Origin of the sequence: Parasedimentitalea huanghaiensis (assembly GCF_009753675.1) — a bacterium.
GTDB classification, from domain to species: Bacteria; Pseudomonadota; Alphaproteobacteria; order Rhodobacterales; family Rhodobacteraceae; genus Parasedimentitalea; species Parasedimentitalea huanghaiensis.
Window position 1 is genome coordinate 228,504 of record NZ_WQLV01000006.1, and the last position, 48,654, is coordinate 277,157.

General features: G+C 52.5%; 46 protein-coding genes and 2 tRNA genes (1 of these 48 cut by a window edge). 24 read left to right on the forward strand and 24 right to left on the reverse strand.

Annotation, left to right across the window (positions count from 1 at the left end; genetic code table 11):
• Positions 1-75 carry the beginning of a complex I NDUFA9 subunit family protein gene (locus GO984_RS12005; RefSeq protein WP_157022759.1) on the reverse strand. It extends 915 nt beyond the left edge of the window, so the window shows 75 of its 990 coding nt (coding positions 1-75); the start codon lies at positions 73-75; its stop codon lies off the left edge, out of view.
• Positions 76-286: 211 nt separating this feature from the next.
• Here GO984_RS12005 and GO984_RS12010 point away from each other — a divergent pair.
• The 11 genes from GO984_RS12010 (at position 287) to GO984_RS12060 (ending at position 7,705) form a co-directional block, all read left to right on the forward strand.
• Positions 287-373 (forward strand) — tRNA-Leu (locus GO984_RS12010).
• 145 nt (positions 374-518) lie between these two features.
• A tRNA-Leu gene (locus tag GO984_RS12015) sits at positions 519-605 on the forward strand.
• A 167-nt stretch (positions 606-772) separates the two neighbouring features.
• Positions 773-1,210, forward strand: coding sequence for a universal stress protein (locus GO984_RS12020; protein ID WP_157022760.1), 438 nt, complete (start codon positions 773-775; stop codon positions 1,208-1,210).
• Between the two features lie 52 nt (positions 1,211-1,262).
• Positions 1,263-2,762 (forward strand): alanine/glycine:cation symporter family protein, encoded by a 1,500-nt coding sequence (locus GO984_RS12025; RefSeq protein ID WP_157022761.1) that lies wholly within the window; start codon positions 1,263-1,265, stop codon positions 2,760-2,762.
• Between the two features lie 142 nt (positions 2,763-2,904).
• Positions 2,905-3,519: a ribonuclease D gene (locus GO984_RS12030; RefSeq protein ID WP_157022762.1), complete on the forward strand. Its 615-nt coding sequence runs from the start codon at positions 2,905-2,907 to the stop codon at positions 3,517-3,519.
• Positions 3,516-4,475, forward strand: coding sequence for a KpsF/GutQ family sugar-phosphate isomerase (locus GO984_RS12035; protein ID WP_157022763.1), 960 nt, complete (start codon positions 3,516-3,518; stop codon positions 4,473-4,475). The genes GO984_RS12030 and GO984_RS12035 overlap by 4 nt, the downstream gene beginning before the upstream one ends.
• Positions 4,476-4,494: 19 nt before the next feature.
• Entirely contained in the window at positions 4,495-5,094 is a 600-nt protein-coding gene (lptC, locus tag GO984_RS12040; protein WP_157022764.1) for an LPS export ABC transporter periplasmic protein LptC, read from the forward strand.
• Positions 5,095-5,097: 3 nt separating this feature from the next.
• Positions 5,098-5,592 (forward strand): LptA/OstA family protein, encoded by a 495-nt coding sequence (locus tag GO984_RS12045; protein ID WP_167740310.1) that lies wholly within the window; start codon positions 5,098-5,100, stop codon positions 5,590-5,592.
• On the forward strand, positions 5,592-6,350 hold the full coding sequence (lptB, locus tag GO984_RS12050) for an LPS export ABC transporter ATP-binding protein (RefSeq protein ID WP_157022765.1): 759 nt from the start codon (positions 5,592-5,594) through the stop codon (positions 6,348-6,350). The genes GO984_RS12045 and lptB overlap by 1 nt, the downstream gene beginning before the upstream one ends.
• A 276-nt stretch (positions 6,351-6,626) precedes the next feature.
• A complete protein-coding gene (gene hpf / locus GO984_RS12055) occupies positions 6,627-7,190 on the forward strand; it encodes a ribosome hibernation-promoting factor, HPF/YfiA family (RefSeq protein WP_157022766.1) in 564 nt (187 codons plus the stop codon).
• A 50-nt stretch (positions 7,191-7,240) separates the two neighbouring features.
• The gene (locus tag GO984_RS12060) at positions 7,241-7,705 is read left to right on the forward strand and encodes a PTS sugar transporter subunit IIA (RefSeq protein ID WP_138162772.1); all 465 of its coding nucleotides are present in this window, start codon (positions 7,241-7,243) and stop codon (positions 7,703-7,705) included.
• Between the two features lie 60 nt (positions 7,706-7,765).
• Here the strand turns inward: GO984_RS12060 and GO984_RS12065 are convergent, their stop codons facing one another.
• The 8 genes from GO984_RS12065 to cysQ form a co-directional block, all read right to left on the reverse strand.
• The gene (locus GO984_RS12065) at positions 7,766-9,193 is read right to left on the reverse strand and encodes a sulfotransferase family 2 domain-containing protein (protein ID WP_157022767.1); all 1,428 of its coding nucleotides are present in this window, start codon (positions 9,191-9,193) and stop codon (positions 7,766-7,768) included.
• A gap of 6 nt (positions 9,194-9,199) precedes the next feature.
• The gene (locus GO984_RS12070) at positions 9,200-10,900 is read right to left on the reverse strand and encodes a beta-1,6-N-acetylglucosaminyltransferase (protein WP_167740311.1); all 1,701 of its coding nucleotides are present in this window, start codon (positions 10,898-10,900) and stop codon (positions 9,200-9,202) included.
• A complete protein-coding gene (locus GO984_RS12075; RefSeq protein ID WP_157022813.1) occupies positions 10,897-11,883 on the reverse strand; it encodes a glycosyltransferase family 2 protein in 987 nt (328 codons plus the stop codon). Before GO984_RS12075 ends, GO984_RS12070 begins: the two co-directional genes overlap by 4 nt.
• 166 nt (positions 11,884-12,049) lie before the next feature.
• Positions 12,050-12,967: a glycosyltransferase family 2 protein gene (locus GO984_RS12080; protein ID WP_342448081.1), complete on the reverse strand. Its 918-nt coding sequence runs from the start codon at positions 12,965-12,967 to the stop codon at positions 12,050-12,052.
• Between the two features lie 124 nt (positions 12,968-13,091).
• Positions 13,092-14,075 (reverse strand): UDP-glucose 4-epimerase GalE, encoded by a 984-nt coding sequence (gene galE, locus GO984_RS12085; protein WP_157022768.1) that lies wholly within the window; start codon positions 14,073-14,075, stop codon positions 13,092-13,094.
• A 40-nt stretch (positions 14,076-14,115) separates the two neighbouring features.
• Positions 14,116-15,009 carry a UTP--glucose-1-phosphate uridylyltransferase GalU gene (gene galU, locus GO984_RS12090; RefSeq protein WP_157022769.1) on the reverse strand — a complete coding sequence of 298 codons (894 nt, stop codon included), beginning with the start codon at positions 15,007-15,009 and terminating at the stop codon, positions 14,116-14,118.
• A 192-nt stretch (positions 15,010-15,201) separates the two neighbouring features.
• Entirely contained in the window at positions 15,202-16,002 is an 801-nt protein-coding gene (locus GO984_RS12095; protein WP_157022770.1) for a 3-deoxy-manno-octulosonate cytidylyltransferase, read from the reverse strand.
• Positions 16,002-16,823, reverse strand: coding sequence for a 3'(2'),5'-bisphosphate nucleotidase CysQ (gene cysQ, locus GO984_RS12100; protein WP_167740312.1), 822 nt, complete (start codon positions 16,821-16,823; stop codon positions 16,002-16,004). Before cysQ ends, GO984_RS12095 begins: the two co-directional genes overlap by 1 nt.
• Before the next feature lie 120 nt (positions 16,824-16,943).
• Between cysQ and GO984_RS12105 the strand changes: the two genes are divergently transcribed.
• Together GO984_RS12105 and GO984_RS12110 are read left to right on the forward strand one after the other, a co-directional pair.
• Positions 16,944-17,765 (forward strand): ABC transporter permease, encoded by an 822-nt coding sequence (locus GO984_RS12105; RefSeq protein ID WP_157022771.1) that lies wholly within the window; start codon positions 16,944-16,946, stop codon positions 17,763-17,765.
• Positions 17,762-18,379 (forward strand): SH3 domain-containing protein, encoded by a 618-nt coding sequence (locus tag GO984_RS12110; protein WP_157022772.1) that lies wholly within the window; start codon positions 17,762-17,764, stop codon positions 18,377-18,379. Before GO984_RS12105 ends, GO984_RS12110 begins: the two co-directional genes overlap by 4 nt.
• A gap of 2 nt (positions 18,380-18,381) precedes the next feature.
• On the opposite strand, the gene GO984_RS12115 is transcribed toward GO984_RS12110, so the two are convergent.
• Positions 18,382-19,197: a lysophospholipid acyltransferase family protein gene (locus GO984_RS12115; protein WP_245231084.1), complete on the reverse strand. Its 816-nt coding sequence runs from the start codon at positions 19,195-19,197 to the stop codon at positions 18,382-18,384.
• A 130-nt stretch (positions 19,198-19,327) separates the two neighbouring features.
• Positions 19,328-19,930, reverse strand: a complete 603-nt coding sequence (locus tag GO984_RS12120; protein WP_157022816.1) for an alpha-ketoglutarate-dependent dioxygenase AlkB family protein — start codon at positions 19,928-19,930, stop codon at positions 19,328-19,330.
• 213 nt (positions 19,931-20,143) lie between these two features.
• On the opposite strand from GO984_RS12120, the gene dnaK reads away from it, so the two are divergent.
• From dnaK to radC, 3 genes are all read left to right on the forward strand, one after another.
• The gene (gene dnaK / locus GO984_RS12125; protein WP_157022774.1) at positions 20,144-22,051 is read left to right on the forward strand and encodes a molecular chaperone DnaK; all 1,908 of its coding nucleotides are present in this window, start codon (positions 20,144-20,146) and stop codon (positions 22,049-22,051) included.
• A 77-nt stretch (positions 22,052-22,128) separates the two neighbouring features.
• Positions 22,129-23,301 carry a molecular chaperone DnaJ gene (gene dnaJ, locus GO984_RS12130; RefSeq protein ID WP_157022775.1) on the forward strand — a complete coding sequence of 391 codons (1,173 nt, stop codon included), beginning with the start codon at positions 22,129-22,131 and terminating at the stop codon, positions 23,299-23,301.
• Between the two features lie 169 nt (positions 23,302-23,470).
• Positions 23,471-24,235 carry a RadC family protein gene (radC, locus tag GO984_RS12135; protein WP_157022776.1) on the forward strand — a complete coding sequence of 255 codons (765 nt, stop codon included), beginning with the start codon at positions 23,471-23,473 and terminating at the stop codon, positions 24,233-24,235.
• Positions 24,236-24,260: 25 nt separating this feature from the next.
• On the opposite strand, the gene GO984_RS12140 is transcribed toward radC, so the two are convergent.
• From GO984_RS12140 to secA, 3 genes are all read right to left on the reverse strand, one after another.
• Positions 24,261-25,817: a substrate-binding domain-containing protein gene (locus GO984_RS12140; protein ID WP_157022777.1), complete on the reverse strand. Its 1,557-nt coding sequence runs from the start codon at positions 25,815-25,817 to the stop codon at positions 24,261-24,263.
• Positions 25,818-25,840: 23 nt separating this feature from the next.
• Positions 25,841-26,758, reverse strand: a complete 918-nt coding sequence (locus GO984_RS12145; protein WP_157022778.1) for a hypothetical protein — start codon at positions 26,756-26,758, stop codon at positions 25,841-25,843.
• 117 nt (positions 26,759-26,875) lie between these two features.
• Positions 26,876-29,569 carry a preprotein translocase subunit SecA gene (gene secA, locus GO984_RS12150; protein ID WP_157022779.1) on the reverse strand — a complete coding sequence of 898 codons (2,694 nt, stop codon included), beginning with the start codon at positions 29,567-29,569 and terminating at the stop codon, positions 26,876-26,878.
• Between the two features lie 177 nt (positions 29,570-29,746).
• On the opposite strand from secA, the gene GO984_RS12155 reads away from it, so the two are divergent.
• The 4 genes from GO984_RS12155 (at position 29,747) to GO984_RS23820 (ending at position 32,542) form a co-directional block, all read left to right on the forward strand.
• On the forward strand, positions 29,747-30,598 hold the full coding sequence (locus GO984_RS12155) for a peptidylprolyl isomerase (protein ID WP_157022780.1): 852 nt from the start codon (positions 29,747-29,749) through the stop codon (positions 30,596-30,598).
• 2 nt (positions 30,599-30,600) lie between these two features.
• The gene (gene argJ, locus GO984_RS12160; RefSeq protein ID WP_157022781.1) at positions 30,601-31,827 is read left to right on the forward strand and encodes a bifunctional glutamate N-acetyltransferase/amino-acid acetyltransferase ArgJ; all 1,227 of its coding nucleotides are present in this window, start codon (positions 30,601-30,603) and stop codon (positions 31,825-31,827) included.
• A complete protein-coding gene (locus GO984_RS12165) occupies positions 31,824-32,222 on the forward strand; it encodes a (deoxy)nucleoside triphosphate pyrophosphohydrolase (protein ID WP_157022782.1) in 399 nt (132 codons plus the stop codon). Before argJ ends, GO984_RS12165 begins: the two co-directional genes overlap by 4 nt.
• Positions 32,223-32,407: 185 nt before the next feature.
• Complete coding sequence (locus GO984_RS23820) at positions 32,408-32,542, forward strand: hypothetical protein (RefSeq protein ID WP_280817677.1); 135 nt, start codon at positions 32,408-32,410, stop codon at positions 32,540-32,542.
• 132 nt (positions 32,543-32,674) lie between these two features.
• On the opposite strand, the gene infB is transcribed toward GO984_RS23820, so the two are convergent.
• From infB to pip, 6 genes are all read right to left on the reverse strand, one after another.
• Positions 32,675-35,158, reverse strand: coding sequence for a translation initiation factor IF-2 (infB, locus tag GO984_RS12170; RefSeq protein ID WP_157022783.1), 2,484 nt, complete (start codon positions 35,156-35,158; stop codon positions 32,675-32,677).
• Complete coding sequence (locus GO984_RS12175; protein ID WP_245231085.1) at positions 35,158-35,766, reverse strand: RNA-binding protein; 609 nt, start codon at positions 35,764-35,766, stop codon at positions 35,158-35,160. The genes infB and GO984_RS12175 overlap by 1 nt, the downstream gene beginning before the upstream one ends.
• Before the next feature lie 44 nt (positions 35,767-35,810).
• Complete coding sequence (gene nusA / locus GO984_RS12180) at positions 35,811-37,439, reverse strand: transcription termination factor NusA (protein ID WP_157022785.1); 1,629 nt, start codon at positions 37,437-37,439, stop codon at positions 35,811-35,813.
• The gene (gene rimP / locus GO984_RS12185) at positions 37,439-38,017 is read right to left on the reverse strand and encodes a ribosome maturation factor RimP (RefSeq protein WP_138163011.1); all 579 of its coding nucleotides are present in this window, start codon (positions 38,015-38,017) and stop codon (positions 37,439-37,441) included. Before rimP ends, nusA begins: the two co-directional genes overlap by 1 nt.
• A 192-nt stretch (positions 38,018-38,209) precedes the next feature.
• The gene (locus GO984_RS12190) at positions 38,210-39,058 is read right to left on the reverse strand and encodes an ABC transporter substrate-binding protein (RefSeq protein ID WP_157022786.1); all 849 of its coding nucleotides are present in this window, start codon (positions 39,056-39,058) and stop codon (positions 38,210-38,212) included.
• Positions 39,059-40,033 (reverse strand): prolyl aminopeptidase, encoded by a 975-nt coding sequence (pip, locus tag GO984_RS12195; protein ID WP_157022787.1) that lies wholly within the window; start codon positions 40,031-40,033, stop codon positions 39,059-39,061.
• 50 nt (positions 40,034-40,083) lie between these two features.
• Between pip and ubiG the strand changes: the two genes are divergently transcribed.
• A complete protein-coding gene (ubiG, locus tag GO984_RS12200; RefSeq protein ID WP_157022788.1) occupies positions 40,084-40,830 on the forward strand; it encodes a bifunctional 2-polyprenyl-6-hydroxyphenol methylase/3-demethylubiquinol 3-O-methyltransferase UbiG in 747 nt (248 codons plus the stop codon).
• Between the two features lie 237 nt (positions 40,831-41,067).
• Here ubiG and GO984_RS12205 read toward each other — a convergent pair whose 3' ends face one another.
• The 4 genes from GO984_RS12205 to GO984_RS12220 all read right to left on the reverse strand — a co-directional run bounded on the left by GO984_RS12205 (position 41,068) and on the right by GO984_RS12220 (position 43,430).
• Entirely contained in the window at positions 41,068-41,508 is a 441-nt protein-coding gene (locus tag GO984_RS12205) for a MarR family winged helix-turn-helix transcriptional regulator (protein WP_138162748.1), read from the reverse strand.
• Positions 41,508-42,338 (reverse strand): carbon-nitrogen hydrolase family protein, encoded by an 831-nt coding sequence (locus tag GO984_RS12210; RefSeq protein WP_157022789.1) that lies wholly within the window; start codon positions 42,336-42,338, stop codon positions 41,508-41,510. The genes GO984_RS12205 and GO984_RS12210 overlap by 1 nt, the downstream gene beginning before the upstream one ends.
• A 15-nt stretch (positions 42,339-42,353) precedes the next feature.
• The gene (gene grxC, locus GO984_RS12215; protein WP_138162746.1) at positions 42,354-42,611 is read right to left on the reverse strand and encodes a glutaredoxin 3; all 258 of its coding nucleotides are present in this window, start codon (positions 42,609-42,611) and stop codon (positions 42,354-42,356) included.
• Between the two features lie 93 nt (positions 42,612-42,704).
• Positions 42,705-43,430: a ComF family protein gene (locus GO984_RS12220; protein ID WP_157022790.1), complete on the reverse strand. Its 726-nt coding sequence runs from the start codon at positions 43,428-43,430 to the stop codon at positions 42,705-42,707.
• Positions 43,431-43,447: 17 nt separating this feature from the next.
• Between GO984_RS12220 and GO984_RS12225 the strand changes: the two genes are divergently transcribed.
• From GO984_RS12225 to GO984_RS12235, 3 genes are all read left to right on the forward strand, one after another.
• Positions 43,448-44,278: a methyltransferase domain-containing protein gene (locus tag GO984_RS12225; RefSeq protein WP_138162745.1), complete on the forward strand. Its 831-nt coding sequence runs from the start codon at positions 43,448-43,450 to the stop codon at positions 44,276-44,278.
• Between the two features lie 81 nt (positions 44,279-44,359).
• Positions 44,360-45,409 (forward strand): ferrochelatase, encoded by a 1,050-nt coding sequence (hemH, locus tag GO984_RS12230; RefSeq protein ID WP_157022791.1) that lies wholly within the window; start codon positions 44,360-44,362, stop codon positions 45,407-45,409.
• Between the two features lie 91 nt (positions 45,410-45,500).
• Entirely contained in the window at positions 45,501-48,497 is a 2,997-nt protein-coding gene (locus GO984_RS12235) for an aminotransferase class III-fold pyridoxal phosphate-dependent enzyme (protein WP_157022792.1), read from the forward strand.
• Positions 48,498-48,654: the final 157 nt, after the last annotated feature.

A 48,654-nucleotide genomic window follows, 5' to 3' on the forward strand; every position in this document is an offset into this window, starting at 1 on the left:
TTCTTTGGCCATTCGGCGCGCAATGTAACGACCGACAAAACCAGACCCACCATAGATCGTGACCAGTTTGGACATCTTTTGGCTCCTAACTTTAGCTGTTGAACCGATCTACCGCCCCACGCCCCTGCAAACAAGGCGCAAAACACCGTGGATTGATCTCAAACACCCGGTTTTCCTCACACTCTGGATCAGAAGTTGCTCGCCCCGTCGGTGATCGACGGAAAAAATGGAAAAATCCATTTGACGCCCCCAGCGACTCGACCTATACGCGCCACACTACATCCGTGCCCAGATGGCGGAATTGGTAGACGCGCTGGCTTCAGGTGCCAGTGACCGCAAGGTCGTGGAGGTTCGAGTCCTCTTCTGGGCACCATCTATCCAACAGTATGACATGCATTTTCCCGTCGGATACGGTAGGAACTTCCGCTTCCACTTCCCAAATTTAATCCCCTTGCCTCTCGAAAATATCCGTTTGACGCCCTCCCCGACTCGACCTATACGCCCCACACTACATCCGTGCCCAGATGGCGGAATTGGTAGACGCGCTGGCTTCAGGTGCCAGTGACCGCAAGGTCGTGGAGGTTCGAGTCCTCTTCTGGGCACCAAAACACCCCCCATGGTTGCAATCCTAGAAAAAGTTTTAGCGTCACTTAATCTGTTTGATTTCAAAAAGTTGCCAAACTGGACTGATTTTTACGCAAAACTGGCCCGATGTTTCTACATGTGATTACCCCATGCTTCCCCATCGACCTCTGACAGGGAGAAGTTATTAATGTCCGAAAATGTAATATTACTCGCAATTGATGGCAGTAGCGGTGCGGAACGAGCGTTAGCTCACACCCGTCGCCGCGCTGAATTGGGTGGCGCCAAAGTGGTTGTTGCCTATGTGATCGAATGGTCCCCCTATTCGTTCAACACACCAGAAGAAAACGCAGAACGCCATTCCCGGCGTGAAAGTGAAATTGCCAAAGCACATGATTCAGTGATTGGCCCAGCGCTTAGCTATCTGACCGACGGGGGAATCGTCGTTGACAGCATTGTGCGGCATGGCAATCCCACGGAAACTTTGATCGCAGTAGCCAAAGAAACAAGTGCCGCTCAGATTGTAATTGGCAGACGAGGACAATCAGGCCTTAAATCACTGATTTTCGGGTCCGTTGCAGGCAACTTGATTCAGACTGCGCCAGTGCCGGTTATGGTTGTCCCATAGGTTGCAATTTCGCTTACACAATAATCTTTCATCGAAATTCGAGGAGTTCGGGATGAACCGAATCATCATTGCCCTTCTGGCAACCCTCGCCTTTGCCACTCAGGCACAGGCAGGAATAGACGAATCGATCAATGCCTTTACCGCCCCCATCGCCCAATTCGTAGGCACAGTTGTTTTCTTCAAAATCTCGGTTGCTGGTGCTCAGCTGCCCTTAGTGGTGCTGTGGCTCGTTATTGGCGCAGTGTTCTTTACCATTTACATGGGCTTCATCAACTTACGCGGATTCAAGCACGCGATCGAATTGGTTCGCGGCGACTATGCTGACCCAAACAACTCCGGCGAAGTATCCCACTTCCAGGCCCTAGCGACTGCCGTCTCCGGTACTGTTGGCATTGGTAACATTGGTGGTGTTGCCATTGCTGTGACCATAGGCGGCGCGGGCGCCACCTTCTGGCTGATCGTGGCCGGCTTTCTGGGTATGTCCACCAAATTTGTAGAATGTACACTAGGGGTAAAGTACCGCACCGAAAATCCAGACGGGTCTGTCTCGGGTGGACCAATGTACTACCTGCGCAAAGGATTTGAAGAACGCGGCATGCCAGGGTTTGGCAAATTCATGGGTACATTCTATGCTGTTGGTATCTTCATCGGCGCACTCGGCATCGGCAACATGTTCCAGTCGAACCAGGCCTATGTGCAACTGAACACCGTGGCTGGTGGTGCACTGGACGGTTACGGGTGGCTGGTTGGCCTCATCCTCGCCGGTGTGGTTTTCGCGGTGATCATCGGTGGCATCAAGTCCATCGCGCGCGTCACTGAAAAAGTTGTGCCATTCATGGCCATCTTTTACTGCTTCTTCGCCATCATCGTGATCCTGCTGAATTTCTCATCCCTTCCTATGGCAGTCAGCAACATCTTTACCGGTGCATTCACCGGCGAAGGCGTAGCAGGCGGTGCACTTGGCGCCTTAATCATCGGTTTCCAACGCGCTGTATTCTCAAACGAAGCAGGTATTGGTTCAGCCTCGATTGCGCACGCTGCTGTTCGAACTAAAGAGCCGGTGACCGAAGGTTATGTGTCACTGTTAGAGCCCTTTATCGATACTATCGTTATTTGTACAATTACCGCATTGGTAATCGGCACAAGTCAGGTGGCTGACCCCAACTTTGCGGGCGACGCAACAGGTGTAGCAATGACGTCAGCTGCGTTTGAGCGCCACATGAGCTGGTTCCCAGTTCCGCTTGCCTTTGCGGCGTTGCTGTTTGCCTTCTCCACGATGATCTCCTGGTCTTACTACGGGCTAAAGGGTTGGACCTACCTGTTTGGCGAAGGTCAAATGGGCCAGACCGTATACAAGGTGATCTTCTGTGCCTTCGTGGCCCTTGGTTGCATTGTACAGCTGGGTCCAATCCTGGATATTTCAGATGCATTGGTCTTCCTAATCTGTGTACCAAACATCCTGGGTCTGTACTTCCTCGCCCCAATCGTTCGGGCGGAAATGGAAGCCTACAAGGCCAAATTGGAAACTGGCGAAATCCGCAAGTTCGCCTAATAGGCAAAGACACTATAGCCCCCCGGCGTTGATTTGGCGTCGGGGCGCCCAAATACCAACCTCTTCCTCCTCCCCATTGAGTTGAGGATGTAAAAGGCCTATCTCCTGCATCAGTTTCAAATAATGATCAGGACTGCATCCCTTGGCCAATCATCTGTATCAAAACGACCTCCCCGATGGGCTTGACCTTGGCCCGATCGTTGCCATCGATTGCGAGACCATGGGATTAAACCCTCACCGCGACCGGTTGTGTGTTGTCCAGATGTCCGGCGGCGACGGCAACGCCCACATGATCCAGGTCTCTAAGGGCCAAACTGAGGCACCGAACCTGTGTCGGATGCTGGAAGACCCCAAGGTCCTGAAACTATTTCATTTTGGCCGCTTCGACATCGCAGCGATGTTCAACGCTTTTGGAGCTCTGACGGCACCGGTCTACTGCACCAAGATCGCCAGCCGCCTGATCCGCACCTACACGGATCGTCACGGGCTAAAGAATTTGACCCAGGAATTGATCGGAGTCGATATTTCAAAACAACAACAGATGAGCGACTGGGGGGCTCCCAAACTGACCAAGGCACAGCTCGATTACGCCGCTTCAGATGTGTTGCACCTGCACCGCCTCCGCGAAGAGTTAAACAAACGCTTGGCCCGCGAAGGCCGCACCGAAATGGCCCAGGCCTGTTTTGATTTCCTACCAATGCGCGCCAAACTTGATCTGGCTGGCTGGCCCGAAACCGATATTTTTGCCCACTCATGAGCAATTTTCAGAACATAGCCCGCCGCGTCATCAACATCGAATCACAGGCTCTTCAACAGCTGGCCGATGGATTGGACGACAGCTTTGACCGTGCCGTTGATACCCTCCTGAACGCCACTGGCCGGGTGATCATTTCTGGCATGGGGAAATCCGGACACATTGCCCGCAAGATCGCAGCCACTTTGGCCTCAACGGGTACTCCAGCACATTTTGTACACCCAGCCGAGGCCAGCCACGGTGATCTTGGTATGATGGCCAAGGGTGACGTTGCCCTAATGCTGTCTAATTCTGGGGAAACACCGGAACTAGCCGACATGGTGGCCCATACCCGTCGCTTTGGCATTCCGCTGATTGGGGTAGCTGGCCGAGCGAGTTCGACTCTTTTGAAGCAGGCAGACGTAGCACTGGTTTTGCCACAAGCACCCGAAGCTTGTGGATCTGGTATTGTACCCACAACCTCTACCACCATGACACTTGCCTTGGGTGATGCGCTCGCTGTCGCTCTTATGGAGCACAGGGAATTCACCCCCGAAAACTTCCGGGATTTCCATCCCGGAGGGAAGCTGGGTGCTCGATTGTCCAAAGTTAGTGACTTGATGCATAGCGGCACAGCGCTGCCCACGGTTTCTCCAGGCGCACCAATGTCAGATACCCTGATTGAAATCAGTCAAAAAGGCTTTGGCGTGGTTGGTGTAACTGCGGATGACGGGCGATTACTGGGGATTATCACAGATGGTGACCTTCGCCGTCACATGGATGGGCTGTTATCACTAAACGCCACCGACGTTATGACTAAAGATCCTACTACAATTGCACCCGGCGCACTGGCTGAAGAGGCGGTTGCAATTATGAATCAGCGCCATATCACCTGTTTGTTTGTCGTGAACCCAGACAACGGCCAGAAAGCTGAAGGGTTACTGCACATCCACGACTGCCTTCGTGCAGGCCTGGGCTAAGGCTAGAAGGGCACTGAATATGGATCGCTACTCCCGCATGGTGGCATTTCTAAAGGTGTTGTTACCGCTTACGGCACTGGTTCTTTTGTCCACCCTGTTTTTGATTTCACGCGGAGTGGACACTGACGCAACTATTCCTTTTGCCGAACATGAAATCGAAGAGCGCATGCGCGGCCAGCAAGTTACAGCGCCATTTTTTTCCGGCACCACGGCCCAAGGGGACGAAATCACCGTCACTGCAAGCATCGCCCGACCAGGCGGTCTTGCAGCTCCAGCAGTGGCTACGGATCTGCAAGCAGTCATCAAAATGGCAGATGGGGGTCGCCTTACGCTGACTTCAAACAGCGGAGAAGTGTATCTTGACAAGGATATAGCAAGCTTTTCCGGCGATGTTGTAATCACCTCCACTTCGGGTCTTGAAGTAACAACTGACCTACTGAACGCAACCCTCAGCGGTATATCTGCCAACAGCCCTGGTCCTGTGACGGCAACAGGCCCAATAGGAGTATTAAATGCTGGCAGCATGCAACTGGAAACAAAAACTCAAGGTGGGCCGCTGCAAATGCTATTCAATAACGGGGTAAAACTGGTATACGATCCTCAAAAATCAGAAAGATAACTTGTGTCATATTTGCGTACCCTGATCTTCTGCCTGCCGCTGGCCTTCATTTCGGGCCTGGCGACGGCCCAATCTACCTCGATTGCCTTTGGCACGATCAAGGCGGATCCATCGCTACCAGTCGAGGTCACCTCCGACACACTTGAGGTCAACCAAGTCGATGGTTCGGCGCAATTTCTGGGTAGTGTTTTGGTGGTACAGGGTGTGATGAGGCTATCTGCAGACAACGTTCTCGTGATCTACAAGCCTGAGCAAAAGGGAATTGACCGGCTTGAAGCTACTGGCAATGTCATTCTCGTCAACGGCCCCGACGCCGCAGAAGCCGAACGTGCTGAATATACCATCGACAGCGGCACCATTGTGATGAACGGTAATGTATTGCTCAGTCAGGGAAATAGCACCCTTGCCTCCAGTCAGATGGTAGTAAACTTGAATTCTGGTACCGCCCAGATGTCAGGCCGCGTCAAGACCATCCTCAACCCCGACGGCAACAACTGATGGCGAAACCGACTCTTACCGTTACGTCAGGTTCGTCCGGTCTAAGGATCGACAAGCTACGCAAGTCCTACAAGAAGAAGGTGGTAATTCGCGATGTCACCATGACCCTGGATAGAGGAGAAGTCGTAGCCCTGCTTGGCCCTAATGGCTCCGGCAAAACCACCAGTTTTTACTCTATCGCTGGCCTCGTTTTCCCTGAAGCAGGGACGGTGACAATCGACGGCCAGAACGTCACTACACTCCCTATGTATCGCCGGGCGCGATTGGGTATTGGCTATTTGCCTCAGGAAATGTCGATTTTTCGCGGTTTGTCAGTTGAGGACAATATTTCGGCAGTGCTCGATATCGCAGTTCCACACGCCCACAAGCGTCGCGAGCGGTTAGAAGAATTGCTGTCGGATTTCTCGATTGAACATTTGCGTCGCGCCCCCGCGCTCGCTTTGTCCGGGGGAGAAAGACGCCGGGTCGAAATCGCGCGCTGTCTCGCTGCTGAACCCAAATACCTGCTGTTGGACGAACCCTTTGCTGGTGTCGACCCAATTTCAGTTGGGGACATCCGCCATTTGGTCGCTGATTTGAAGAAACGCGGCATCGGTGTGTTAATTACCGATCACAACGTGCGAGAAACTTTGGAAATTGTAGATCGCGCATATATTTTGCACGACGGGCAAGTACTCATGTCTGGCACACCCGAAGAAGTGGTTGAGAATGAAAACGTTCGCCGTGTCTACTTGGGCGACAATTTCCGTATTTCCTGACCTGCGGTACGTTCCCACCTTTCGGCCAATTCCCGCCAAATTGGGTAATGCTCCTTAGCGTTGTTGTCAGGTTTGCCATTGACTCTCCTTCTTTCTTGGCATCGAATTGACCTATGGCAATAGATCAGCTTGATGCAATTCTCGACCTGACCTTGGAAACAAGGACCGGTTGGATGCAACCAGAAGATCAGCCTATTTCCCCCCATCCTAAGCTGAGTGAACCTTTCGGACCCGGTCCGGTTGGAGCTTTGGATGTCCATACGTGAAGGAGATCACATGCGTTACCAAATCAGCGGAAAACAGATCGACATTGGCTCGGCCCTGCAAACTCATGTGCAGACCGAACTTGGCGAGGCCGTGGCAAAGTATGCACAGCGCCCTACCGACGCCACCGTCGTCTTTTCCCGTTCGGCGCATGAATATGTGTGCGAAACCACCGTGCATCTTTCGACTGGACTGACCGCCCAGGCCAAGGCGCACGAAACTGAGATCTATGCCGCCTTTGACAGCTGCTGCGAAAAAATGGAGACGCAGCTGCGCCGGTACAAGCGCCGCCTCAAAGACCATCACCGTGACCGAAGCGTGCCTGTTGAACTTTCGGCTGCCAGCTCTTATATCCTCGCTTCAGAAGATACACAGACCGAGGACGAACCGTCTTCGCTACAACCCATCATCGTGGCTGAGCTAGAGACAAAAATTCCTTCTTTGTCGGTTGGTGAGGCTGTAATGCAGATGGAACTGGCGGGTGCCCCGGTGCTAATCTTCCGCCAAGAAGGACAAGATGGGCTGAATGTGGTCTATCGACGGGACGACGGCAATATCGGCTGGATTGATCCGTAACTATTAGAACTCTAGGTGCCCTTCGGGGAACCCAAGTGGAGCACAGGGCAATGCAACTTTCCAACATCCTCAAGCCAGAGGCAGTCCGAGTCATTAGTTCGGCCTCTAGCAAGAAACGGCTGTTTCAGGAAATCGCGGATGTGGCCAACTCGGCCTATTCCCTGCAAGCTCTCGCAACCGTCGAGGCCTTGCTTGACCGTGAGAGCCTCGGCCCGACTGGGGTTGGGCATGGTGTTGCCCTGCCCCACGCCAGGATAAGCGGCGTCGAAGAGGTCATCGGTGTCTTTGTAATTTTGGAAAAACCGCTCGATTTCGGCTCAGTTGACCGCCAGCCTGTGGACATCGCGTTTTCACTTTTGGCCCCCGAAGACGCAGGTGTTGAACACTTGAAGGCACTTGCTTTGGTATCACGAACCCTGCGCGAGCAAAGTTTTTGTACGAAACTACGCGCCAACCCCGATGCTGCAACGCTCTATACTATTCTTACCGAAAGCCAATCGGTTCAGGCAGCCTAGTTCCCCAAACCCCGGATGATCGCTGAGATTTGGGTACTGTCCCAGACCTAATTCTGAATGCTACCGCCAAGGGCCAAAGCCAAACATCAAGTAGTCTCGATGGTAGATTTTGGCCACTTTTTGCTCCAACGCGGCATCATATATGTCTTCCAACGCGTAGGGCGAGTCTTTTGCAGCCGCTACCAACTCACCGGGTTCCATCCGCCCAACGCGACGCGCCAGATGCGGCAATTCTTCAGCAAGCTCCTCCTCACGGAACACGAAATCCGGCACACTCAAGTCGGAAAAACCTGAAATTGCCTGCGACTGGCTGGCCCAGGCAGAATCAACCCGAATTGCCGTCTGACCTGCCAAATTGACACGCAGGAACTCCAAGAATCCCTCAAACGCAGCGCGATGATCAACAATTGAATAACTTGCATCAGGCGCATTTTTGGGCAACGGAACCTTGAATTTCCGACGTAGGGTCTCGCGGATTTTTTGGTAATTATTCGGACCCGCCGACAATATTTTTTGGCAGAACACTGTATGCGCTCGAGCCACAGGATGGCGTAGTACAGTAAAACTGCGATATCCGGGATTGCCTCGCCGCCATAACCGCAATTGTTTTTGGTTCATCTTACTAATCAGCCCGTCTGCCGCAACGCGATCCAGCCCCGCCAGCCAGTTAATCACCTCTGCATCGGGGCCACCTTTGATCGGCATGAACAGCAGCGGTGTTACCACACCAGCCACATAACCAGGAACTGCAGGGCCGCGACGAGGTTCAAAGTTTGGCGTGCGTGACAGATTGAAACGGTCCATGCCTGACAGCGCCGTTTCCATTTCTTCTACGTTGGCCACTTTGGCTGTAACGGGTGCGGGATTCTGACGCTTCAAACTTTCGTCCAGTGCCTCCAGTCTCTCATCCAGCCCCAACCAACACGCTAAGCCGTTCATCACTTCGACGCTCGGTAAATCCTCATAGGCAACATAAAACGGAGACTGCCCGCTCTTTTGTAAGCGGTTAAGCAAGAGCACTTGAAAGTCCTGCAAGGCATCAACGTGATGCGCAAATTCTGCGCCATCGAACTCGGCCAACGCCTCTTTGCGGCGCGTCACATTTGTCAGCTTCCACTGACCAGTCGCTACAGCAATTTTCCAGGACACATAGCTGTCCAGCGGATTTCGAGTCAGGATTATTTTAGCACATCGCGGGTCTTCTAGAGCGATATCCAACACACGCGAGTCGTGATCATGGAAGTATCGAAAACCGCCCAACGTCCCGGTTTGAGACTTTATCTCATCGATCAAACGCGCGGGGTCGTTGTCTCGATCATCCTGATTAACTCCCAAGATTTCCGTAGAATTTGGATAGCCAATAAAGTGCGGGTTAAAAGCCTCACCATGGCAACAAAGACCAGAAAAACTATTCAGATTGGTCTCCAAAAAATTGGAACCCGTCCGCATTTCGGCAAAAACAATAAAGTAATCAAACTTGTCTGTCATAATGGATCATCGCACCAAATAGGGTTTACGAGGTGGTTTCGGCATGTTGACCGGTCCCTGCTCAACAGGGAAGTCGCCCATCAAATAAGGATGCATGCCCTGATTTTTGAGGTTTTGAAGAAACTGACCAAACCCATCCAGATCCAACATTGTCGGCGCCTCGCTTAACCGGCGTTGCTGCAACAGACCAATTTCATCGACAATGGTTTGAATAGGCTCCATGGGTGCCTCAATGAATTCTGCCATTGTCCAAATCCGAACCCGCGCCTTGGTGTAATGCGACCGTAAGACATTCAAATGCTTGCTCTCGATCCGTTGCAACCTTGCGGCCTCTTTTCTGAGATCGGCAAAATTGCGGTTCGACTTGAACAACGGAACGGCCCAAGCCCCTGAGATGACCGAAACCTGTGCATTCGGATCACGCGCAACCAACCAGTTGATTTCCTGATTGTCACCGGGCCCGAACTGAAAACACTGCCGCTCTCCACGAGTGTTCCAAATTAAATTCGTAAGGAAGCTATCAGCATTATAATCGCGGGTTTTTGGATTATCGGTCAGCGCTCCGTTTAGCAAAACTTGACCCTCTGCAAACTCAGCCCGTTCAGGCGCAAACAAGTGCCCATGAACGCGGGTACCGGTGGCTCTTGCCAACCAAGGTTCAAAGTCTTCGAACAGTTCCGCAAACCCCTGAAACATGGAATATGGATTCGAAGTTATCCCATTTTCAGCGCCGTGCCGTGGTACCCGACTTTGCATATACAACCCTTGTCGGCCGCGGGTCCGTCGCTCTACCGCCTTTGCAAAAATGCGGTCAATTTTGCCTGGGTTAGGCTCAGTTCTCTTCATCGCGCCGGCCTGATCGGTCAGGAACGCCTGATACAACCGCCCAGCTCTTGGCCAGATTTTGCGAGCTACAAAACAATCAGATCTGCGAAGCAACTGCAAATGATCATCGTAGAAAATATGTGGCTTACCTTGAAAATCAAACTTGGACAGTGTCAGTGACCGGCTTTCGATATTACCAGAGTATTGTCGAACTAAGGTCTGGTAGTAACTTTCATCGGGGATCCATACCTTTTGGAAATACCGATCATAAATTGCCCTGTCTGGATCTTGTAAAATCGCTGACAAAGTCTGCCGCGTCAAACACCACCATTGGCTACCCATATGCGGAACAAGACCAGCAGGAATCTTGCGCTTCATCCCAATTTTACGTTGCAGATCAACATAACGGTCAAACAGAAGCCGGTGTTTTTTCCATGAAAACGGGAAGCGAAGGGTAAACCGTTCAACATCCAAGCCACCAACGGTCCAGGGAACATCAGCAGTTGTGGCGCTCTCGATAAAATCAGTGCGCGGCCTTGCTGCCAGATAGTCAATCAGCTCTTGCACCGGTCGCAATGGCAAACAAGACCCTGATGCCAGAAAGACGTGGTGGACGTTTGCGAACTCTCTCAACATAAGTTCTGAGGCACTTTGCGAAGCTGCTACAATCCCCCAGGTCCCCCATTCACAGCGATGGCGTCTGGAAAACCGCACCAAAGGATCATCTGCGAGCGCAGAAGCAAAGGCACGATACGTCGCGTTAGGGACATTTCCGTCTACGTGCAACGCCACCGGACAACCACCAGCGGTCCAATGACGGGCCACTTGCTCAGCCCGATCAAGTGCCGTGTGCACCAGCATGACGACACCAACAGTACTCACGCCCAGTTTCCTTTGGACATCAAGCCCAGGATCTCTATCTGGCGCCAGTTGATATACTTCTCACTCCATTTACACCACAGGTCAGGTTGACCCTGCATAGTATCTGCATAGGCCTTATATTCCGCAGATTGGGCATAGTGTTGGTTACGCGTCACTTCCTCAATTGCCTTGGCGGTAAAGGTATCCAGGAATTTTGTATGTAGCAGTGCTCCACTGGCCTTTTCACCACCATTGGTTTCATAAACCTGGTTCAGCCCGCGCGGTAGCAGCGCATGTGTCGAGCTGACATAAGCATAACGGCGGTCCCATTTCACCAGTGGGATCTTGTTCAGTGCCGGTGCTTTTTCTGGTTCGTCTGCAAAAAACACCCGACGCCGGGGGCCGCCTTGGATCCACAAGTTTCCATAGGTTGGATTTTTCTTGACCGAATAGTTTCCGCTGTCAAACCAAGGAGCTATTTCCAGTGGGTTTTGACCCGCGCTATAGGGGACTTCGTCGATCCTTCCCTTCGGGTAAACATCGATTAACATCGCCGAAAAACTGCGGATATCAGAGTTATCCAACCAATCTGTCAAAGCACGAATTGGCCGTGTATCGCAAAAGGGGTAGATAAAAAACTCATCCGGATCGACGACCAAGGTCCAATGCCCATGCGCAAACTTGCGCTTCAGGTGGTTCATCCAATCGACACCAAACGTTGCCCGTCGATAGCTGGCTGTAGTATGCCACAACGAGACATCCTGCTGCCCACGCAGATATTCTTCAGTGCCGTCCGTACTGTCGTTATCTACGAACAGGAAATGATTGACCCCTAACCCACGATAGTAATGTAGGAAGTACGGTAGCCGGATCTTCTCATTGCGCACTGTGGAAACCAGCAGAATGTCCTCAGGTCGAATGTGACTGGTGTTGTTCTGCACAACACGCAGTTCGTTGGACTTTCGCATCGCCCTTACAATGCGCCGCTTCCGCCGCACTCGCATCCGGTATGAATCCCAAAGGCTCAACGTTTAGTCCATCCACAAGTCAAGAGAAACCCGCCCGATTTTCAAGCACGCGCCGCCCCATATTTTTAGGCAGTATGTCATGGATATCTTTCTATAATCAATGGACTTAGAATCTGAGAATGCGCCGTTAACTCTCACACGCTCAACGCCATTTCCCCCTTGTCATCATGCCTAAGGCTTCAAGCTGCTGCCACCCCTGATACTGAACTGATCGGGGGCACCACAGATCTGGTCCCGCAGTTAGCTGATCATAGTAGTCGCCATATCGATCCGTATGCGTAAAATGTTGCTGGCGAATCTTCTCCTCAGCGGACTTAGCGACCACTTCATCCAAAAATTTGCTGTGCAAAAACACGCCAGTAGGCAGATCCAACCTCGCATCAAATACCCCGTTCAGATGTGCAGGCAAAGCTATGTGAGTAGAACTAACGTAAGCAAAGCGACGGTTCCAACGAACCAGCGGCACTTTATGCAAATGTGGCGCGTGGTCTGGGTCCTGCTGAAAAAACACCCGCTTACGTGGGCCACCCCGGATGGAAACATGACGATAGCGATCCAGATATTCCCAAGTGTACCCATCCACATCGAACCAGTTCAACGTTTCAAACGGGTCAGCACCCGCTTGATAGCCCTGAATGCCGAGAGGTCCTTTGGGATACATATCCAGCATCAGCGCACCAAAAGCCGGTACACCCAGTTGATCAAGCCAGTTGGTTAGATCGCGAAGAGTCCGGGTGTCTACATGCGGATATGTCAGTATTTCGTCTGCATCTGCGGTCAGGCACCAAGCCCCATGCCCATAGCGCATTTGCAAGAACGTTAGCCAATCTACTCCAAACCGAGAATCTCGGTAGCTTGCCTTGGTGCTCCAGATCGAAACATCCGGTTGCTGGGCTAGATAGTCGGCTGTTCCATCGTCACTGTCATTGTCCACAATAAGAAAATGAGACACTCCGATCAGTCTGTAGTGCTCCAGATAGTGGGGCAGTCGTGTGATTTCGTTACGCATGGTTGCAAAACATAGAATTGGCTCACCAGTGATATCGCTTGTGCGATCCATCCTGATGTTCAATTGATGCCGAGCACGCCACGACCGCCACAACAAATGACGTCGGCGCCACCGCATGCGGTAAGCGGCGGCGGCAGTTGCAACCGATTTGGCTGAGGCGCCCTGCCGATTCATCCTAGGCCTCGTAGTGGCCTGTTTTGTGCCACTTCCAAGCGTCGTGAATCATAGTTTCCAATGTTGATCGCCTTGGCTCCCAACCCAGTTCACTTGCTGCACGTGTCGACCCCGACACCAGCTTCGTGCAATCACCAGCACGACGTGCGCCGGTGTTACAAGGGACATCTTTCCCTGTCACGACTGCGGCCTTATCCATCACTTCACGGACTGAAAATCCGGTACCGGTCCCCAGATTAAACACCCGACTTCCTTTGCCATCCTGCAACCATTTCAAGCCTAGTACATGCGCATCCACCAGATCACAGACATGTACATAATCGCGAATGCAGGTTCCATCAGGCGTGTCATAATCGGTACCAAAAATCGTCAGGGAATCATGTTTGCCGTCAATTGCATCCAATACTAATGGCACAAGATGTGTTTCAGGACGGTGGAATTCGCCTACCTCAGCCTCAGGATCAGCCCCAGCCACATTAAAGTAGCGAAATACAACCGAGAGCAGCCCATGAGCGGCCTCAAAATCGGTCAATATATCTTCAACCGCTCGCTTGCTGGCACCATACGCATTCAGCGGCAATTGCGGCGTATTTTCGTCCAACACCACATTGTCATGCTCACCGTAGGTGGCACAGGTCGATGAGAAAACAAAATCTGTAACGCCAGCAGCAACTGAGGCCTCGATCAAATTCAATGACCCCCCAACATTGTTTGCCCAATAGCGCCCAGGTTGGCTCATCGCTTCCCCAACTTGGCTGAGGGCCGCAAAATGCATTACCGCTGTAGGTTGGTATTTGGCAAACACCTGATCCAATCGCACGCGATCATTCAGGTCACCTTGTTCAAACGGGCCGAATTTTACTGCGTCTTTCCAACCCGTTACCAAGTTATCATAGACGACAGGCGTAAACCCGGCCTGTTTCAATGCCTTGCAGGCGTGCGAGCCGATATAGCCAGCTCCACCCGTTACTAAAACATGTGCCATCGCAATTGTGCCTTCTGCCTACAATTCGCCAGAATTTAGCTTATTCCGCTGCTTTGGTCACCTGAGAAATGCTTTCTAGGTACCGACTTAGATCATCGCGCAAATCATCGCGCGCCAATGCAAACGCAACTGTGGCCTGCAAAAATCCCGCTTTAGAGCCGCAATCAAAGCGCTGCCCACGAAACCGGTAACCAGAAACAGGCACGTCCGTACCAATATCTTTTGCTATAGCATCAGTCAGCTGAATTTCTCCGCCAGCCCCCGATTTGATCTTGTTCAGGTTCCGCAATACAGATGGCCCAAGAATATAACGGCCTATCACAGCCAGGTTCGACGGTGCGTCTTCTGGTTTGGGCTTCTCAACCATACCTTTGACCGAAACGACGGAACCCGTATCTTTCTCGATGTCCAACACACCATAAGACGAGGCCCGTTCGGGTGGCACTTCCATAGCGGCAACCATATTGCCGCCTACCTCTTCGTAGGCTTCAACCATTTGTTGCAGACAAGGGGTTTCAGCAGCAATCACATCATCAGGAAGAATAACCGCAAATGGTTCATTGGCGATCAGTCGGCGCGCGCACCAAACGGCGTGGCCCAAACCCAGAGCACGGTGCTGCCGAAGGTAAGCGATAGCACCCGAATCCATATAAGTGGACTTCAGAATATTCAAAAGTTCATCTTTGCCCTTTTTGCGCAATTCTTGCTCCAAAACAGGTGCGTGATCAAAATAGTCTTCCAGCGCCCCCTTGCCACGGGAGGTTACAAAAATGAATTCTTTGATACCCGCAGCGCGCGCCTCATCAATGGCGTATTGCACCAAGGGGCGATCCACTAAGGTCATGATTTCTTTGGGTACAGATTTAGTCGCCGGAAGGAACCTAGTCCCCATACCAGCCACGGGAAAAATAGCTTTCGTTACTTTTTTACGCATAATAGGCTCTCAATATCTTACTCTTCAGACACGATCACAACCGTGCAGCAAACGTTGTATGTGTTGGCCAAGTCGAAATAAAATTGAACAGCGGTCAAAATCTTAGCCGCATCAACTCAATAAGTAGCTCAGCGTATACACATTCCAACCACCGTTAACATAGGCATATTGCCATCGTGTTACCGCATTTTACTATGGATGCCCCATCTCCCGCATCATCTTCTCAAGCCGCGGTACATCTTCGGGATTGTTCAGCTCCCAAAACTGCCTGCCCCGTGCATCCACTTCAACGCATAGCAACGTGCGACCGTGTTCCATGAACCGTAACTGCTCCAATCCTTCCAATGTTTCCAATGGTCCGGCTTCCCAGCGTGGGTAGGCGCCCAGCGCCGATGGGCGGTAAGCATAGACCCCTACATGGTGAAACACGGGCGTCGCCTCGTCATCACTGTATACCCGAGAGGTGAAGGGCACCACTTCTTTGGAGAAATACAACGCGTGCCGGTCCTGAGTGAAGACTGCAGTTGTGCCACCCACTCGATCTTCCTTGCGGTCATCCAAAAATCCATTCAAGGCGCGACCATCACAGCGCAGCACCGGAGTGGCAACTTCAGCCATCGGATCGTCCTGCAAACCCTTAATCAAGTCCTCGACGAACCAATGTGGCGTCAACGGCGCATCTCCTTGCAGGTTCACCACTACATCAAAGCCGCCACCCAACGCATCAAAAGCCTCTGCGCACCGCTCTGTACCATTGACGCAATTTGATGAGGTCATCACCACTTCAGCGCCAAAACTTTGTGCTACAGCCTGAATTTGATCGTCATCAGTAGCCACAACCACCCGGTCGACGCCAGATACAGCTGTCGCAGCCCTCCATGACCGTTCGATTAATGTACGTTTTTCGCCGGTGGCCCCGGTCAATTCAACCAAGGGTTTCCCAGGGTAACGGCTCGATGCATAGCGAGCGGGAATGACAACAAGAACAGACATCAGGCTTCCTTCAACTCAACGTCAGGAGCATAGGCAATAAAGAACGGGTTAGCGTAGTCATCCTTACCATACACCAACGGCGTGTGGTCATCGAACCGTACCACTTTTCCGCCAGCTCCCGTTAACACAGCGTGCCCTGCAGCCGTATCCCATTCCATGGTTCGACCAACGCGAGGGTAAATGTCTGCTTCACCAGTAGCGACGAGGCAAAATTTTAACGAAGACCCTGCGCTCTTACTGTCTTTGACATTGTATTTATTGATGTAGTCATCCGTTGCCTGATCTCGGTGCGATTTTGACGCTACAACCTCTAAAGCATCATTGTCAGATTTCCGAACCGATATCGGCTCTTGCATTGCTATATGCTCATTGAACTCAATTGGGTGAGTGTCAGCTCCAGCAACCAGCACTTCCTCAACTGTTTGCCCTTCCGGCCCAGTGTAAAATAGCCGATTTTTCGCCGGAGCATAAACAACTCCGCGCGTCGGCACGCCTTTTTCTACCAGCGCAATGTTAACAGTAAAGTCGCCACGACGGTGAATGAACTCTTTTGTCCCGTCCAACGGGTCAACAATCAGAAACGTGTCACCTTTGATTTTATGTGAGTCCGCCTGCTCTTCTGTCACCAACGCCATCTCTGGGAAAGCAGCCCGTAGACCACTCGAAATCAACGCATCCGCCGCCTCATCCGCCGCAGTTACCGGGCTATCGTCAGATTTCTGCTTCACGTCAAAATCATCCGAATTGTAGATTTCCATAATTTTATTGCCCGCCTCGATAGAAAGACGACGGATCACGGGAATAAGATCATTGTAGTTCACCAGAATACTCCACTGCACAGGATTTGTTGAAAAAACACCTTTTCCCTTATATGCTGGCGTAGCAACGGAACAGCAAGAAATCCGTGCTAGTTTGAGCAGAGTATCACTGTCGCAGGTCCCATGTTTTACCAAACCACAAAACCGTCAGCATTTTCCGGCTTCCTCTCAATGTGTGAGGTGGTCTTTCATTCAATCGTGCGCAGCGTGCGATCTAAGCACAACAATGCATTTATGGCGCTTGGGCTGAACCTTTTGCAGACCATTCTGATGGTTGCAGCCTTTTATGTGATGTTTTCGGTGCTGAACATGCGCGGGTCCGGTGTTCGCGGTGACTTTTTGCTTTATGTGATGTCCGGTATTTTTTTGTTCATCACCCACACAAAGGCTGTCGGCGCTGTTGCAGGTGCTGAGGGGCCCAGCAGCCCAATGATGCAACACGCCCCGATGAACACAATGGTGGCTATTTTGTCGGCAGCCATTGGATCGCTGTATATTCAGGTTCTATCTCTGTTCATCATACTGTTCGCCTATCACGTCGCCATCACTCCGGTTCACATCGAAGAACCGATCCCCGCCTTTGGGATGTTGCTATTGTCATGGATATCCGGCGTTGGGGTTGGCCTGATTCTTCTCGTGATCAAACCTTGGGCTCCAAATTTTGTAAGCATTGTTACAACAGTTTACCAACGCGCGAACATGATCGCATCTGGCAAGATGTTCCTTGCAAACATGCTGCCATCTTACATGCTGTCGATGTTCGATTGGAATCCTCTATTCCATTGTATCGATCAGGCACGGGGTTATATTTTCATCAACTACAATCCCCATAATAGTAGCTGGGAATATGCTGCTTGGGTGTCGCTAATCCTGATCATGATCGGGTTGATGGGCGAATTTTACACGCGCCGTCATGTCTCGGCCAGCTGGAGTTCGCGTCGTTGAAACGCCTCGCTTTCACTTTACTACTTGCCTGCATTTCGGCCTTGTCAGCATCCGCACAAGAATTGCCAGCTTTGCACAACGTGACAGGTGTTGCGAGTAACGACGTCCTTAATATTCGCAGCACGCCCAATGCTTCATCCACCATCATCGGCTTTCTTGGGCCAGATCAAAATTGGGTGGAAGTCATAAGGAGTGATTCTTCCGGGAAATGGGGGTTGGTGAATACGAACGAGACATCAGGCTGGGTCTCTCTTCGTTACATGGTCCGTGTCCAAGCGGGATCTTCGCTCGATCTAGAACAAAAGCTGTCTTGCTCGGGTACTGAGCCGTTCTGGTCCTCATCCCTAGACGGCACCCGAGCATTTCTTGATATCAATGGAGAAATCACAGACTATTTCCTGGTAGCGCACAACCGCGTTGAAAACCGCAATCACAAGGCTGGCTTTAGCGCCAGATCAAGCGCGGACCCACGAAACACGCTTGCCGGCATCATATCCGCGCAATCCTGTAGTGACGGGATGTCGGACCGGGAGTACGGTGTTTCGGTAGACCTGTTAATACAGCAGGGCATTGATTTCAAAACAATAACTGGGTGTTGTTCTCTGCAACCTTGACGTTACACACCCTTCCAACGATTCAGCAGCCAGTACCATTGATCAGGGTGTGCTCGAATACGTTCTGACAAGCTGTCATTAAACGTCTGCGTCATGGTTTCCGCATCACTATGTACAATTGGCGTTTCATAGTTGACTTCAAAGTCACTGCCATCACCGATGCGGGTTCCATAGGCAGGAACCATGGGCAAATCATACTTTAGAGCCAGCTGTGCCGCTGCGAGCGACGTCAGTGCCGGATGGCCTAGAAATGGCAGTTTGGCCCCGTCAGGGTGCTTTTCATCCAACAAAATTGCAACCACTCCACCAGCTCGTAGATGCCGAACCAACGTCTTGGTACCAACTCGCCCGGTTTCCATAATTGGCAACCCGCCTGCTTCGATTCCAGCCAAAAGTCGTCGCTGATAATGCCGGTTGCTTTGGCGGCGATACACCGCCCCGACTTCGATGCCACGCGCTTTAAGAGAGGCGCGCACAGCTTCCCACTGGCCAAAATGACCAGACACGATAATAGCGCCCTTGCCAGCAGCTTGCGCTGCCTCAATCGCATCCAATCCGGGACCTGAAACATGAAAACGGTTCAAACGAGTGTGGAATTCTGCGTTGTGATAGATTTCGAACAGGGTTTGACCCATGTTCTTCCCCATCTGACGTCGCAAAGAATTGCGCTCATCCCGGGTCATTTCAGGAAACACCCGCTTCACTTCGCGGTTAAAACGACGTCTTGCAATCGGGAACCAGCGCATCACTCCGCCGACCGCACGCCCGAGAGCAGCCGAGCGTGTCTCAAAAGAACGCCGACGGGATAAGGTCAGCATAGACCAGAGAGGGACATACCTGACATGTTGCCAAGCGTATTTGACCGGACGAGTAATCATGCAGTCTATATGGTTAGTTTCACGGCTTGCGCCAAGTACCCCTTCGGCAAGTTTCCGCCACGTGAGGTGATCAAGTCACCACCCTCAATGTCAGGTTGATTCGCCCGCCTTTGGGCAACAGTCGAGAAGACTTAAAACGGATCCGATCCACACCGTGATAGGTCAGTCGTGCCTCACCGCCCATCACAACCACATCTCCCGAACTCAGCCAAAGAGATTCGCTCTTACCGCCTCTCGTTTGATTGCCGATACGAAATAGTCCATCATCCCCTAGGCTAATGGACACCACTGGATAGGAGAAGTCTTCCTCATCCTTATCCTGGTGAAGCCCCATTCGGGCGTTTTCGCCATAAAAATTTAGCAAACAACACTCAGGAGATCGCTCAACACCGGTAAGTTTCCGCCAAATCGCTAATACCGACTCAGGGATATCTGGCCATACCTGCCCCTTGGGATGGGTTTGCGAATAACGATATCCGGAGGCATCGGAATACCACCCAAACGCACCTGCCGAGGTCATGCGAACCGACATTTGACCGCCTCCCGGCACCGTCGGTGAAAACAACGGTGCGGCTCTTAATACGGGCCGAAGGGCTTCGATCAGCGCTCGCTGTGCCGCCACATCTATAAAGCCTTTGTGAATTTCAAACCCACGCAACCGCAGCAAGGTCATCGCCATTCACCCATTCTTAACCAACCCCATTCAAAAAACCCTCAAGATTCGCATAAACCGGTGCCATGTGACGGTTGCAGGGCTCATTTCTGCTCCCTATATACGCCGAGACGCACAATGGTGTAGGCCATTGCGCACATGAATCGGGGTTTGGATGCCGAAACGGGTTCTGACCTCGGGTAATCGCCTTATGAAGTAAAGGGATCAAATAGTATGAGCAAAGTTATCGGCATTGACCTGGGTACCACCAACTCTTGTGTGGCTATCATGGACGGATCGCAGCCTCGCGTTATCGAAAACGCAGAAGGCGCCCGCACAACACCTTCGATCGTTGCATTCACTGACGACGAGCGTCTGGTTGGCCAGCCCGCAAAACGCCAGGCCGTCACCAACCCTGAAAACACTGTTTTTGGTGTCAAACGCTTGATCGGCCGCCGCAACAACGACGCAGCCGTCGCAAAAGACAAAAAGATGGTTCCCTTTAACATTGTTGACGGTGGCAATGGCGATGCGTGGGTAGAGGCGCAGGGTGAGAAGTACTCCCCTTCGCAAATCTCAGCCTTCACACTGGGCAAAATGAAAGAAACCGCTGAGAGCTATCTTGGCGAAGAAGTCACACAGGCGGTCATCACCGTTCCTGCGTATTTTAATGACGCTCAGCGTCAGGCCACCAAAGACGCCGGCAAAATTGCTGGTCTCGAAGTACTGCGCATCATCAACGAGCCAACTGCGGCTGCGTTGGCTTATGGCATGGACAAAGAAGAGACCCAGACCATCGCGGTTTATGACCTTGGTGGCGGTACCTTCGATGTAACCATCCTGGAAATCGACGACGGACTGTTCGAAGTCAAATCGACAAACGGTGACACCTTCCTGGGTGGCGAAGACTTTGACATGCGCATCGTCAACTACCTGGCTGACCAGTTCAAAAAAGAACACGGCGTTGACCTGTCCAAGGACAAGATGGCTCTGCAGCGTCTGAAAGAAGCCGCTGAAAAAGCTAAGATCGAACTGTCCTCGGCCAGCCAAACCGAAATCAACCAACCGTTCATCTCGATGGGCAAAGACGGTGCTCCGCTGCACTTGGTTCTGAAACTGACCCGCGCCAAGCTGGAAAGCCTGGTTGCAGATCTGATCAAAGCTTCGCTGAAGCCTTGTGCTGCAGCACTGAAAGACGCAGGCCTGTCTTCCAACGACATCGACGAAGTTGTTCTGGTTGGTGGTATGACCCGCATGCCGCGCGTCATCGAAGAAGTCAGCAAGTTCTTTGGCAAAGAACCACACAAGGGTGTGAACCCTGACGAAGTTGTTGCCATGGGCGCCGCCATTCAGGCCGGTGTTCTGCAAGGCGACGTTAAAGACGTTGTACTGCTGGATGTGACACCACTGTCGCTGGGCATCGAAACTATGGGTGGCATCTTTACCCGCCTGATCGACCGCAACACCACGATCCCGACTAAAAAGTCGCAGGTATTCTCGACCGCCGAAGACAATCAGAACGCCGTGACGATCCGGGTGTTCCAGGGCGAACGTGAAATGGCTGCCGACAACAAGATCCTTGGTCAGTTCAACCTTGAAAGCATCCCGCCAGCGCCACGTGGCCTGCCACAGATTGAAGTGACCTTTGACATCGACGCCAACGGCATCGTGTCAGTGGGCGCCAAAGACAAAGGCACCGGCAAGGAACAGCAGATCACTATTCAGGCTTCAGGTGGCTTGTCTGACTCTGACATCGACCAGATGGTCAAAGACGCTGAAGAGAACGCCGAGGCCGATAAAGAGCGCCGTGAGCTGATCGAAGCGAAGAACCAGGCCGAGAGCCTCATCCACTCAACTGAAAAGTCGATGGAAGAGCACGCTGACAAGGTGGATCCAACAACCATCGAAGCCATAGAACTGGCCATCGTTGCGTTGAAAGACGAGATTGACACGGACAACGCTGAGAAAATTAAGTCCGGCATCCAGAACGTAACCGAAGCGGCTATGAAGCTGGGTGAGGCGATCTACAAAGCTTCCGCAGCAGAAGAGGGTGACGAGCCCACAGCTGCCGATGCGGGTCCCGTTGACGACGATATCGTTGACGCCGACTTTGAAGACCTGGACGACGACAAACGCGCCTAAGCAACTAACCTAGGCCAAAGCGGGCCGGTCCGAAACCAGGGCCGGCCCACTTTCGTTGAGGCAGAAGGGATAAACCGATGTCCAAGCGTGACTACTATGATATTCTAGGCGTGGCCAAAGGGGCCTCTGCCGACGAAATCAAAAAAGGCTATCGCAAGAAAGCCAAGGAACTGCACCCCGACCGGAACCAAGACAACCCGGACGCTGAATCGCAGTTCAAAGAGGCCAACGAGGCCTATGACGTTCTGAAAGACGGCGACAAGAAAGCCGCCTATGACCGTTTTGGTCATGCCGCTTTTGAAAACGGCATGGGTGGAAACGGCGGCGCGCGCCCAGGCCAAGGCTTTGGCGGCGGCGGCGGCGACTTCTCATCTGCCTTCTCTGATGTGTTTGACGACCTGTTTGGCGACTTCATGGGTGGCCAACGCGGTGGTGCTGGCGGCGGTGGACGCCGCGCTGCGCGTGGTGCAGACCTTCGCTATAATCTGCGCGTTACACTCGAAGAATCTTTTGCCGGGCTGCAAAAAACCATCAACGTACCCACCGCAGTTAGCTGTACTGGCTGCGAGGGAACTGGGGCAGAAGGTGGTGTTGAGCCGACAACTTGTCCGACATGCTCAGGCATGGGCAAGGTGCGCGCACAACAGGGATTCTTTACTGTTGAACGTGGCTGCCCGACCTGTTCGGGCCTTGGACAAGTTATCAAGAACCCTTGCAAGAGCTGCGGTGGTCATGGTCGAGTCGAAAAAGACCGGGCTCTATCCGTTAACATCCCAGCTGGCGTCGAAACCGGCACCCGCATTCGTCTATCCGGCGAAGGTGAGGCCGGAATGCGGGGCGGCCCTCCCGGTGATCTCTACATTTTCATCGAAATGTCGCCGCACAAGCTTTTCGAACGTGATGGCCTAAACCTTTACTGTCGGGTTCCAGTCAGCATGGCCAAGGCCGCATTGGGTGGCGCCATCGAAGTGCCTACCATCGATGGCGGGCGTGGACGCGTACAAATTCCCGAAGGCAGCCAGTCCGGCCGTCAGATGCGCCTACGTAGCAAGGGCATGCCTGCCCTGCGTGGTGGTGCTTCGGGCGACATGTTCATTGAACTCGCAGTAGAAACTCCGGTCAGCTTAACCAGCCGCCAAAAGGAATTGCTACGCGAGTTTGAGGATCTTTCCGAAGAGACCACCAACCCGGAATCTGGTAGCTTTTTCTCCTCAGTGAAGAGTTTCTGGGATTCGATGAAAAGCCAATAAGATCTGCAATATTGATCATTAAAAGGCGCCAGCTCTCCAGTTGGCGCCTTTTTTTCTGGCCGGAAGAAAAGCTTGTTGTCTCCAATAAACCCAATCGGCAATTTCTTGGTCAGCTATCAAACCATCGACGTTAACGCTTTATCAACTATAGAGGCAGAAAATTGTCCCTATGACACGGCGAGGCGCCTTTCACGACACCTCTCTGCCGCTGTTTCAGGGCGGGGAAGAAGCGACATTAGAGCCGCTCCCAAAAGGTCGGCTACCTTCATACATCCAAGACCACCGCGCCCGTCTTCGTGAACGGTTCACGCAAGGTGGTGCAACTGCGATGCCCGACTACGAGTTACTGGAACTTGTCCTGTTCCGCTCGATTCCGCGCCGCGATGTCAAACCTGTAGCCCGTGCTTTGCTGGACAAATTTCAAGACTTTAACCGTGTCATAACCGCACCTCCTGAGCGCTTGAAAGAAGTTGTGGGCATTGGTGCAGCGGTCATCACCGACCTCAAAATTCTTGAGGCCGCGGCACAGCGTATGGCCCGTTCCAAGGTGATGCAAAGACAGGTTATCTCCGGCTGGGATGCCGTTCTGGACTATTGTCATACAACCATGGCGCATCGCGAAACTGAACAATTCCGAGTCTTGTTCCTTGATCGCAAAAATGTCTTGATCGCCGATGAAGAGCAGGCCCGAGGCACGGTTGACCATGTCCCGGTTTATCCGCGCGAAGTCGCAAAGCGCGCATTAGAGCTAAACGCTAGCGCACTGATTCTCGTCCATAATCATCCCTCTGGGGACCCAACCCCATCGGAGAGTGACATAGACATGACTGACAGAATAAACACCGCACTACTGGCGCTGGGGTTAGTTCTCCACGATCACCTGATTATCGGCAAATCCCGAGAACTGAGTTTTCGCACCGAAGGCTATCTATAGAAACCCATGCCCCCCGCGGCACCAGTCAGCGCAACCAGACCTCAACCCGGCGGTTCACTTGACGACCCCATCCACTGTCATCGCAAGCCATTGGAAGAGCTTCGCCAAAGGCATCTACGTCAACTTGCAAACGCTCCATATTGGCGGTCTCTGCGGCTTTGACCACCGCATCTCTCACCGCTTCGGCACGCTTCATCGCAATTTTCCGATTACCCTCAGCTGGCCCCTCCCCGTCGGAGAAGCCAACAAAGACCAACCTCTTGGCATCATAATCCCCGACTTCAATCGCACGGGACAGCTGGGCGATGTTAGCACGGGATTGCGCATCCGGCCGTGTCGATCCGGTTTCGAACCGAAAGGACGTAGTCAGACGTTGCATTCCTCTAAGTAAAGCGACCAAGCGTTGGAGCTCTACGAGATCAACTTCTTCACCAGCGGCCTGAATGGCATTTGCCAGTCGTTGTCCCTGTGCTTTCACCGGAATTTCTTCCGGGGCCTGGTCAACAAACCCCGCACGACGAATCACAATTTGGGCGGCCGGGCCACGCGCATAGCTCAGAAAATCGCGAGCAATCTTGGGAAGTCGCCGCGCTGGCAAATACAAGAACATTGGCGCACTCAGCGGGTAATCCTCAGTCTTGATAGCGCGCCGTCCTGCTGCCACCGCAAAGCCACAAGCGCCGCTTAAGGTCAGCGTGCGCGCTGTACCCGTCTCAGCATAGCTGGCAATACCGATGGCAAATGGATCCGTCGTCACAGCCCGCGCCAAACCGCTGCTCCGGTCGTGGCGACGCAGATCCTGAGACAGCGACACGTTTGCGGGTTTCAACAGTCGATCTTCGACAGCCTGAGCCAATCCCGATCCGGCTACCGGAAGATGAAGTGAAATCGGGGCATCCGGGCCGCCGAGTTCCTGCCAGTTCGTGATTTTTCCAGCAAACACCTGTGCAAGCTGTGGTACGGGTATGTTTGTTACAGGATTAACCGGTGCCACTATGGGCACCAAAGCATCCAATGCCAGAACGCGGCTGCGGCTGGCGCCAGTCATATCACCCATACCAGCGTCTTGCGCCAACTTGCGCTCTTCCGAACGGATCTCACGTGATGCCATCACCATGTCCGCTTCGTTGGCTAGAAGATCAGCAAAACCTTCATCTGTGTTGCTAACCAAAAAGGTGAACCGCGCGACCGGGATTTGGTCCCCCTGCAAAAGAAGATAGTCAAAATTTCCGTCCGGCAGGCCGTCACGGCGGGTCTGATAGCCGTTTCTCAACGCAAATCCTTCGATCAGCGCAGGTAACAGCACCTCGGCCATCGTTGAAGATCCTGACAAGGTCAGCTCGGCAATAAAGCTCGATAGACTTGGACAACCCGGCCCATCGCAGGTCACCCCTGATCCATCCACAGTCAATTCACCAAACTGGGTGTCTACTCGATAGAACTGACCGTCAAACCCCAACAGATCACCAGTGATCGCAACGGCTCCGTCTGGTGAGGAGAGCGTTACGTCCTGCGCAGTTGCAACAAGCGTTGAGCTAAAAAGAAAGAGTGCGGCACTAAACGCCGCACGATACCAAGCCATAGGAAACCCTGATTAACCGCAAATCATTTTGAGGCGATTTTCAAGTCTTCTACAAGATTATTCAACACCAGAAAATCACCAATTGCGTTACAATTTGGCATCGACAACTCCAGATCCCGAGTTCTCAACTTTCGGTCTTCACGCAACTCAAGCGTCTGCGCAGAAATTTCACGGCCACAGTTGATAGCCGAAACTTCGGCCTCGATGCTCAGGGCAACTATTCCGCTGTTTTCAGCTGTATTTCGGGCGAAACTGTAGACCTCGGCCATACGGGGCGCCAATTGGTTAGCATCACCCAGCCGCTGTACCTGACTGGTCTGACTATTCGCATTTGCTCCCGACCAGATATGACCAGCCTGACCATATTGCGCACCAAATTCACGTGCGTGGATTTCGAAACCGCTGTTACCTGTCCATTGCAACGCCACCCGGTCTATCTGATCTAAACCACTCACCTGGGTAGAAGCGACAGCACCAGGTCCCGAGGCCAGCTCGACAATGTAGACTGCCGTTTCAGCCAGAGCAGGTACCTGCATGTCCAGGTCGCCATCATCATTCGTGGTTGCTGTAAACATAAGCCCCGAATGATGCACGGTAACCCGCGCGTTCCCGTGGCATGGGGCTGAAAACGTTAGATGAACATTGGCTTGTTCAACAGCCGTAGCCGAAGCTGTAGCCGTAGCCTCGCAGGAAGCGTCAACAGGCCTTACTTCGACCCGTTTTGATTCAAATGCTACGGCATCACGTTCCGCAACCTCAGGGGCCTCAGCTGGTGCAATAGAGGTCAGGGTGATTTCCTGCAGGACCAAGTCAGCATCAACCGTAGCGGTAGCGGTTTCCTGAGGGGCTCTGGCTGCCGAGCCTTCCTGCATGACGAATCCAATTGCAAGCGCCGAAACCAACGTTGCTCCGCTCATAACCATCATACGCTTGTTTAACATCACATTCTCTCCACCAGGTAAGTGAATATAGAATGACGCAGAAAGGCGACCAGTTTGTGGCCGCCTTTCGGTTTGATTCAGGCAAATTTAACTAATTTACCCCTATCGGACTATGAACTAGGCCAGTTTGCCGTGGCAGTGTTTGAACTTTTGGCCGGATCCACAAGGACATTTATCGTTACGCGACGGGCTACCCCAAGTTGTCGGATCATCTTCAACAAAACCTGGCGCAGCCTCTCCCGCTGGGGCTTGCACAGGCGCACTTGCTGCACTTTGCATTGCCGCTTGGCGAGCAGCCATTTCAAGTAGCATTTTCTGCTGCTCTTCTTCGTTCATCGGACGAATATGGCTCAACTGCTGGCTGACAGTTTCACGTAGCCCATCCAACATGCTTTCGAACAGCTGGAAACTCTCGTTTTTATACTCGTTCAGCGGGTCTCTCTGAGCGTACCCACGGAACCCAACAACTGAGCGCAAATGCTCCAATGTCAAAAGATGTTCACGCCATTTCGTATCAATGGTCTGCAACAAGATCTGTTTTTCAATGTTGCGCATATTTTCCGGGCCAAAAGCAGAGGCCTTTTTGGCCATCAACTCGTCGCTTTCCTTGATCAGGCGCTCGCGGATTTCTTCATCATCCACGCCTTCTTCGGCAGCCCAATCAACAACGGGAACGTCAATACCCAACTTTTCCAAAGCCTGGTCGTGCAGAGCTTCAGTATCCCACTGATCAGCGTAGGTTTTGGGTGGCATGTGAACATCCAGCAGGTCATCAATGACCTCGTGTCGCATATCGCCAACGATATCAGACAGATCCGCGGCGGCCATAATCTCACGGCGTTGGCCAAAGATTACTTTACGTTGATCATTCATCACATCGTCGAACTTCAAAACGTTCTTACGCATGTCAAAGTTACGACCCTCGACTTTAGCCTGAGCGCGCTCCAGCGACTTGTTCACCCAAGGGTGAATGATGGCTTCGCCTTCTTTCATACCCAGCGTTGTCAACAACTTGTCTAGCCGCTCTGAGCCAAAAATACGCATCAGATCATCTTCAAGGCTTAGGTAAAAGCGGGTTGTGCCTGGGTCGCCCTGACGTCCCGAACGGCCACGTAGCTGGTTGTCAATCCGGCGGCTTTCATGGCGTTCTGATGCCATTACCATCAGTCCACCGGCTTCGAGAACCTTTTTCTTTTCTTCTTCGTGCCGTGCTTCTTCTTCAGCTCGTAGAGCTACTGGATCCGCATCCGGGTTTTGCTCTAGGACCTCCAGCACTTTCATTTCGACGTTACCGCCAAGTTGAATATCCGTACCGCGACCAGCCATATTGGTAGCAATAGTTACCGCATTCAGACGTCCCGCATCCGCAACAATCTGTGCCTCCTGCTCGTGTTGGCGCGCATTCAGAACGTTGTGTTTAACGCCTTCCTTCTCGAGCAGTTGACTTAACAGTTCAGATTTTTCAATCGACGTTGTACCAAGCAGAACGGGTTGCCCTTTGGCATGAGCCACTTTGGCCTCATCAATCATGGCAGTATATTTTTCAGCTGCCGTTCGATAAACACGGTCGTCTTCGTCTATGCGTGCGATCGGTTTGTTGGTGGGAACTTCCACCACTCCCAACCCATAAATCTCGGAAAATTCTTCAGCTTCAGTCAGCGCCGTACCCGTCATACCCGATAGTTTGTCGTACAAACGGAAGTAGTTTTGAAAGGTAACTGAGGCCAAAGTGGTGTTTTCTGGCTGGATCGTCACATTTTCTTTCGCTTCGATTGCCTGATGCAGACCTTCGGACATCCGACGACCGGCCATCATCCGACCTGTGAATTCGTCAATCAGCACCACTTCGCCATCGCGAACGATGTAATCCTTGTCTCGCTGGAAAAGCTTATGCGCTCGCAACGCCTGGTTGACGTGGTGTACAACCGATGTGCTTTCCGGATCATACAACGAGGCACCCTCTGTCAGTAGACCGCGTTCTTGCAGTTGCTGTTCCAGATATTCGTTGCCCTCGTCGGTGAAAGTTACGCCCTTGGTTTTCTCATCCAACTCATAGTGATCATCGCTCAGCAGTGGAATCACTTGATCAATGCTCGAATAGAGATCTGAACGGTCCTCGGCCGGACCAGAAATAATCAGCGGGGTCCGTGCTTCATCAATCAGAATACTGTCAACTTCATCGACGATCGCAAAGTTATGGTACTTCTGGAACAGTTGATCCAGATCGGACTTCATATTATCGCGAAGATAGTCAAAGCCCAGTTCGTTATTGGTGGCATAGGTAATATCGCAGTCGTAGGCAGACTTTTTCTCGGCCTCAGGCATATTGGACCAGATGACGCCAGTGGTCATACCCAATTGGGCAAACACTTTGCCCATCCACTCTGAATCTCGCTTGGCAAGGTATTCATTCACCGTGACCACATGAACGCCTTTGCCGGTTAGGGCATTCAAATAGGCCGGGAATGTTGCAACAAGAGTTTTACCCTCGCCAGTTTTCATCTCGGAAATGCTACCCTGATGCAAGAACGTGCCACCCATTAGCTGGGTATCAAAGGCGCGCAGACCTAGGGCGCGTCGCGCTGCTTCACGCACATTCGCAAATGCTTCAGGCAAAAGCTCGTCGAGCGAAGTGCCTTCAAGCGCTCGCTTGCGCAGCTCGTTTGTCTTATCTTTCAGGCCCTCGTCGCTGAGTTTTTGAAACTCGGGTTCCAGCGCATTGATCTTTGCGATCAGCGGCTTTGTCGCCTTGATCTTGCGGTCGTTCGGTGTCCCGAAAACCTTTTTGGCGATTGTTCCGATACCCAGCATGTGTTCTCCAACGTCCTGTCTCTGGCCCTAAAATTAGGCAGGCTTGCCCGTCCTGCCTGCAACCCATAAACAAAGGGAGAAAGACGGTCCTGCCGAAGGCCACAAATCGATGTAAGCGGCGGGGTATACAGTGTCAACGCTATGCCCGTTTTACGGCATAAAAATAGGAAGAATTGAATGCGCAAAGGTATCACTTTTTTGTCCGGTGTGGCTATGTCCGCTCTATTGATGTTGCCGGTACCTGCTACAGCTGCCCCGCATGCCAATACAGTTGTTGCCGTTGTTAACGGTGAAGAAATTACTATTGGTCATATGATTTTGTCGCGCGCAACATTGCCCGCGCAGTATCAGCAGCTGCCCGCAGATGTTTTATACAATGCGATTTTGGACCAATTGATCCAACAGACAGCCCTAAAGCAAGCATTGCACGGCGAAGTTCCTCATTACATCGAACTCTCGCTTGAAAACGAGTCGCGGTCACTGCTTGCGGCTGAAGTAATTGAAACAGTAATGCGTAAAGCTACCACCGAGGAAGATTTGCTTGCCGCTTATGAAGCCGAATACTCGGATGGTGATGGTGGCGATGAGTTCAATGCTTCGCACATTTTGGTCGAAACCGAAGAAGAAGCTCAAATCGTGAAGTTGGAACTCGATGCCGGCGCCAACTTCGCAACACTAGCGCAAGAAAAATCTACCGGCCCATCTGGCCCCAGTGGAGGTGAGCTTGGCTGGTTTGGCAAAGGCCGCATGGTACCCGAATTCGAAGAAGCCGTGCTTAAGTTAAAGTCGGGAGAGGTCTCCGATCCCATCCAAACACAGTTTGGCTGGCATGTGATTATTTTGAATGAGCGCCGAAAAACATCCGCTCCGGAGTTTGAGGCTGTTCGCGAAGAGTTGGCCACCAAGCTGCAAAACGAAGCGGTTGAAGCGCGTGTAAACGAACTAACCACCTCAGCTGAAATTGAGCGTCCAGAAGTCGAAGATCTAGACCCCGCAATTCTTCAAAACCTCGATCTCGTAAGGAACTAACTATGGCGCAATCGATGTCTCGCTCACCTCTGGCACCTGCTGCATTCCCGGATCTCCCTGTTATTAAGGGTGTTCGCTTTGCCTCCGCAGCGGCTGGTGTCAAGTATCAGGGGCGGACTGATGTTATGCTGGCCCAAATGAATCCAGGTACCACTGTAGCTGGGGTGTTCACCAAGTCCGCCACACGCTCTGCGCCAGTGCGCGATTGTCAGGACAAGCTGGGCGCCGAATCTCAGGCGGGCGCTGCAATTTTGGTCAATTCTGGTAACTCCAATGCTTTTACTGGGCATTTTGGCCAAACTTCGGTGGCTGAGATCACAGAGGCCGTTGCAATGGCAACCGGCTTGCCCGCCTCCCGTGTCTTTACCGCCTCAACTGGTGTAATTGGCGAACCGCTACCTCATGATCGCATAACCGCCAAAATCAACGGCTTGGTGGACGATCTTAATGAAGTTCGGATTAAGGATGCCGCTGAGGCTATCATGACCACCGACACCTTTGCGAAGGGGGCATCGGCACAAATCCAAGTTGACGGTCAAGCCGTCTCTATTGCAGGGGTCGCCAAAGGTTCAGGTATGATTGCACCGGATATGGCCACTATGCTGGTCTATATCTTCACCGATGCCAAACTGGCTGACTCTGATCTACAATCGCTGCTGGCAAAACTCTGCAACCGCTCCTTCAATTGCATTACTGTCGACAGCGACACCTCAACTTCCGATAGCCTAATGCTCTGTGCAACCGGGGCATCGGGAGTAGACGTTAAGGGGAACAGCGACTTTGCTGCCGCACTGGAATCCGTAATGCTGGATCTGGCTCACCAGGTTGTTCGCGATGGTGAAGGCGCTACTAAGTTTGTGGAAATTCAAGTTACTGGTGCGGTTTCAGATGCAGAAGCCAAAGTTCATGGGCTCGCCATCGCCAACTCGCCTTTAGTTAAAACAGCGATCGCTGGCGAAGACCCAAACTGGGGGCGCGTGGTTATGGCCATTGGCAAATCTGGCGCAATTGCAGATCGCGATCTGCTATCCATTTCATTTGGGGATGTGCTTGTTGCTGAAAAGGGCTGGGTATCGCCCGACTACCGTGAAGAAGACGCTGCCGAGCTCATGAAGCGTGACGAAATCATTCTTAAGGTCGACTTGGGACTAGGCGGTGGCAAAACAACCGTATGGACCTGTGATTTGACCCACGGCTATATAGAAATAAATGCGGATTACCGATCATGAAAACGCTACTGGTATCAGCTGTAGCCCTAATCGACGTTGAAGGGCGGGTATTGCTTGCTCAGCGTCCTGAGGGGAAGTCTATGGCCGGTCTGTGGGAGTTTCCGGGCGGCAAAGTGGAATCTGGCGAAACCCCAGAAGCAGCTTTAGTCAGGGAGTTAGAAGAAGAGCTGGGTATCAACACCTGGTCTTCTTGCCTAGCTCCGCTGACATTTGCGAGTCACAGCTATGATGATTTTCACTTGTTGATGCCGCTCTTTGCTTGCCGAAAGTGGAAGGGCATACCGCTTCCACAAGAAGGCCAGACTCTTAAATGGGTGCGACCCGGAGATTTGAGGAGTTATCCCATGCCGGCAGCCGACATCCCCCTAATACCAGTGCTGCGCGACTGGCTCTAAGAATGCGGCCCATTAATTGAATTTCCCATGGCTTACTACCTCATATAGTGTATTATCGCCACAGATGCGCCAATTATGTACAATTTGGCTGGAATTATGAACACTTTGTTAACTTTTAATGTGTCAAATTCATGTCAACTAGGGTTAGACTTATTCCGATGTAATTCCTTTGGGGAGGATTTGACATGCTACGTACAATCACGATGGGCTCATGTGTTTCGGTCCAAGGCACCTATGTCCGAGCACTACCGGATGGCAAAATCGCCGTAAAAGTAGGCCAAAAAGTATACGAAGGTCGTCCAATCAAAGCGGCGGCGTAACACGTCTATCTACCACACTCACGGCACAGATTTACGAGGGCTACTCCAGCAGTAGCCCTCTTTTTCTTTAATAGGCACAACAAAAAAACCCGGCGCTAGGCCGGGGTTTCTTAAGTTGAACGCTATACCAATTTACTTGAGCGTTCTGGTCACTTCTTCGCGTTCGAAGATTTCGATAACATCGTCAGCGCGAATATCGTCGTAGTTTTCAAATGCCATACCACATTCCTGACCAGACTGAACTTCGGGCACTTCATCCTTAAAGCGCTTCAGAGTTTTCAGTGTGCCTTCGTGGATAACTACGTTATCGCGCAACAGACGGACACCCGCCGAACGACGTGCGACGCCTTCGGTAACCAAACAACCAGCGACTTTGCCGATGCCAGTAACCTTGAACACCTCTTTGATGTTCGCGTAACCGATAAAGTTTTCGCGGATCTCGTTGCTCAGCAAGCCAGAGGCAGCTGCCTTAACGTCATCTACCAGGTCATAGATCACCGAGTAATACCGGATCTCTACGCCCTTTTGGTTGGCTGTGTTACGGGCCGAAGTGTTGGCACGTACGTTAAAGCCAAACACTGGAGCACCCGATGCTTCGGCCAGGCCGATATCGGTTTCAGTGATCGCGCCAACGCCAGAGTGCAGAACGCGAACGCGGACTTCGTCGTTGCCGATTTTGGCCATCGCCTGAACGATCGCTTCGGCTGAACCCTGCACGTCTGCTTTAACCAGAATAGGCAGCTCAGAGACGTTTTCGTCATCCTTGGCTTTGGCCATCAGCTGTTCCAGAGTGGTCGCAGCACCAGCAGCAGCGCGTTTGTCTTTCGCAGCCTGAGCCCGATACTCGGCAATTTCGCGTGCCTGAGCTTCGGTTTCGGTCACGTTCAACACGTCGCCCGCTTCAGGCGTACCGTTCAATCCCAGAACCTCAACAGGAACCGAAGGACCGGCTTCTTTGATCCGCTCGCCCTTGTCGTTGATCAACGCACGGACCTTACCGTACTGCTCACCCACAACAAAGATATCGCCTTGGCGCAGTGTACCGTTCTGAACCAGAACAGTCGCAACCGGTCCACGGCCAACATCCAACTGAGCTTCGATCACGGCACCTTGGGCAGCACGATCAGGGTTAGCTTTCAGCTCCAGAATTTCTGCTTGCAGCGCAATGGCTTCTAGCAGTTGGTCCAGACCCTGACCAGTGGTCGCCGAGACTTCAACGTCCTGAACTTCACCAGACATTTCTTCCACGATAACCGAGTGCTGCAGCAAATCGGTGCGCACTTTGGTCGGGTTCGCAGCAGGTTTGTCGATTTTGTTGATTGCAACAATCATCGGCACGTTAGCAGCCTGGGCGTGGTTGATCGCTTCGATGGTCTGCGGCATGACCGCATCATCAGCAGCCACAACCAAGATCACGATGTCAGTCACATCGGCACCACGCGAACGCATAGACGTAAATGCCGCGTGGCCCGGAGTATCCAAGAAGCTAAGAACAGCACCATCTTTGGTTTTCACCTGGTAGGCACCGATGTGCTGTGTGATGCCGCCGGCTTCGCCAGCAACAACCCGCGCATTGCGGATCGCGTCCAAGATCGAAGTCTTACCGTGATCAACGTGACCCATAATCGTAACAACCGGAGGCCGCGACTTCAGATCTTCGTCTTTATCTTCAGTTTCGTTGATGACGTCTTCAACGTCCGAATCGGAAACACGAACCATAGTGTGGCCGAATTCCTCGATGATCAGTTCTGCAGTATCCGCATCAATTGTCTGGTTCTGAGTAACCATCAGACCCATGTTCATCAGTGCTTTTACTACATCTCCAACACGCTCCGCCATCCGAACGGCCAACTCAGAAACCAAAATGGCTTCGGGCAGCTGAACTTCGCGGAATACCTTTTCGCGCTCAACCGTTCCCATGGCTTTTTGACGGGCACGTTCTTGCTTACGCTTCATCGACGCCATTGAACGGTGACGGTTACCGGCACCACCAGTGGCCTGACCCAATGTCAGTTTACCCGACCGACGACTGTCGGCTTGGCCTTTGCCGCGGTTTTGGCGCTGATCGCGTTCACGATCTGATTTACGCGGCGTCGCTGCAGGGGCAGGTTTTCCAAAGTTCGCAGTACGCGGTGCAGCATCAGCTGGCTTTTCCGCAACAGGGGCAGGAGCAGCTCGTTCGGCTGCCACTTCAGCTTCGCGCTTCTTGCGCTCTGCTTCTTCGATTTTAGCTTTGGCACGCTCTTCAGCTTCTCGCTGTTCGCGTTCCTTCTGTTCCATTTCGGCACGGCGACGCGCACGGCTTTCTTCGCGTTCTTTTTCTTCAGCCGCTCGTTTAGCGATATCTTCCGCTTCACGTGCCTTGGCGAGCTGCACCGCTTTTAGGCGGCGAGCCATTTCTACATCGGTGATACCAGCAGGTCGACGTGATGGGTCACCAACAGGAGCAGAACTTGATCCACCCCGGCCGGCACCCGGCTTGGGGACCACAACGCGCTTACGCTTGGTTTCCACCACGACACTCTTGGTCCGACCATGGCTGAAACTCTGTTTCACGTTCCCGGGCCGGGCCCCACCACGAAGTCCCAAAGTCTTTTTGCCGTCACTATCGCTCATTAAGATTTGTATCCTTCTGTGCGGCCGTTGCCGCCCACTGTTTTACGCATGCCCTGCAGTCGCTGCGCTTCCTCTACAACACGTTTGCTGAGTCCACCAGAGGAGAGCGCTGCATGTATCACAGTTTCTCGGCCAAAAGCCATGCCTAGTTCATCTGCGGTCAGGCAACCAATATAGCTACCTAAGTGTGGCGTGCTCAATTTAGACTTACCACGCCCGGACCCATCTATGGCTTGTATCAGCACCTGGGCCTCTTCTTTGGACAGCCAGTCTTTGACTTTTTCATAGCCACCTACTGCTGCACCTGACTTACGAGCCAGACTGAGCAATTCGACAAGGCGGCGCAGAATCTGCCGCTCCACCTCATCAACCAGCCCGTCGGGCATTGTCACCTGGGTTTTAAAACCGCGCGAAAAGAGTTTTTTCTTTACTGCAACTTCAAGAGCTTCCCGCTCGGCAGTCACATAGACCCCACGACCAGGTAGCTTGCCCATAATATCCGCAACGACTTGCCCATCCGGACCGACGACAAAACGCACCAATCCGTGTTTTGGCTGCACCTCGCCCGTGGCAAGACATTTGCGATCTGGACCATTACTTAGGTCCATTGAGTTGCTAGCGCCACCCATGTTCAAACACTCGAGGCCTGAGATCAGGCCTCGGCCTCCGATTGTTGTTCATCTTCATCTGCGTCTTCGGAAACTTCTTCTTCCACTTCCAAATCTGCCGGATCAACCCAGCCCAACAGAACACGTGCTGTCATGACCAGTGTTTGTGCTTCTTCTAGCGACACCTCAAACGGCTCTAGAATGCCGTCGTCCTTGATTCGCTCGCCGTTCTCAGTGGTCCAGCCGCCGGCAAGTTCCCAATCTGCGCAGGTCGCAAAATCTTCCAATGTCTTAACGCCGTCTTGGGCTAGGGCTTCAATCATTTTGGGGGTCAGACCCTCAAAGTTGATTAAGCTGTCCTCAACACCCAGAGCCCGGGCTGCTTCGATGGCCGCCTTGGCCTGCGCTTCAATATGGTCACGCGCGCGGGCCTGCAGTTCGGCAGCTGTCGCATCATCCACACCGTCAATGACGAGCAGCTCCTCTAGTTCGACGTAGGCCACCTCTTCAAGGTTGGTAAAGCCTTCGGACACCAGAAGTTGAGCAAAGAACTCGTCAAGGTCCAGAACTTCCATGAACAGCCCAGTGCGGGCCTCAAATTCTTTCTGGCGACGGGCGCTTTCTTCTTCTTCAGTCATGATGTCGATATCAAGACCAGTCAGCTGGGACGCAAGGCGAACGTTCTGGCCACGGCGACCAATCGCCAGGCTCAGCTGCTCTTCAGGCACCACAACTTCGATTTTTCCAGCTTCTTCATCCAGAACAACTTTGGAGACTTCGGCAGGCTGCAACGCATTCACCAAGAAGGTCGGCTGATCATCATTCCACGGGATGATGTCAATCTTTTCACCCTGCAACTCATTCACAACAGCCTGAACCCGGCTACCGCGCATACCAACACAGGCACCTACAGGATCAATCGAGCCATCATATGAGATCACAGCGATCTTTGCGCGCGAACCCGGGTCACGGGCTACTGCTTTGATATCGATGATACCGTCATAGATTTCAGGCACTTCCATCTTGAACAGTTCAGCCATAAATTCTGGCGCTGTCCGGCTCAGGAAAATCTGCGGGCCACGGGGCTCGCGGCGCACATCCTTAATGTAGCAACGGATGCGGTCATTCGGGCGATAGCTCTCGCGACCGATTTTTTCGTTGCGGCGAAGAATTGCTTCACCAGCGCCGACATCAACGATGACGTTGCCATATTCTTCACGTTTGACCAGCCCATTGATGATGCTGCCAGCGCGATCTTTGAATTCTTCGAACTGACGGTCACGTTCTGCTTCACGAATTTTCTGCAGGATCACCTGTTTGGCCGACTGTGCGGCAATACGGCCCATTTCGACCGGCGGTACTTCTTCGACGAAAGTCGCACCAACTTCGGGTTCCGCCATGTACTGTTTGGCTTGTTCGACGGTGAATTCAGACTGGTAATTCTCCAGATCTTCATCCTCGACCACTGTGCGCACTCGAGTAAACGTGGCTTTACCGGTTTTGCGATCGATCGCTACCCGGATATCCATTTCGCTACCGTAACGGCTCTTGGCTGCTCGGGCCAAGCTTTCTTCCATCGCGTCGACAACCAGGCTGGGGTCGATCATCTTCTCGCGGGCTACCGCTTCGGCGGTCTGCAAGAGTTCCAGCTGGTTAGCAGAGGTGATTGCCATTATTCTTTCTCCTCTTCGGACCCTTCGGTCTCGATCTCGTCGAATGCATTCTCGTTCAAAGCGCCTGCATCTTTACGCTGGCGCAACATTTCCTTGATCAACTCGTCGGTCAACACCAATTTGGCATCGCTCAACCAGTCGAACTGCAATCCAATGGTGCCTTCTTCAACGTTGATCAGCACCTCTTCGCCTTCGACACCCGCCAGCTCGCCTTTAAAACGACGCCGACCACCGATCAGTTCACCAGTCTCGATCTTGGCTTCATATCCTTCAAACATGGCGAAATCTTTCAGCCGTGTCAGCGGTCGGTCGATTCCCGGGCTGGATACCTCTAGAGCATAGGCGTCTAGGATCGGATCTTCTACATCCAAAACTGCACTTACAGCATTTGAGATCACGGCGCAGTCATCCACCTCAATGCCACCTTCAGGCTTGTCAGCCATGATCTGCAAAGCGGTTGTTTTACCTGACATCAGTCGAACACGCACCAACTCATAACCAAGATCTTCAATCACAGGTGTGATAATCTCGGCCATACGGCGATCAATGGCAGCTTTGGCAATCAGGTCGTTTGTCATCATGATCCATCACATGCGTTACAGCACAAAAAAACGGGCGCGCGGCCCGTCGAAAATTCCGATGGTGCTTCGTACCCAAGGCCCGACGCGCCGCTGTTGAATTGGGATATAGGCGGGACTGAGCGAATCTGCAAGCCCTCAGTTCTTCTCGTCCCAAATACCTCTTCCCGGTGCCTTTGGAAGCAGCAAGATTTAGACCCGCCACCACCGTTCAGCAATTCGCCCGTCGTCTAATGCAACCCGCTTGCCGATCACTTTTGGCACACCAATTCCTGAGTGAGTCGCCAGCGCCATTTCCTGCTGGGACGGAAGATAACGGAAATCCCCTCGCTTGATCAGGCCGCTGGGATCAGGAAGAGCCGATATATCGACATAACCATCGCGCAGCGCCTCGGCGCGAACCGATGCGTCAGGGATCACAATCACTTCGATCTGATCTACCCACCCCGCCTGCCCGTCTTTATGGTTCCTCTCGAACTTCGTTGCACGAAAGCGCCGACCGTCCTGAAAATGCTCGACCTGATAGCAACCTGTACCGCAAGCCACGGACAGCGGCGCATCAATATGACCCGCGCGAGCGATGATGAACGCAGGGTCAGCTAATAGATATGGGAAACCAGGGTTTGATATCACTAACTCTAGCTTCAGTTTCTGATCAGAAAGAACAGTAACGTGCTGGATTTTCGCGTTTTCAGGCAGATCATGCGCCAATAACGAAGCCGCAACATCATTTGCTGTCATTGACTGGCCATCATGAAAACGAACACCTGAGCGTAGATCGAATGTCCAGACACGTGCATCCGAATTGCTTCGCCACTTACTTGCAAGCTCACCGCGCAACACCCCATCGGGTGCAATTTCGGTCAGGGTATGATACAGGGCTCCGCGCGCCACCACATCAAGAAAGCCACCTTCGCGTGGCACAGCCAATCGCAAAGTGCCGCCCGGCTGCGGCGCTGCGGACAACGACGTACCGGTTGCGGCCAGCAATGCAGCAGCAGCACCCGAGGTAAACAGTGCACGGCGGTCGATCCGACTCATCTATAGATCCTCTGCAATGCGGTTCATCACTAAAACCAGTTCTGCGCTGATTCCCGGTTCAGACAATGCGTGTCCTGCTCCGCGAACCATTTTCAACTCGCCTGCTGGCCACAACTCATTTAAACGCCAAGCCATGACTGGTGGGCATATCATATCATAGCGCCCTTGCACGATGACACCTGGGATATGCGATATGCGGCCCATGTTGGCCAATATTTGTCCATCTTTTTCAAGAAACCCATGATTGGTGAAATAGTGATTCTCCAACCGGGCAAAAGCACGGGCATAGTCTCCTGGGCTTTCGCCTGATGTTCCATTGGAATGAATTGATGCGAGCGCATTTTCCCAAGCAGACCACGCGCGACCATAGCGAATTTCTTCTGAAATATTTCCGGAAAACAGCCTCTTATTATAGGCTGCAATCATATCGCCACGTTCATTCTCAGGGATCAAAGCCACAAATCTGGCCCAGGTCTCAGGCCAGAATTTTCCAGCGCCGCCGCCATAAAACCAGTCCAATTCTGCTTCGGTCATCAAGAACACACCACGCAGAATTAAATGCCGAACCCGGTCAGGGTGTGCCTGCGCATAAATCAACGACAAAGTTGCGCCCCAGCTGCCGCCAAATACCATCCAGCTATCAATTTCCAGCTGACGGCGAATCAGTTCCATATCAGCCACCAAATGCCAGGTCGTATTATCCTGACACGATGCGTGCGGCGTTGATCGTCCACAGCCTCGTTGATCAAAGAGAATCACACGATAAACATCAGGATCAAAATAGCGCCGCATTGCCGGGCTACTGCCGCCACCGGGGCCACCGTGGCACACAACAACAGGTACACCTTGTGGATTGCCACATTGCTCCACATATATGCGATGCCCTTGCCCAACATCGATCATCCGTTGATCAAATGCTTCAACTGGCGGGTAAAGATATTGCACTGCGTGCTTTTGATCTCGGTATTTGTCCATTACTGACCTGATTGAGAATGTCTGACCTAAAAGAACACACGGAGACAGGAATGCAAGCGCCTCAATCCACGGTGGATCCTTCGGAGATCGCCAAATTCGAAGCTATGGCCGCAGAATGGTGGGATCCCAACGGTAAATTCAAGCCGTTGCACATGCTGAATCCTTGTCGGCTGGACTATATCACACAACAGATCTCTGGCGAATTTGATCGCGATCTGACCTCCCGCAATCCGTTTTCCGGATTACGTGTGCTGGATATTGGATGCGGTGGCGGGTTATTGTCGGAACCAATGGCGCGCTTGGGTGCCACAGTGGTTGGAGCGGACGCCGCCGAAGGCAATTTACCCGTAGCACGCATCCATGCAGAGCAATCCGGACTGGAAATCGACTACCGCCACACCACTGCCGAAGCAATGGCTGAAGCAGGTGAGCAATTCGATGTCGTGTTGAACATGGAAGTGGTGGAACATGTTTCAGATCCGTTGGCCTATCTAACTGCGACCCAACAACTGCTACGCCCTGGCGGTTTGGAAATATGTTCGACCATTAACCGAAACGCCAAAAGTTTTGCCATGGCAATTGTCGGCGCCGAAATTGTCATGCGCTGGCTACCACGAGGCACACATGAATGGTCAAAATTCATCACACCGGACGAACTCTGCGATTTGCTGTCAAAGGCTGGGCTGACACCGGTGGATCGCAAGGGCTTTCTCTTCAATCCTATCACTTGGGGTTGGTCAATCTCCGCCCGAGATCTTAGCGTAAACTATGTCACTGCCAGCACTAAACCCAAATAGAAGGCCTATCCTTTAGGATAGATCTTGATCCTTCTGCACCTTTGTTAATGTTCGACACAGTTGGTAGATAAAACTCAACACTCAGGAATGACCCTGGGGGTTAAAGGGGCATAATTTCGCCCTTAACCGAGTGAATGCTACAGTGTTCTAATAGGAAATTCTCACTCACGGGACCTATCAGAACGGCGGGGTGTCTGGGAGCAGGCGCCCCGCTTCCACATTTAGCCAACGTTCAGATCAACCGTCGCTTTCCAATTTTGAGCGTAACTCACGTAGAATGGGTAAGGCTGCACGGACCCGGTCGCCGCCCAAATCACTTACCACCTCAGAAATCATCGGAGTTATACTGGCCAGAGCCCGATCACGCGCCTGACGACCAGCCGGGCTAATCGCCACCATCTTGCGTCGCGCATCGTCCCAATCCGGACGAATATGGATATAGCCAGCCACTTCCAGCTTGCTTAGCGTATTCGTCATAGCGCCACGCGTAACGTGGAACGCCTTAGCGAGCTGTGCTGGGGATCTCTCCAAACCGGCACCCGCCAAATGATTTAGCACTGAAAAATGCGACAGCTCCATACCTTTGGGCAGCGCCTTGGTCAGTCGCGCACGAGCTAGTTGATCAGCCATTAGAATCTCGCTGAACAGCGAAACCGCAAGAGAATTATTGTCGTCCATTAGGGTCCGTCGAAATCCCGATCATGAGTCAGTGAAGGCACGCGCCTGCGCGCTTCTGCCACTTTTTCCATATCAAGATCAACGTAACTCACACCTGAGTTAATTCCAGCATCCACCAAGACTTCTCCCCAAGGAGCGACCACAAGCGAATGACCATAGGTCTGCCGACAGGCACCTACACTGGCCAGATGTCGGCCGGTTTGAGCAGGAGCCAAGACATAACACCCGGTCTCAATCGCGCGAGCTCGTAGCAACACATGCCAATGCGCTGCGCCCGTCACATGTGAGAACGCCGCAGGAACGGTCAGGATTTCAGCACCCGCATGGGCCAGTGCCCGGTGCAGGTATCCGAACCGGACATCATAACAAATGCTCATGCCCACCCGACCAAACGGTGTGTCTGTCACAACTGCCCTGTCACCAGGCCGATAGCCGTCGGATTCGCGATAAGTTTCTTCTGGCGTCACATCCACGTCAAACATGTGGATCTTATCATAACGTGCTGTGATCTCGCCCTGTGGCGAAATCAGGAATTGTCGATTGGCAAACCGACCGTCGACATCATGTGTCTTGACCGCCAATGAGCCCAACAACAGCCAAATCCCATGCCGCCTTGCTGCATCTTGCAGCGCCGCTAATGTTGGATCGTCTTCTTCATGATGCAATACGGCCTGTTGGTGCCTGCGGCTGGCACTCAAACAATTGGTAACTTCTGGGGTCAGCACAAATCCTGCACCGCCCAAGACGGCCTCATCCAACATCTTTTCAACCATGCCCAGATTTTCAACCGGGCTATCACTTGATGTCATCTGCAACAGGGCCGTACGCATAAAAAGACTCCGGTATTAGGCCGCCAGGAGCGGATCCAGTTTACCTGCTTGCTCCAGTGCGAACAAATCATCGCAGCCACCCACATGGGTGTCGCCTACAAAAATCTGCGGAACTGTACGACCGCCGTTGGCACGCTGGATCATTTCTGGCTTACGGTCCGGTTGAGCCAGTACATTCACCTCAGCAAAGTTCACGCCCTTTTGGGTCAACAGCCGCTTGGCTGCATGGCAAAATCCGCACAGTGGCGAAGTATATATTTCGACCGTTTTCATTTGGGTCTCCGTTTCATTCAGCTTCGACGTTGTGGGGGATTTGGGGGGGCAATGCAACAATTGCGAGGGTCACGCGAAAACGTGATCGATAATTCACTGCTTGGTGACACGGGCCAGTGTTACCACCCGAACATCAGCTGCACCCCCTTGCAGGCAAGCGTCGCTGCAGGCAGTCAGAGTGGCGCCTGACGTCATTACGTCATCCACCAGCAAAATGACCCGCCCTTGCATCAGCAACCGATGTCGGGTGTTTGCCGATATGGCATCGCCCAGCGCCGCAAATCGTTGCGCACGGGTCTTTCCGTCAAGAGAGGCAGTACGTCGACGTCGTTGCAGCATGTCGACGCAGTACTCCAACCCGGTTTGTCGCGCCAGTTCACGCGCCAGCAAGGCTGATTGATTATAACGCCTCTTTAACAGACGGGTCCAATGCAACGGCACTGGCGCAATCAGCGGCGCATCATCCAGCAAGGCAGCTGAGGCTCGCACCATCCAGGCTGCAGCGGGCTTGGCAATATCAATGCGATCACCATGTTTAAGCGCCAGTATCAGCGCCCGCGCCTGATCCCGGTACAACAATGCCGCCCTTCCCCTGCTCCAAACTCGTGGATGCGCCATGCAATCATCGCACTCCAACCGAAAACCGTCGTTCGCACCAAGAACAGGCAGGCCGCACCCATCACATATGGTACCCCCTATAAACGGGGTCTCGCGCCAGCATGAACCACACAATCCAAAGTCACTCTCGACCAAACCACCGCAGCCCAGACATCGCGGTGGGTAGATCAATGCAACAGCCGTTTGTATCTGCCTCAGCATCACCCTAAATAGCCCCCATGACCAAAGCATCCCAGACTCCGCCGACCTTGTTCGACCGCCAGGCTCTTCGCTTCCACCGTGACCGACACAAACGGGCAGCGTTGTTTCTGCATGATATGGCACGGGATGAGGTCGAGGATCGGCTTTCCATGGTTAATAGAACCTTTACGGACCCTGCCGTCGTCACCCCTTTTGCGGAGATTTGGCAAAACAGCCTCCCAAATGCAAAAATCGTGGCTGACGAAGATCTGATTACGTTGCAACCCGATGCCCATGATGTGGTTGTACACGCCATGTGCCTTCATTGGGCTAACGATCCTGTAGGGCAGTTGATCCAGTGTCGTCGCGCGCTAAAAGAAGACGGACTCTTGCTGGTGCTGATGTTGGGAGGTCAAACCCTGCATCAATTACGAAGTGTATTGGCCGAGGCTGAAACCAGAATCACGGGCGGTCTGTCACCGCGTGTCGCCCCTATGGGGGAGATTCGAGATCTGGGCGCGTTGTTGCAACGCGCCGGGTTGAATTTGCCGGTTGCGGATTTGATCCCACTGACTGCTGAATATCGCGATCTATTCCACCTGATGCACGACCTACGCGACATGGCTGAAACCAATGCCCTTGCCCATCGTCAGAAACAGCCGTCCTCAAGGCTGCTATTTGACATGGCGGACCACTTGTACCGCCAGCATTTTGCCAATGATCAGGATCGGTTGCCAGCCACGTTTGAGATGGTTTGCCTAACTGGCTGGTCACCTTCAGAGACACAGCAAAAACCACTGCGACCCGGATCTGCCCGTTCTCGTCTGGCGGATGCGCTAAAAGTCCCTGAAACCAAACTTCCAGAATAGTTCAAACGCGCCATTTGTCCGATTGACCCGCAGTGGGTTATGCCTATTCATCCGCCCGACCAAGCCTAACAGGATTCCGCTATGCTGGACGCTAAAACAAAAGCCACCTACCCTGCCAATCACCAAAAAATTCCGGCCGAAAAAGTGGGAATTCTGCTGGCCAACCTCGGCACCCCAGATGATTACTCATACTGGCCGATGCGGCGCTATCTGGGTGAGTTCCTGTCAGACCAGCGGGTTATCGATTATCCGAAGTGGAAGTGGCAGCCTTTGCTGCAACTGATCATCCTAACCAAACGTCCGTTCAGCTCCGGTGCTGCCTACAAATCAATCTGGAATCACGACAAGGGCGAAAGCCCGCTGATGACCATCACTAAAGATCAGACAGCAAAAATGGCAGCTACAATGCAGGAACGCTATGGCGATCAGGTCATGGTTGATTTCTGTATGCGCTACGGAAATCCCTCAACCCAGTCCAAAGTCCGGGCAATGGTCGATGCAGGCTGTACAAAGATTCTATTTCTGCCTCTCTATCCACAATACGCAGGTGCCACATCAGGCACCGCCAACGACGAATTTTTCCGCGCATTGATGAAAGAAACTTGGCAGCCCGCCGCACGGACAGTCCCAGCTTATTTTGACCACCCTAGCTATATAGATGCGCTGGCAGGATCAATTTCCGAAGCCTATTCCAAGATGGAAAAACACCCTGATATTCTGGTTTGCTCTTACCACGGAATGCCAGAACGCTATCTTCAGCAAGGCGACCCTTATCATTGCCATTGCCAGAAAACTACACGGCTCTTACGCGAACGGTTAGGCTGGGACGACACTGATCTGGTCACGACCTTCCAGTCCAAATTCGGCCCGGAGGAATGGCTGAAACCCTATACGGTGGACCATGTTGCCGATCTGGCCAAGCAAGGTAAGAAATCCATCGCTGTAGTGGCCCCCGCATTTTCCGCTGACTGCATCGAAACATTAGAAGAGATCAACGACGAGATCCGCGAGAGTTTTGAACATGCGGGCGGTGAGAGCTTTACCTATATTCCCTGCTTGAACGACGATGATGCCCATATCGCCGCACTGGCAAAGGTAATCGAAGAGAATTTGCAAGGCTGGCTGGACTAACCGGTCAGTAGCAATATGGTGGCGAAAACCTAAAAACTAGGCGAGCCATTCCGATTGGCAATCGCCATAAATGCCGATTGGGAAAGAACAAATGAGTGAACATCATTGGGCTGCAACCCTGCAAGAACACTGGGGCATCACTGCAGACCTAAGCCGCTTGGACGGTGAATATGATCTGAACTTCCTTGCCGAAGGACACGATGGTCAGGGTTACATTCTGAAAGCAATGCGCCCCGGGTGTGAACCTTGGTTGGTTGAAGTACAGATCTTAGCCTTGGAACACATTGCTACAGAACAGCCTGAACTACCCTGTCCCCGTGTAATCCGCACTCCTTCCGGATCTGCAATGTTGGAACTTCCTGATGACAAAGGGGATCTGCGGTTGGTCTGGCTGCAAAACCGGTTGCAGGGACGCTGTTACGCCAAGACGGACCCCAAGACACTGGAGCTTATTCATGAGATTGGCCACGTTCTTGGACTATCGGCTGATGCACTAAAAGATTTCCGCCACGATGGCCTGGAGCGTGATTTCAAGTGGGACTTGATGCAAGCTGGTTGGATTGCAAAGGAATTGGACTGCGTCACGGATCCAAGCCGACGCGCTATCCTGAGTGAAGTCGCGTCAGGTTTTTCGGAGATTGAGCCATCATTGGCTAACCTGCCAAAACAGGCGATCCACAATGACGCAAATGATTACAACATCTTGGTTGTCGGCGAACTGAACGATCCGCGAAAAATGTCTGGCCTGATAGACCTTGGCGACATGTGCACCGCGCCTAGAATTTGCGACCTGGCAATCGCCGGAGCTTACATTGTCTTGGACCATGCCAAACCCGAGCAAGCGCTGGCTGCATTGGTTGCCGGATATCACGCCGCGAACCCACTTACCCCTGCTGAAGTTGATCTGATCTGGCCGCTTTTACGCGCCCGACTGGCGGTCAGCGTAGTCAATTCGACCCTTATGGCGGCCGACAACCCCGATGACCCCTATGTGGTGATATCTCAGGCCCCAGCTTGGCGGTTTCTGGAGAACCACCCTATTCACCAGGGTTTGTTGACCGCACAGTTACGCGCAGTCTGTGGCTTGCCAGTGGTTGATGGGGCCGATCGGGTATTGGCTTATCTGGATACAGAACGTGGTAATTTTGCGTCCCTGATGGGCACAGATTTGGCTAATACACCCATGGGATCTCTATCTGTCGAAAACTCGATATGGCCACAAAACCCCTTTCATATGTCGCTGGAAGAAGCTGCGCGGGTTGGTGAGGAATTCGGCACAGATCTGTGGTTGGGGTATTATCATGAGCCTCGATTAATCTACGCAGAACCTGCTTTTCGAAAGGGCCCATACAAAGCCAGTAACCGACGCACAGTTCACCTTGCTGTGGATGGCTTTGCACCAGCAGAGACACCCCTTTATGCGCCCTTGCAAGGCGAAGTGTTTGTGGTCGAGAATCGCAACAGGCATTTGGATTATGGCGGCGTTATTATCCTGCGCCATAAGACCCCGGATGATGACGCATTTTACACGCTTTACGGCCATCTAAACCCGGAGTGCTGTGACCGGTTGACCCCTGGTGACGTCATTGAAAAGGGTTCTGAGTTTTGTCGTTTGGGCAATGCCAACCAAAACGGTGGCTGGGCTCCGCATGTTCATTTTCAACTGGCCCTTACAACAAAAGGCATTGAAACGGATTGGCCCGGCGTGGCTGATCCTGATGAAATGGTTTTGTGGGAGGCAATTTGTCCTAACCCCGCTGCACTGCTAAACTTGCCAGATCAAAAGGTAATGTATCAGCCAACCAACAAAAAAGAGGTTCTGGCTGGGCGCAAAGCCCATTTCGGTGGCAACCTATCCCTTACTTATTCGGACCCGGTAATGTTGGTTCGTGGCTGGAGACACCATCTGTTTGATGAATGGGGTCGCCCCTATCTGGATGCCTATAACAACGTTCCACATGTTGGCCACGCTCACCCACGTATTCAGGCCGTCGCTGCGGATCAGCTGAAGCGAATGAACTCAAATACCCGCTATTTGCATCCCGCACAAACCGCATTTGCCGACAAAGTCCTATCCAAACTCCCTGATTCATTCGAAGTCTGTTTCTTTGTCAATTCGGGCACAGAGGCCAACGAACTGGCCCTGCGTCTGGCCCGTGCTCATACTGGCGCCAAAGGCATGGTAACACCGGATCATGGCTATCACGGCAATACCACTGGTGTGATTGATGTCTCGGCCTACAAATTCAACGCCAAAGGTGGCTGCGGCCAAGCGGATTGGGTGGAACTTGTCGAAGTTGCTGATGACTACCGTGGGTCGTTCAAACGTGATGACGCGAACCGTGCAGAAAAATTTGCAGATCTTGTCGAACCGGCAATTGAGGCACTGCAGAACAAAGGTCACGGTGTAGCTGGCTTTATTGCCGAAACCTTTCCTTCGGTTGGCGGTCAGATCATCCCACCCAAGGGATACCTATCTTCTGTCTATGAAAAGATCCGCGCAGCTGGCGGTGTTTGTATTGCTGACGAAGTACAAACCGGGCTTGGACGCCTCGGTGACTTCTACTTTGGCTTTGAACATCAGGAAGCGTTGCCTGACATCGTGGTGATGGGGAAACCTATTGGAAATGGGCACCCCCTGGGAGTTCTGGTAACAACCAAAGCAATCGCTGACAGCTTTGCCCAAGGACCGGAATTTTTCTCCACCTTTGGGGGATCCACTCTGTCTTGCCGAATTGGCAAAGAGGTTCTGGATATTGTCGATGATGAAGATTTGCAGGGCAATGCCCGTCAAATGGGTGCGTTGTTGATCGACGGGTTACGCACATTAGAACAAAAATATGATTGCGTTGGCGATGTACGCGGCATGGGACTGTTTCTGGGGTTGGAGCTGATCAACCCTGATGGATCTGAAGCTTCTCAAATCAGTTCTTACGTTAAAAACAGAATGCGCGACTATCGTATTCTTATCGGTAGCGAGGGACCCAAGGATAACATCCTGAAAATTCGCCCCCCTCTGACGATTGATAAAGAAGGCGTCGAGATGATTCTGACAACACTGAATCATGTATTATCTGAGATTAGCTAAGCTGAACTGCAGCTAAGATTGATCTTCTAAACAACAAAAAAGGCGGTGGAAAACCACCGCCTTTTCCGTAACTGATAGTAAGCAATATTAGTTGCTTGCAACAGCCGCGCCAACCAGAACCAGCAGCAGCAGTGGCAGCAGGATACCGTTGGAAGAG

Bases quoted from the DNA above. Each gene is read 5' to 3' on its own strand.
- GO984_RS12020 (WP_157022760.1), top strand. From the start codon at position 773: ATGTCCGAAAATGTAATATTACTCGCAATTGATGGCAGTAGCGGTGCG.
- GO984_RS12025 (WP_157022761.1), top strand. From the start codon at position 1,263: ATGAACCGAATCATCATTGCCCTTCTGGCAACCCTCGCCTTTGCCACT.
- GO984_RS12035 (WP_157022763.1), top strand. From the start codon at position 3,516: ATGAGCAATTTTCAGAACATAGCCCGCCGCGTCATCAACATCGAATCA.
- lptC (WP_157022764.1), top strand. From the start codon at position 4,495: ATGGATCGCTACTCCCGCATGGTGGCATTTCTAAAGGTGTTGTTACCG.
- lptB (WP_157022765.1), top strand. From the start codon at position 5,592: ATGGCGAAACCGACTCTTACCGTTACGTCAGGTTCGTCCGGTCTAAGG.
- hpf (WP_157022766.1), top strand. From the start codon at position 6,627: ATGCGTTACCAAATCAGCGGAAAACAGATCGACATTGGCTCGGCCCTG.
- GO984_RS12060 (WP_138162772.1), top strand. From the start codon at position 7,241: ATGCAACTTTCCAACATCCTCAAGCCAGAGGCAGTCCGAGTCATTAGT.
- GO984_RS12065 (WP_157022767.1), bottom strand. From the start codon at position 9,193: ATGACAGACAAGTTTGATTACTTTATTGTTTTTGCCGAAATGCGGACG.
- GO984_RS12075 (WP_157022813.1), bottom strand. From the start codon at position 11,883: ATGCGAGTGCGGCGGAAGCGGCGCATTGTAAGGGCGATGCGAAAGTCC.
- GO984_RS12080 (WP_342448081.1), bottom strand. From the start codon at position 12,967: ATGGATCGCACAAGCGATATCACTGGTGAGCCAATTCTATGTTTTGCA.
- galE (WP_157022768.1), bottom strand. From the start codon at position 14,075: ATGGCACATGTTTTAGTAACGGGTGGAGCTGGCTATATCGGCTCGCAC.
- galU (WP_157022769.1), bottom strand. From the start codon at position 15,009: ATGCGTAAAAAAGTAACGAAAGCTATTTTTCCCGTGGCTGGTATGGGG.
- GO984_RS12095 (WP_157022770.1), bottom strand. From the start codon at position 16,002: ATGTCTGTTCTTGTTGTCATTCCCGCTCGCTATGCATCGAGCCGTTAC.
- GO984_RS12105 (WP_157022771.1), top strand. From the start codon at position 16,944: ATGTTTTACCAAACCACAAAACCGTCAGCATTTTCCGGCTTCCTCTCA.
- GO984_RS12115 (WP_245231084.1), bottom strand. From the start codon at position 19,197: ATGCTGACCTTATCCCGTCGGCGTTCTTTTGAGACACGCTCGGCTGCT.
- GO984_RS12120 (WP_157022816.1), bottom strand. From the start codon at position 19,930: ATGACCTTGCTGCGGTTGCGTGGGTTTGAAATTCACAAAGGCTTTATA.
- dnaK (WP_157022774.1), top strand. From the start codon at position 20,144: ATGAGCAAAGTTATCGGCATTGACCTGGGTACCACCAACTCTTGTGTG.
- dnaJ (WP_157022775.1), top strand. From the start codon at position 22,129: ATGTCCAAGCGTGACTACTATGATATTCTAGGCGTGGCCAAAGGGGCC.
- radC (WP_157022776.1), top strand. From the start codon at position 23,471: ATGACACGGCGAGGCGCCTTTCACGACACCTCTCTGCCGCTGTTTCAG.
- GO984_RS12140 (WP_157022777.1), bottom strand. From the start codon at position 25,817: ATGGCTTGGTATCGTGCGGCGTTTAGTGCCGCACTCTTTCTTTTTAGC.
- GO984_RS12145 (WP_157022778.1), bottom strand. From the start codon at position 26,758: ATGTTAAACAAGCGTATGATGGTTATGAGCGGAGCAACGTTGGTTTCG.
- secA (WP_157022779.1), bottom strand. From the start codon at position 29,569: ATGCTGGGTATCGGAACAATCGCCAAAAAGGTTTTCGGGACACCGAAC.
- GO984_RS12155 (WP_157022780.1), top strand. From the start codon at position 29,747: ATGCGCAAAGGTATCACTTTTTTGTCCGGTGTGGCTATGTCCGCTCTA.
- argJ (WP_157022781.1), top strand. From the start codon at position 30,601: ATGGCGCAATCGATGTCTCGCTCACCTCTGGCACCTGCTGCATTCCCG.
- GO984_RS12165 (WP_157022782.1), top strand. From the start codon at position 31,824: ATGAAAACGCTACTGGTATCAGCTGTAGCCCTAATCGACGTTGAAGGG.
- GO984_RS23820 (WP_280817677.1), top strand. From the start codon at position 32,408: ATGCTACGTACAATCACGATGGGCTCATGTGTTTCGGTCCAAGGCACC.
- infB (WP_157022783.1), bottom strand. From the start codon at position 35,158: ATGAGCGATAGTGACGGCAAAAAGACTTTGGGACTTCGTGGTGGGGCC.
- GO984_RS12175 (WP_245231085.1), bottom strand. From the start codon at position 35,766: ATGGACCTAAGTAATGGTCCAGATCGCAAATGTCTTGCCACGGGCGAG.
- nusA (WP_157022785.1), bottom strand. From the start codon at position 37,439: ATGGCAATCACCTCTGCTAACCAGCTGGAACTCTTGCAGACCGCCGAA.
- rimP (WP_138163011.1), bottom strand. From the start codon at position 38,017: ATGACAAACGACCTGATTGCCAAAGCTGCCATTGATCGCCGTATGGCC.
- GO984_RS12190 (WP_157022786.1), bottom strand. From the start codon at position 39,058: ATGAGTCGGATCGACCGCCGTGCACTGTTTACCTCGGGTGCTGCTGCT.
- pip (WP_157022787.1), bottom strand. From the start codon at position 40,033: ATGGACAAATACCGAGATCAAAAGCACGCAGTGCAATATCTTTACCCG.
- ubiG (WP_157022788.1), top strand. From the start codon at position 40,084: ATGCAAGCGCCTCAATCCACGGTGGATCCTTCGGAGATCGCCAAATTC.
- GO984_RS12205 (WP_138162748.1), bottom strand. From the start codon at position 41,508: ATGGACGACAATAATTCTCTTGCGGTTTCGCTGTTCAGCGAGATTCTA.
- GO984_RS12210 (WP_157022789.1), bottom strand. From the start codon at position 42,338: ATGCGTACGGCCCTGTTGCAGATGACATCAAGTGATAGCCCGGTTGAA.
- grxC (WP_138162746.1), bottom strand. From the start codon at position 42,611: ATGAAAACGGTCGAAATATATACTTCGCCACTGTGCGGATTTTGCCAT.
- GO984_RS12220 (WP_157022790.1), bottom strand. From the start codon at position 43,430: ATGCTGAGGCAGATACAAACGGCTGTTGCATTGATCTACCCACCGCGA.
- GO984_RS12225 (WP_138162745.1), top strand. From the start codon at position 43,448: ATGACCAAAGCATCCCAGACTCCGCCGACCTTGTTCGACCGCCAGGCT.
- hemH (WP_157022791.1), top strand. From the start codon at position 44,360: ATGCTGGACGCTAAAACAAAAGCCACCTACCCTGCCAATCACCAAAAA.
- GO984_RS12235 (WP_157022792.1), top strand. From the start codon at position 45,501: ATGAGTGAACATCATTGGGCTGCAACCCTGCAAGAACACTGGGGCATC.